General features: G+C 51.9%; 55 protein-coding genes and 2 tRNA genes (1 of these 57 running past the window's edge). 27 read left to right on the plus strand and 30 right to left on the minus strand.

What is annotated here, in order from left to right:
- From LBQ97_00105 to LBQ97_00115, 3 genes are all read left to right on the plus strand, one after another.
- Window positions 1-213, plus strand: a 213-nt coding sequence (locus LBQ97_00105) for a hypothetical protein (GenBank protein ID MDR1831125.1), incomplete at its 5' end; no start/stop codon positions are given.
- A complete protein-coding gene (locus LBQ97_00110; GenBank protein ID MDR1831126.1) occupies window positions 210-1,007 on the plus strand; it encodes an HAD family hydrolase in 798 nt (265 codons plus the stop codon). The genes LBQ97_00105 and LBQ97_00110, both read left to right, overlap by 4 nt.
- 5 nt (window positions 1,008-1,012) lie before the next feature.
- Window positions 1,013-1,438, plus strand: a complete 426-nt coding sequence (locus tag LBQ97_00115; GenBank protein ID MDR1831127.1) for a hypothetical protein — start codon at window positions 1,013-1,015, stop codon at window positions 1,436-1,438.
- Window positions 1,439-1,449: 11 nt separating this feature from the next.
- Here the strand turns inward: LBQ97_00115 and LBQ97_00120 are convergent, their stop codons facing one another.
- From LBQ97_00120 to LBQ97_00140, 5 genes are all read right to left on the minus strand, one after another.
- Entirely contained in the window at window positions 1,450-2,409 is a 960-nt protein-coding gene (locus LBQ97_00120) for an ABC transporter permease (protein ID MDR1831128.1), read from the minus strand.
- Complete coding sequence (locus tag LBQ97_00125) at window positions 2,396-3,901, minus strand: sugar ABC transporter ATP-binding protein (protein ID MDR1831129.1); 1,506 nt, start codon at window positions 3,899-3,901, stop codon at window positions 2,396-2,398. Before LBQ97_00125 ends, LBQ97_00120 begins: the two co-directional genes overlap by 14 nt.
- Before the next feature lie 82 nt (window positions 3,902-3,983).
- Window positions 3,984-4,967 carry a substrate-binding domain-containing protein gene (locus LBQ97_00130; protein ID MDR1831130.1) on the minus strand — a complete coding sequence of 328 codons (984 nt, stop codon included), beginning with the start codon at window positions 4,965-4,967 and terminating at the stop codon, window positions 3,984-3,986.
- Window positions 4,968-5,123: 156 nt separating this feature from the next.
- A complete protein-coding gene (locus LBQ97_00135) occupies window positions 5,124-5,798 on the minus strand; it encodes a hypothetical protein (protein ID MDR1831131.1) in 675 nt (224 codons plus the stop codon).
- 39 nt (window positions 5,799-5,837) lie between these two features.
- Complete coding sequence (locus LBQ97_00140; protein MDR1831132.1) at window positions 5,838-6,203, minus strand: adhesion protein FadA; 366 nt, start codon at window positions 6,201-6,203, stop codon at window positions 5,838-5,840.
- Window positions 6,204-6,585: 382 nt separating this feature from the next.
- Here LBQ97_00140 and LBQ97_00145 point away from each other — a divergent pair, with 382 nt between their 5' ends.
- The gene (locus tag LBQ97_00145) at window positions 6,586-7,293 is read left to right on the plus strand and encodes a MipA/OmpV family protein (GenBank protein MDR1831133.1); all 708 of its coding nucleotides are present in this window, start codon (window positions 6,586-6,588) and stop codon (window positions 7,291-7,293) included.
- Between the two features lie 37 nt (window positions 7,294-7,330).
- Window positions 7,331-7,939 carry an epoxyqueuosine reductase QueH gene (locus tag LBQ97_00150; GenBank protein ID MDR1831134.1) on the plus strand — a complete coding sequence of 203 codons (609 nt, stop codon included), beginning with the start codon at window positions 7,331-7,333 and terminating at the stop codon, window positions 7,937-7,939.
- Here the strand turns inward: LBQ97_00150 and LBQ97_00155 are convergent.
- Window positions 7,850-9,055, minus strand: a complete 1,206-nt coding sequence (locus tag LBQ97_00155; protein ID MDR1831135.1) for an MFS transporter — start codon at window positions 9,053-9,055, stop codon at window positions 7,850-7,852. The genes LBQ97_00150 and LBQ97_00155 overlap by 90 nt on opposite strands.
- Before the next feature lie 114 nt (window positions 9,056-9,169).
- Here LBQ97_00155 and fumC point away from each other — a divergent pair, with 114 nt between their 5' ends.
- The 5 genes from fumC to carB all read left to right on the plus strand — a co-directional run bounded on the left by fumC (window position 9,170) and on the right by carB (window position 17,515).
- A complete protein-coding gene (gene fumC / locus LBQ97_00160; GenBank protein MDR1831136.1) occupies window positions 9,170-10,534 on the plus strand; it encodes a class II fumarate hydratase in 1,365 nt (454 codons plus the stop codon).
- 65 nt (window positions 10,535-10,599) lie between these two features.
- Window positions 10,600-11,781, plus strand: a complete 1,182-nt coding sequence (locus LBQ97_00165; GenBank protein ID MDR1831137.1) for an NAD-dependent malic enzyme — start codon at window positions 10,600-10,602, stop codon at window positions 11,779-11,781.
- A 95-nt stretch (window positions 11,782-11,876) separates the two neighbouring features.
- Entirely contained in the window at window positions 11,877-13,079 is a 1,203-nt protein-coding gene (locus LBQ97_00170; protein MDR1831138.1) for an NADP-dependent malic enzyme, read from the plus strand.
- A gap of 167 nt (window positions 13,080-13,246) precedes the next feature.
- The gene (locus tag LBQ97_00175) at window positions 13,247-14,308 is read left to right on the plus strand and encodes a carbamoyl phosphate synthase small subunit (protein MDR1831139.1); all 1,062 of its coding nucleotides are present in this window, start codon (window positions 13,247-13,249) and stop codon (window positions 14,306-14,308) included.
- Window positions 14,309-17,515, plus strand: coding sequence for a carbamoyl-phosphate synthase large subunit (gene carB, locus LBQ97_00180; GenBank protein ID MDR1831140.1), 3,207 nt, complete (start codon window positions 14,309-14,311; stop codon window positions 17,513-17,515).
- Window positions 17,516-17,517: 2 nt separating this feature from the next.
- On the opposite strand, the gene LBQ97_00185 is transcribed toward carB, so the two are convergent.
- Together LBQ97_00185 and LBQ97_00190 are read right to left on the minus strand one after the other, a co-directional pair.
- A complete protein-coding gene (locus LBQ97_00185) occupies window positions 17,518-18,879 on the minus strand; it encodes an MATE family efflux transporter (protein ID MDR1831141.1) in 1,362 nt (453 codons plus the stop codon).
- Window position 18,880: 1 nt separating this feature from the next.
- Window positions 18,881-20,230: an MATE family efflux transporter gene (locus LBQ97_00190; protein ID MDR1831142.1), complete on the minus strand. Its 1,350-nt coding sequence runs from the start codon at window positions 20,228-20,230 to the stop codon at window positions 18,881-18,883.
- A gap of 136 nt (window positions 20,231-20,366) precedes the next feature.
- Between LBQ97_00190 and LBQ97_00195 the strand changes: the two genes are divergently transcribed.
- Entirely contained in the window at window positions 20,367-21,773 is a 1,407-nt protein-coding gene (locus LBQ97_00195; GenBank protein MDR1831143.1) for a toxin-antitoxin system YwqK family antitoxin, read from the plus strand.
- Window positions 21,774-21,808: 35 nt separating this feature from the next.
- Here LBQ97_00195 and LBQ97_00200 read toward each other — a convergent pair whose 3' ends face one another.
- Both LBQ97_00200 and LBQ97_00205 read right to left on the minus strand, forming a co-directional pair.
- On the minus strand, window positions 21,809-22,537 hold the full coding sequence (locus tag LBQ97_00200) for an amino acid ABC transporter ATP-binding protein (protein ID MDR1831144.1): 729 nt from the start codon (window positions 22,535-22,537) through the stop codon (window positions 21,809-21,811).
- A gap of 19 nt (window positions 22,538-22,556) precedes the next feature.
- The gene (locus LBQ97_00205) at window positions 22,557-23,267 is read right to left on the minus strand and encodes an amino acid ABC transporter permease (protein MDR1831145.1); all 711 of its coding nucleotides are present in this window, start codon (window positions 23,265-23,267) and stop codon (window positions 22,557-22,559) included.
- 189 nt (window positions 23,268-23,456) lie between these two features.
- Here LBQ97_00205 and LBQ97_00210 point away from each other — a divergent pair, with 189 nt between their 5' ends.
- Window positions 23,457-23,711, plus strand: coding sequence for a TIGR03905 family TSCPD domain-containing protein (locus tag LBQ97_00210; protein MDR1831146.1), 255 nt, complete (start codon window positions 23,457-23,459; stop codon window positions 23,709-23,711).
- Here the strand turns inward: LBQ97_00210 and LBQ97_00215 are convergent.
- Together LBQ97_00215 and LBQ97_00220 are read right to left on the minus strand one after the other, a co-directional pair.
- Complete coding sequence (locus LBQ97_00215) at window positions 23,708-25,054, minus strand: CCA tRNA nucleotidyltransferase (protein ID MDR1831147.1); 1,347 nt, start codon at window positions 25,052-25,054, stop codon at window positions 23,708-23,710. The genes LBQ97_00210 and LBQ97_00215 overlap by 4 nt on opposite strands.
- A 206-nt stretch (window positions 25,055-25,260) precedes the next feature.
- Window positions 25,261-26,262, minus strand: a complete 1,002-nt coding sequence (locus LBQ97_00220; protein MDR1831148.1) for a tyrosine-type recombinase/integrase — start codon at window positions 26,260-26,262, stop codon at window positions 25,261-25,263.
- Window positions 26,263-26,348: 86 nt separating this feature from the next.
- Between LBQ97_00220 and LBQ97_00225 the strand changes: the two genes are divergently transcribed.
- Complete coding sequence (locus LBQ97_00225; GenBank protein MDR1831149.1) at window positions 26,349-26,939, plus strand: hypothetical protein; 591 nt, start codon at window positions 26,349-26,351, stop codon at window positions 26,937-26,939.
- A gap of 497 nt (window positions 26,940-27,436) precedes the next feature.
- Here the strand turns inward: LBQ97_00225 and dnaN are convergent, their stop codons facing one another.
- Together dnaN and LBQ97_00235 are read right to left on the minus strand one after the other, a co-directional pair.
- Window positions 27,437-28,540, minus strand: a complete 1,104-nt coding sequence (dnaN, locus tag LBQ97_00230; GenBank protein ID MDR1831150.1) for a DNA polymerase III subunit beta — start codon at window positions 28,538-28,540, stop codon at window positions 27,437-27,439.
- A 40-nt stretch (window positions 28,541-28,580) separates the two neighbouring features.
- Window positions 28,581-29,609 (minus strand): extracellular solute-binding protein, encoded by a 1,029-nt coding sequence (locus tag LBQ97_00235; protein MDR1831151.1) that lies wholly within the window; start codon window positions 29,607-29,609, stop codon window positions 28,581-28,583.
- A gap of 254 nt (window positions 29,610-29,863) precedes the next feature.
- On the opposite strand from LBQ97_00235, the gene LBQ97_00240 reads away from it, so the two are divergent.
- From LBQ97_00240 to LBQ97_00255, 4 genes are all read left to right on the plus strand, one after another.
- Window positions 29,864-30,658: an RNA methyltransferase gene (locus LBQ97_00240; GenBank protein MDR1831152.1), complete on the plus strand. Its 795-nt coding sequence runs from the start codon at window positions 29,864-29,866 to the stop codon at window positions 30,656-30,658.
- Between the two features lie 18 nt (window positions 30,659-30,676).
- Window positions 30,677-31,186, plus strand: coding sequence for a hypothetical protein (locus tag LBQ97_00245; GenBank protein MDR1831153.1), 510 nt, complete (start codon window positions 30,677-30,679; stop codon window positions 31,184-31,186).
- Window positions 31,183-32,109 carry an N-acetylmuramoyl-L-alanine amidase gene (locus tag LBQ97_00250; protein ID MDR1831154.1) on the plus strand — a complete coding sequence of 309 codons (927 nt, stop codon included), beginning with the start codon at window positions 31,183-31,185 and terminating at the stop codon, window positions 32,107-32,109. Before LBQ97_00245 ends, LBQ97_00250 begins: the two co-directional genes overlap by 4 nt.
- Window positions 32,110-32,127: 18 nt before the next feature.
- Window positions 32,128-32,212, plus strand: a tRNA-Leu gene (locus LBQ97_00255).
- Window positions 32,213-32,293: 81 nt separating this feature from the next.
- On the opposite strand, the gene LBQ97_00260 is transcribed toward LBQ97_00255, so the two are convergent.
- From LBQ97_00260 to LBQ97_00280, 5 genes are all read right to left on the minus strand, one after another.
- Entirely contained in the window at window positions 32,294-33,055 is a 762-nt protein-coding gene (locus tag LBQ97_00260; GenBank protein MDR1831155.1) for an amino acid ABC transporter substrate-binding protein, read from the minus strand.
- Between the two features lie 22 nt (window positions 33,056-33,077).
- Window positions 33,078-33,719, minus strand: a complete 642-nt coding sequence (locus LBQ97_00265; GenBank protein MDR1831156.1) for an amino acid ABC transporter ATP-binding protein — start codon at window positions 33,717-33,719, stop codon at window positions 33,078-33,080.
- The gene (locus LBQ97_00270) at window positions 33,720-34,346 is read right to left on the minus strand and encodes an amino acid ABC transporter permease (protein MDR1831157.1); all 627 of its coding nucleotides are present in this window, start codon (window positions 34,344-34,346) and stop codon (window positions 33,720-33,722) included.
- Between the two features lie 457 nt (window positions 34,347-34,803).
- Window positions 34,804-35,082, minus strand: coding sequence for an HU family DNA-binding protein (locus tag LBQ97_00275; protein ID MDR1831158.1), 279 nt, complete (start codon window positions 35,080-35,082; stop codon window positions 34,804-34,806).
- 316 nt (window positions 35,083-35,398) lie between these two features.
- Window positions 35,399-36,325, minus strand: coding sequence for a C40 family peptidase (locus tag LBQ97_00280; protein ID MDR1831159.1), 927 nt, complete (start codon window positions 36,323-36,325; stop codon window positions 35,399-35,401).
- Window positions 36,326-36,529: 204 nt separating this feature from the next.
- Here LBQ97_00280 and LBQ97_00285 point away from each other — a divergent pair, with 204 nt between their 5' ends.
- Window positions 36,530-37,294, plus strand: coding sequence for a glycoside hydrolase family 25 protein (locus LBQ97_00285; GenBank protein ID MDR1831160.1), 765 nt, complete (start codon window positions 36,530-36,532; stop codon window positions 37,292-37,294).
- On the opposite strand, the gene LBQ97_00290 is transcribed toward LBQ97_00285, so the two are convergent.
- Complete coding sequence (locus tag LBQ97_00290; GenBank protein MDR1831161.1) at window positions 37,285-38,556, minus strand: HD domain-containing protein; 1,272 nt, start codon at window positions 38,554-38,556, stop codon at window positions 37,285-37,287. The two genes, LBQ97_00285 and LBQ97_00290, sit on opposite strands and share 10 nt — an antisense overlap.
- 171 nt (window positions 38,557-38,727) lie before the next feature.
- On the opposite strand from LBQ97_00290, the gene LBQ97_00295 reads away from it, so the two are divergent.
- Genes LBQ97_00295 through LBQ97_00305 form a run of 3 tightly spaced genes read left to right on the plus strand, consistent with a single transcriptional unit; the run spans window position 38,728 to window position 40,606 of the window.
- The gene (locus LBQ97_00295) at window positions 38,728-39,432 is read left to right on the plus strand and encodes an ATP-binding cassette domain-containing protein (protein MDR1831162.1); all 705 of its coding nucleotides are present in this window, start codon (window positions 38,728-38,730) and stop codon (window positions 39,430-39,432) included.
- A gap of 41 nt (window positions 39,433-39,473) precedes the next feature.
- Window positions 39,474-39,974 (plus strand): flavodoxin family protein, encoded by a 501-nt coding sequence (locus LBQ97_00300; protein MDR1831163.1) that lies wholly within the window; start codon window positions 39,474-39,476, stop codon window positions 39,972-39,974.
- Window positions 39,971-40,606, plus strand: coding sequence for an NAD(P)H-dependent oxidoreductase (locus LBQ97_00305; protein MDR1831164.1), 636 nt, complete (start codon window positions 39,971-39,973; stop codon window positions 40,604-40,606). Before LBQ97_00300 ends, LBQ97_00305 begins: the two co-directional genes overlap by 4 nt.
- Here the strand turns inward: LBQ97_00305 and LBQ97_00310 are convergent.
- From LBQ97_00310 to LBQ97_00330, 5 genes are read right to left on the minus strand one after another with little or no spacing between them, the layout of a single operon-like run.
- Complete coding sequence (locus LBQ97_00310) at window positions 40,603-42,264, minus strand: NFACT family protein (GenBank protein ID MDR1831165.1); 1,662 nt, start codon at window positions 42,262-42,264, stop codon at window positions 40,603-40,605. The two genes, LBQ97_00305 and LBQ97_00310, sit on opposite strands and share 4 nt — an antisense overlap.
- 18 nt (window positions 42,265-42,282) lie before the next feature.
- Window positions 42,283-42,957 carry a MarR family winged helix-turn-helix transcriptional regulator gene (locus LBQ97_00315; GenBank protein ID MDR1831166.1) on the minus strand — a complete coding sequence of 225 codons (675 nt, stop codon included), beginning with the start codon at window positions 42,955-42,957 and terminating at the stop codon, window positions 42,283-42,285.
- Window positions 42,954-43,631 (minus strand): ribulose-phosphate 3-epimerase, encoded by a 678-nt coding sequence (gene rpe, locus LBQ97_00320; protein ID MDR1831167.1) that lies wholly within the window; start codon window positions 43,629-43,631, stop codon window positions 42,954-42,956. The genes LBQ97_00315 and rpe overlap by 4 nt, the downstream gene beginning before the upstream one ends.
- The gene (gene rsgA, locus LBQ97_00325; protein ID MDR1831168.1) at window positions 43,621-44,505 is read right to left on the minus strand and encodes a ribosome small subunit-dependent GTPase A; all 885 of its coding nucleotides are present in this window, start codon (window positions 44,503-44,505) and stop codon (window positions 43,621-43,623) included. Before rsgA ends, rpe begins: the two co-directional genes overlap by 11 nt.
- A 32-nt stretch (window positions 44,506-44,537) precedes the next feature.
- Window positions 44,538-45,416, minus strand: a complete 879-nt coding sequence (locus LBQ97_00330; GenBank protein MDR1831169.1) for a PASTA domain-containing protein — start codon at window positions 45,414-45,416, stop codon at window positions 44,538-44,540.
- A 202-nt stretch (window positions 45,417-45,618) separates the two neighbouring features.
- Here LBQ97_00330 and LBQ97_00335 point away from each other — a divergent pair, with 202 nt between their 5' ends.
- The 5 genes from LBQ97_00335 to LBQ97_00355 all read left to right on the plus strand — a co-directional run bounded on the left by LBQ97_00335 (window position 45,619) and on the right by LBQ97_00355 (window position 48,886).
- Complete coding sequence (locus LBQ97_00335) at window positions 45,619-46,911, plus strand: DUF4143 domain-containing protein (protein ID MDR1831170.1); 1,293 nt, start codon at window positions 45,619-45,621, stop codon at window positions 46,909-46,911.
- Window positions 46,912-47,035: 124 nt separating this feature from the next.
- Entirely contained in the window at window positions 47,036-47,587 is a 552-nt protein-coding gene (gene hpt, locus LBQ97_00340; protein MDR1831171.1) for a hypoxanthine phosphoribosyltransferase, read from the plus strand.
- Entirely contained in the window at window positions 47,587-48,408 is an 822-nt protein-coding gene (gene rsmA, locus LBQ97_00345; GenBank protein ID MDR1831172.1) for a 16S rRNA (adenine(1518)-N(6)/adenine(1519)-N(6))-dimethyltransferase RsmA, read from the plus strand. Before hpt ends, rsmA begins: the two co-directional genes overlap by 1 nt.
- Before the next feature lie 5 nt (window positions 48,409-48,413).
- Window positions 48,414-48,653 carry a DUF4911 domain-containing protein gene (locus LBQ97_00350; protein MDR1831173.1) on the plus strand — a complete coding sequence of 80 codons (240 nt, stop codon included), beginning with the start codon at window positions 48,414-48,416 and terminating at the stop codon, window positions 48,651-48,653.
- 158 nt (window positions 48,654-48,811) lie between these two features.
- Window positions 48,812-48,886, plus strand: a tRNA-Gln gene (locus tag LBQ97_00355).
- Between the two features lie 49 nt (window positions 48,887-48,935).
- Here LBQ97_00355 and LBQ97_00360 read toward each other — a convergent pair.
- The 5 genes from LBQ97_00360 to LBQ97_00380 all read right to left on the minus strand — a co-directional run bounded on the left by LBQ97_00360 (window position 48,936) and on the right by LBQ97_00380 (window position 54,984).
- Window positions 48,936-49,244, minus strand: coding sequence for a septum formation initiator family protein (locus tag LBQ97_00360; protein MDR1831174.1), 309 nt, complete (start codon window positions 49,242-49,244; stop codon window positions 48,936-48,938).
- Window positions 49,245-49,258: 14 nt separating this feature from the next.
- Window positions 49,259-49,777 carry a peptide deformylase gene (gene def / locus LBQ97_00365; GenBank protein MDR1831175.1) on the minus strand — a complete coding sequence of 173 codons (519 nt, stop codon included), beginning with the start codon at window positions 49,775-49,777 and terminating at the stop codon, window positions 49,259-49,261.
- Between the two features lie 20 nt (window positions 49,778-49,797).
- Window positions 49,798-51,792, minus strand: coding sequence for a primosomal protein N' (gene priA / locus LBQ97_00370; protein MDR1831176.1), 1,995 nt, complete (start codon window positions 51,790-51,792; stop codon window positions 49,798-49,800).
- A complete protein-coding gene (locus LBQ97_00375; protein MDR1831177.1) occupies window positions 51,789-53,936 on the minus strand; it encodes a transpeptidase family protein in 2,148 nt (715 codons plus the stop codon). Before LBQ97_00375 ends, priA begins: the two co-directional genes overlap by 4 nt.
- Window positions 53,937-54,174: 238 nt before the next feature.
- Window positions 54,175-54,984 carry a cyclase family protein gene (locus LBQ97_00380; protein ID MDR1831178.1) on the minus strand — a complete coding sequence of 270 codons (810 nt, stop codon included), beginning with the start codon at window positions 54,982-54,984 and terminating at the stop codon, window positions 54,175-54,177.
- A gap of 428 nt (window positions 54,985-55,412) precedes the next feature.
- On the opposite strand from LBQ97_00380, the gene LBQ97_00385 reads away from it, so the two are divergent.
- Window positions 55,413-57,380: part of a filamentous hemagglutinin N-terminal domain-containing protein coding region (locus LBQ97_00385; GenBank protein MDR1831179.1), annotated on the plus strand (this coding region is incomplete at its 3' end). Its footprint extends 3,610 nt past the window's final position; the window shows 1,968 of its 5,578 annotated nt.

Here is a 57,380-nt window from a genome sequence, read left to right on the forward strand (position 1 = left end):
GCCCATCCCTGTGTCCTCACGGGAAATACGCTGATCCTCGAAGCGAATCATGAGGATTTTCATGTCCGGGAGACCGAAAGCGTACCGGCCCGGGATGATAATCTGCCGATAGATGAGAAGACCGTGGAAAAGCTTTTTGAGAGGCATAACGCGCGCAAGGCCCTGGGATGGTGGCAGGTAATGCGCGGAGATGATATAGGGAGCGCCCCATGATCAAACTTGTCGCAAGCGACCTCGACGGCACCTTGCTGAACGAGGCGTCGGAACTCACGCCCGCCACAAAATCCACCATCGCCGCCCTCAAGCGCCGCGGGATCCATTTCGCCATCGCTTCCGGCAGAAGCCGGGTTTCGGCGATAAAATTTCAAGAGGAATTGGGCGTCCCCATGTACTTGATCTGCAACAACGGCGCCAATATCTATGACGAAAGCGGCGCGGCCATTTATCTCGCCCCCATGTCCCCGCGGATCGTGGGCCTCGTCACAAGATTCCTGAGCGCCCGGGGCGTCAACTACAACGGCTTTGACGACAAAAATCTCTATATCGAAAGCCGGGCCCGGGGGGCCATCGTTTCCCTCGAAAAGGCGTATTTTGATTTGCGGGCCATCGACGAGCTGGCCGAATTTCCGGCCATGACAAAACTCCTCGCCAAAGGGGAGGAGCACGAAATCCGGAAGGCCAAGGAGGAGCTAACGCGGGAAGCCTTCGCCGGGGAACTCGACATCACGATTTCCCATCCGCGCTGCCTCGACGTCGTGGACCGCAAGGCCACCAAGGAAAATGGGATCCGCCTGATCGCCGAAAACCTGGGGATCGCCATGTCGGAAGTCATGGCCTTCGGAGACGCCGATAACGATCTCGGCATGCTGCTGGCCGCGGGGCATCCGGTAGCCATGGGAGGCTCCATGCTCCATCAATGCGGCCGCTTTGAGCATATCGCCGCGTCCCACCGGGAAGACGGCGTCGCGCGCTATTTACGGGAGTTTTTTCAACTTGAGGAGCGGTGAGCGCTATGTACAAAAAACTGATTGCGGGCCTGATCCGGGCAATCCTCGTGACTGTGCCGGCCTTCGGCCTCAACGCGGCCCAATGCTGGTTTGAGATGATTGAATACAAAGCGTACCATTCGGCTTTTTTTACGGCCTACGGCGTGGATGTCTTCTACGCCGCGCTTTTGACGCTTGCGGCCGTGCCCGTGGTTTTCGCCGCGGGCTGGAAACTGCCCCCTTTTCTCAAACTGCCCCTACTCACCCTCGTTTTTCTCGTGACGGCGCTCTGGGCCAACTGCTTTATTTTTGAGGCCCGGGTGACTCCCGTGGCTTCCTTTACCCCGAAGGAAATCCTCGCCTATGTGCTCCTCTATCACCAGGCTTACGCGGTCCTGGCGACCTTTTTGTACTACGGACTGCTGCGTCTGATCTACCGCTTTCTCCCTTGATATTATTTTCGCTAATCTTTCTTGCGCTGGAAAATCACGGCCAGAATAATGATCACGCCTTTGACAAGACCCGTCAGGAAAGGCGGAATTCTTGCCGCGATCAAAATCCCCTCGATCATTTGCAGCATGATGATCCCCAAAAATGTGCCGATCAGCTTGCCGCGGCCGCCCGACATGGATGTACCGCCTATGGCGACGGCGGCGATGGCGTCCATTTCAAAGGCCGAGCCCACATTGGCGGCCGTGATGGACGTGAGGCGGGAAGCCAGCAGAAAAGACGACAGGCCGGTCAAGAAACCCGTTATCACAAAGCACAGGGTCTTCACATTGACGACGTTGACGCCGGTCAGAAAAGTCGCGGTCTCGTTGGAGCCCACGGCATAGACGTAACGGCCGAATTTGCTGTATTTGACAAAAAGGACCATGAAGGCCGTGACGGCCACAAAGATCAAGGCGAGATTGGGGATTCCCAAAATTTTCCCCGCCGCGATCATTCGGAAACTCATGACGATACTCATATCGATATTGAAGGGACCGCCTTGCCCCAGTTGCACGATGATCGAGCGAAAAGCGCTCATGGTCGCAAGCGTCACGATAAAGGGGGCGATTTTCCCGCGATTGGTCAAAAGGCCGTTGACGGCCCCAAGAAGCGTCCCGAAGGCGAGACAAAACAACAGCGTCAATGAGGCGCTGGCGCTTTTGTTGAGGACTACGACCCCCGTCCCCGCCACAAGCGCCGTCATGGAGCCAACCGATAGATCGATCTGTCCCGAGATGATGACCAGAGCCATACCGAGGGCGATGATTCCCTTGATGGATGCCTGCAATACCAGCGTCGAGAGATTTGCCCAGGACAGAAAGGAATGGTTGATGAAGGTCGCGATGACGACCAGCACCAGAAAGGAAAACACGAAGGTATATTCCTTGTAAAATTTTTTCAAACTGAATTTACCCCGTTCAGACGGATTCATGCCGCACCTCCAGATTTGCCCCGGCGGCGTACCCCATTATCCCCATATCGCTGAATTCCGAACGATCGAGGGAAGCCGCAATCCGGCCCCGGTACATGACGATACAGCGGTCGGCCGCCTTGTAGATTTCCGGGAATTCCTGGGTGAAGAGAATGATGCCTTTGCCTTCCCGGGCCAGTCGGGCGATGATTTTATAGACTTCGAACTTGGCGCCCACGTCGACGCCTTGGGTAGGGTTATCGAGAATAATGACGTCGGAGGCGAGCTCCAGACAGCGGGCGATAATGACTTTCTGCTGATTGCCCCCGGAAAGGGACGTTATGGGATCGGCCTCGCTTTCGACCTTTATGGACATGCTCTCTTTACGTTTGTGAAAAGCCTCGCGTTCCGTTTCGTCATGGACGAGGAAGCTCTTGGCGTCGGCCACGAATTTTGAGATCGAAAAGTTGTTCAATATCGTCATATCCTTGATGATCGAGCGTTCCTTGCGGTTTCTCTGGACCATGGAAACGCCGGAACGGAGCGTGTCTTTGACGCTTTTGTAGGAAAGCCGGCGGCCTTTGAGCAAAACTTCGCCCGAATCGATGGGACAAACGCCGTAGAGGGCTTCGGCCAGATGGTCCCTGCCGTCGCCGTGAAGGCCCGTTATGGCCACGATTTCCCCGCGGCTGACCGAGAAGGAGACATCGGAAAATTTGCCGGCGGCCGAGATGGACTTGACCTCCAGCAGGATATCTTCGGGTACGGATTCCTTTCGGATGACTTCGTCGTGGATGCTTTTCCCCACAAGAAGCTCCGTGGCCCGCCTTTCGTCGATGTCGGCGAAGCGCCCGCTCTCGATGAAAGCGCCGTCCCTAAGGACCGTATAGCGGTCGCAGATCGCGAAAAGCTCGGGCATCTTGTGGGAAATATAGATCATCGCGATATTTTTCTCTCTGAGCGTCCGCATGATCGAAAAGAGGAGATCGATCTCGCGGTTGGTGAGGGCCGTCGTGGGTTCGTCCATGATGATCAGCTTCGCTTCAAAAAGAAGGGCCTTTGCGATCTCCAGCAGCTGTTTGCGGGACGTCTCCAGGTCTTTAACGTCCATATCGGCGTCAATATCGAGCTTGAGCTCAGAGAGGACTTCACGGGTCCGCCGCGTCATTTCCTTTCTGTCGATGATACCGAAGGCGTTGGTCAGCTCCTCGCCCAGAAAGAGATTTTCCCGGACCGTCAGATCGTTGACGAGGTTCAGCTCCTGATGAATAAAGCGGATCCCGTGTTCACGGGCTTTTTTATTGCTGAGCTTTTCGGGCTTTTCACCGTCAAACCAAATTTCGCCCTCGTCGGCGGGATAGACCCCCGCGAGGACGTTCATCAACGTCGACTTGCCGGCGCCGTTTTCCCCCAAAAGGCCGTGGATCTCGCCGGCCTCCACGTCAAGAGAGACGTTTTTGACCGCCGCTACGGGCCCGAAACGCTTCGTGATGTTTTTCATTTGCAGCAACATTTGTGTCCCCCTATTATAAAAATGAATTGATTTTTTGTAGAGACGCACGGCAGTGCGTCTCTACAGCAGGGGTATCGTAAATTTAATCTTCGTAGCGCAATTTGTATTCTTCGGAATTCATATATTCTTTGTAATTTTTGGCGTCAACTTCTGTCGTCGGAAGCAGAACGAGGCCGTCATATTTTTTGCCGTTGAGGATTTCGCCGCCGATCTTGACTGCGTCTCTGACCATGACCGGGGAGAAGGAATAAGTCATGAGATCAATCTTTCCCTTGTAGGCTTCGAGGGCCGCGAAGAAGTCCTTATTGGCCTGAACGCCGCTGATCAGCTTGATGTTGATCTTTTTGTTGCCGTCGTAGGCGGCGATGGCGTCAAGGAGACCCAGCACCACTTCGTCGTCATGGGTGAAGATGCCGCGGATGCTCTCGACGTCTTCCTTCTTGCCGTTGATCAGGAAGGATTCCATCTGTTCCCGGGCCTTTTGCCGCTGCCAGTCTGTGGAGAAGGCCTGGAAGAACACGAGGTTCTTGTCGGCGGTCTTGAGGAAACCGTCGGTCCGCTGTTGCGGCACCGTGGAATTGTCCCCCTTGAATTCGAGCAGGTTTACTTTGCCTTTTTTCAATTCCTCCGCGAAATAGGCGCTGAAGTAGGCCCCCGCTTTTTCGCCGATCGTAAAGTTGTCGCCCATGACCTCGACCGTGGGTTTGAAGTTTTCGATGAGTCTGTCATAGATCACGAGGGGGATTTTCGCCTCGGTGATCTTCATGGCTGCCGATCTCAGCTCGTTTCCGTTCAGAGGCCACAGGACGATAGCGTCCACTTTGGAGTTCAGAAGCGTGTCGATCTGATTGTTCTGCTCGGAGGATTCGTTGGCGGTCAGGAATTGATAGTCGAAATTCATCTGCTTGGAAAAAGTCTCGGCGCCTTTCTGGGCGGCCTTGATGCTTTCGCCTGTGAAGCCGTGGGTCGCCGCGGGCATGACGATACCCAGCTTCTTTTTGCCGCTGGCAAAGGCCAGGGCGCTTACCAAAAGGATGCCTGCACATAAAGTCAATACTCTTTTCATCATTTACCTCCTGAAAAAATAGGGATTTGGATGTTGCCTTATGGAATGCGTAGGGCGCTTATGTTCTTCCTTCGCTTACTTTATATAGCCCATAAAAGTCAAAATGTCAAGCGCAAAAAAAGACCGCCTTTAAAGACGGCCTTTTCTGTCAGCTGATCAGTTCTTTTTTTCTTCCGTGGTTTCCGCAGGTTTTGTCTCTGTTGTGGCAGGAGGCGTAGCCGCGTTGCTTTCCTGCGGGGCGGCGGATGTTTCCGCTGCCGGCGCAGCTGTTCCGGCGCCATCGGTACCCGTAGAGGCAGGTACTTCGGTTGCCTGGGGCACATATTTTTTCAGGATATCGTTGAGATTGTACTTGGCAATCAGCCCATTGATGAGATTGACTTTTTCGGCGCCGACTTTCTGCTGAATGAGCGCCTGTTTCAACTGGGGCATTACGACTTCGGGATCCGAATTCTCCAGCTTGTCTTTGTTGCTCTCGTAGACCTTCAGGACTTCGACGTCAAGACCCGATACGTTAATCGTTTTTTGCGCTTCCTTGTCCAGATAAAACTCGATTTCGAGGTTTTCCTTGGCGGAATCCAGTACCTTGATCTCCTCAGGCGTAAAGGGATTCGCTTTCATTTCGCTCAAAATGGCCTTCCGGACCAAAATTTGCGCCACCGCGTTGCTGTTGCCGTTGGCGATTTTGAGTTCGTCTTCGGTCAGGGCAATCTCGACGGGTTTGGCGGGAGTTGCCGCCGCTGTCGCCGTGGACTTGCCGGCAGATCCGACGTCGCAAGCTGCCAACAGGGTAAGTGCGCCAATCAAAACCAATAACTTCTTTACTTGCATAACGCTAGCCTCCTAAACAGTTGGAAATGATGACAAGATTTATTTTGTAGTGAGATTCTTGATCAGTACGTCCTGCTTTCTCATTTCCCCTTCCAGTTCTTTTCTCAGACTGGTATAACGATCCTTCAAGAGTTTGTATTCCGGTTTGAAAAACTTGTAGTCCTTGAATTTCTCAATCTGCGCTTCACGTTTCTGAATCTGCGCGAGAATGGATTTCTGACCGCGAAGTCTTTCCTGGGCGGATACCGCCTCCTGCCTTCTTGCCTCCAGCATGGCCTGTTCCTGTTGCTGCAAAGCCTGCAGAGACGCCTCCAATTCGTTAATTCTTTCCCTCGATGCCTCGGCCGCCGGCAATGCCAGTGAAAAAGCAGCCAATACTACGCTTACCAATAAAAACTTTTTCATGCAAAACCATCTCCTTCAAAAAATTTTTAAATCATTTTTGAGTGAAATATTTCTAATTCGGAATTTGATATAAATCTTTGCACACTTTCGAATTAGAATAGAACACAACAACCCCGAGAAAGATTCTCTCCCCTTAGATTACCAAATTATGGCGCAAAAGTCAATAGTTTTTTTCGCGGAAAAGCGGTAATTTTGCTTGTAATTTGCCCGATGATGTGTTATAATATATGAAACAGGGCAAAGGCGCGCTTCAATAACCAGCGAAATCATGGGTTATTGACTGCGGAACTGCCCATTACATGGCGAATCGAACAGAATGAACGGGGTGGAACCAATGAACACAAGAAAAAGCGGTTTTTATTTACTTACGGTATTATTTTTTGTGCTATACGGATTTTGTTACGCGGAAAACAAATTGTCGGTCGGGGTAGGCGCCCGGGCCGCCAATCTCAATGACTTTTACCGGGGCAACGCCATGGTGGCGCCGGTCCCGCTGGTCAACGCGAGGCTTGACAACTTCTTTATCGACGATCATTTCAATATCGGCGTGGATCTCTTTGATCTCGACGCCTTTACCTTTTCCCTCTTCGTGAACCCGCTGGACGGCATGAAGGTCAAGGGGAAAAATATGGATCCGGGATACAAGACCATCGAAGACAGGAATTATCAGGTGTCGGCAGGCGTTATCGTGGGCTACGACCTGAATTTCTACAATACGCGGGCCCTTGTTTCCGTGAGCGGAAGCAAACAGGGCGCCAAGGGCAACGTCAAGATGTTGAAGCCCTTTACGGTCACGGACCGCTTCTATCTCGTGCCCTCGATCGCGGGAAACGTGTATTCCAAGGATTACGCGGACTATTACTGGGGCGTGGACGCCAATGAGTTGGGCGGCAAAATCGGCGGGACCTATACGCCCGACACGGTCTATTCGGCCCAGCTGGAGTTGGCTGCCGAATATTACCTGACCGAGAAACTTACGCTTCTGGCTTTTATGTCGGTGGAGAGATTCTCCTCAGACGTCGAGAAATCCCCGATTATCGACAGCAACACGCTGATGATGATGGGCGCGGGTTTCAAATTCCAATTCTGACCTCATGCAAAAAACGACGATAGACTACAATCGCTTAATGGAAGCGTGTATAGAAAAAACGAAGGCTTTTGAGAAAAAGCCTTCTTTGTTGTTGCATGTCTGCTGCGCGCCTTGCGCCACGGCCGTGCTCGAGTGTCTGGCGCCGCATTTTGCGCTGACGCTTTTTTTCTACAACCCCAATATTACGGGGTCCGCCGAATATGAAAAACGGAAGGCGGAGCTTATTCGCTATATCCGGGAAAAATTCGCTCAAACGGAAATCCTCGACGGGCCCTATGAACCGGAGCGGGACTTTTTCCCACGGGTAAAAGGCCTGGAAAGCGAGCCCGAAGGCGGCGCCCGCTGCGGGCTTTGTTATGAGCTCCGGCTCCGGGAGACCGTCAAGCGCGCAAAGGCCGACGGCTTTGATTACTTCGGAACCGTCCTCAGCATAAGCCCCCGCAAAAACGCGGCGAAGATCAATAAAATCGGCGCTGCCCTTTCCGAAGCCGCGGGCGTCCAATGGCTCCCCGCGGACTTCAAGAAAAAAGACCGCTACCTCCAAAGTATCCGGCTCTCAAAGGCCGCGGGACTCTACCGGCAGGACTTTTGCGGCTGCGTGTTCTCGCTTCAGCAAAAGCCCGTAGGAGACAAGGGCCAGGCTTAAAAGCGCCGCCGCGAAATAGAAGGCGTAGCGATAAGCGCCCATGCGGTGGACAAAAATCGAAGTCAGGATGGGTCCGATCATAGCCGAAAGCGTATACCCGCTGAAAAAGATCGACCAATTGCGCCCCACGCGCCCGTTGCCGAACTGCTCGGCAACGATCTTCGGAAAAAGGCACATGGCCGCGCCGAAGGAAAAGCAGATCAGGCAGAAGGAAAGCAGAAACTGCCCGATACCGCGGCAGAAGATCAGATTGATCTGGCTCGCCAAAAGGGCCCAGAGCGTTACGCCCACAAGGCGGAGCGTCCGGATCCGGTCCGAGAGAAAGCCCATAATCATGCGCCCGAGAAAGCTCACCACCGAAAGGAGCATCACGAGCATGGCGCCCTGGGCCGAGGTGAGACCCACGAGGGACTGGCCCATATTGGAAGCGTGTCCCGACATGATGAGGCCAGAGCAGGCGCAGGCAAAGAAGATAAACCAGAGAAGAAAAAATTTCGTCAGGTCCATGGGCGCGCTGTCGGAGGCGCTTATAGCCCCCGGCGCTTCCTCGCCGGCGTCGGGCCAGCGGTAGAATACGGCGGCCACAAGCGTCATGACCGCGAAGCCCGCGCCGATATCGGTAAACGCCGTAAAGACGCTCCGGGTCTCGATGAGTCGGTTCCCCACGGGGGAGACGATCATCTGGGCAAGTCCCCCGACGCCGGTCACGATCCCCAGGGCCATGCCCTTGCGGTCCGCGAACCATTGTCCGATGGAAGCGATCACGACATTGTAGAGAATGCCGTTTCCGAGACCGCCGACAACGCCAAAGAAGAAATAAAACAAGAGCCTGTTCCGCGTAAAGCCCGCGAGGATCCAACCGAAGCTCCAGGTAAGAGCGCCTGCCCACATAAAGGCCCGGGTCGTGCGCCGGGTCTGGAATTTACCGGAAATAAAGCTCCCGATCCAGACCACAAGGGTCTGTATGGAATAAGCGAGAGAGACTTCGGGGAGCGTCCAGCCCGTGGCGGCAACCAGGGGCAGGTTGAAGATGCTCCAGACATAGACGGCGGCCGTGGTCATATTGACCGCCGACAGCAGAACAAGGACAAACCATTTGTAACGATTGTTTTTCATGACGCCTCACTTGAAAAAAATTCAGCCAACATGTACAATATATAGGAAAGCGGGATTTTTGTCAAGCGAAGAAGAAAATTGAACGCGGAAAAATTTGATCACGGAGGAGGAAGCATGAAATACCGTATAGAAAAAGATTCCATGGGCGAGGTGCGGGTGCCCGAAGACGTGCTCTGGGGGCCGCAAACCCAGCGGAGTTTTGAAAATTTCCAAATCGGGAGCGAAAAAATGCCCATGGAGCTGATCCGGGCCTTCGCGCTTTTGAAAAAGGCTGTGGCAATGGCCAATCGCGACAGGGGCAAACTGGACCGAGTGAAATGCAGGCTGATCACGTCTGTCTGCGACGAAATCTTGGCGGGAAAACTGGACGATCAGTTTCCGCTTTCGGTCTGGCAGACAGGCTCCGGCACCCAGAGCAACATGAACGTCAACGAAGTCATCGCCAACCGCGGCAACGAATTGGCGGGCGAAAAGCTGCTCCATCCCAACGACGACGCCAACATGTCCCAGAGCAGCAACGATTCCTTTCCGACGGCCATGCATCTGGCCGCCGTGACCGCAATCCGGGAAAAATTGTTTCCGGCGCTGGACGCGCTGGTCGCAAGCTTCGCGCGTCTTGAAGACGAAAACCGGGGGATTGTCAAGACCGGCAGAACCCACTTGCAAGACGCCGTGCCGGTGGCTTTTTCACAGGAAATCAGCGGCTGGCGCTGCATGCTTCAGAAAAGTCGCGGAATGATCGAAGGAAGCCTTACGGGCCTCTGTGAGCTGGCTCTCGGGGGGACCGCCGTGGGAACGGGACTGAACGCCCCTCCGGGCTTCGCGGAAGCGGCCGTGGGGATTCTCGCAGACTTGAGCGGGTTTCCCTTCAAGCCGGCGGAAAATAAATTTTACGCGCTGACGGCCAAAGATCAGTTCGTTTACGCCCACGGGGCCTTGAAGGGGCTCGCGGCCGATCTCATGAAGATCGCAAACGACATCCGCTGGCTGGCCTCGGGCCCCCGCTGCGGATTGGGCGAGATAACGCTTCCCGAAAACGAACCGGGCAGCTCCATTATGCCGGGAAAAGTCAATCCGACCCAATGCGAGGCCCTGACCATGGTGGCGGTCCAGGTCATGGCCAATGACACGGCCGTGGGGATCGCGGCGTCCCAGGGGAATTTTGAACTCAATGTCTACATGCCGCTCTGCGTACACAATTTTCTCCAGAGCGTGAGACTATTGGCCGACGCCATGGTTTCCTTCGAGAAGAACTGCGTCGCGGGCATAAAGGCCAATCGGCCGAAGATGGCCGAAAATCTCGCCAAATCACTGATGACCGTGACGGCGCTTAATCCTTTGATCGGGTATGATAAAGCGGCACAGACCGCCAAACTCGCCTACGCCGAAAATATCTCGCTGCGGGAGGCCTGCCTGCGCCTGGGTTTTCTCGACGGGGAAAAATTTGACGCTGTCTTTCATCCCGAAGATATGGTATAATTTAACGGAAAAGTGTTTTGCAAAAGAAGGCGTAATCGCTGTATATATAATCATTAGGAGGAACCATGAGCAAAAGTATTTATGAAGAATCACTGGAATTGCACAAAGAAAAACACGGAAAAATTTCCGTGGTATCGAAGATCAAGGTCGAAAACCTGCATGATCTCTCGAAGGCCTATTCGCCGGGCGTGGCCCAGCCCTGCCTCGAGATAGAAAAAAATCCCGCCGAAATTTACCGCTATACGGCCAAGGGCAATATGGTTGCCGTGGTTACCGACGGAACGGCGGTATTGGGCCTCGGAGACATCGGCCCCGAGGCGGCCCTTCCGGTCATGGAGGGAAAATGTATCCTTTTCAAGGAATTCGGCGATGTGGACGCCTTTCCGATCTGTATTAAATCCAAAGATCCCGAAGAAATCATTCGGACCGTCAAGCTGATCACGCCTTCCTTTGGCGGCGTCAATCTTGAGGATATCTCCGCTCCGAGGTGTATCGAAATCGAGCGAAGACTCAAGGAAGAACTGGACATTCCGGTATTTCATGACGATCAACACGGGACATCGGTCGTGGTGGCGGCGGGACTCATCAACGCCTTTCAGCTGCTGGGGAAGAAATTTGAAGACGTAAAAGTCGTCGTGAACGGCGCGGGCGCGGCGGGGAGCTCCATCGTAAAAATGATGCTTTCCCTCGGCGTAACGAATATCCTGGCCCTCGACAGCAAAGGAATCATTCGTAAGAGCAATTACGAACGCTATGATTTTTCCAAGCGGGAAATCTGCCAAATGACTAATCCCGAAGACCTTGACGGGAAACTGGCCGAGGCCATCGTCGGCGCCGACGTCTTTATCGGCGTATCCGTGGCCAATGTGCTGACAAAGGATATGGTCCGGACCATGAAGCGCGATCCCATCATCTTCGCGCTGGCAAACCCGACGCCCGAAATCGACCCCGCAGAGGCCAAAGAAGCGGGCGCTCGGATTATCGGGACCGGCCGCTCCGATTATCCCAACCAGATCAATAACGTTCTCGTTTTCCCGGGACTCTTTAAGGGGGCGCTCCGGGCCAGAGCGAAAAAAATCACCGAATCCATGAAACTTGCCGCGGCCAGAGGACTTGCGGCTTTGATCCCGACTTCCGAACTAAGGGATGACTATGTGATCCCCGGGGCCTTTGACAAACGGGTCGCCGAGGCTGTGGCCGCCGAAGTCGAAAAAGTCGCCAAAGCCGAAGGCGTTTGCAGGGCGTAAAAAATTCCATTGACAAAGCCGCGAAAAGTGTTATACTAAATGTAATTTTTATAACGCCAAGCGTTAAATCCTAGAGGGAAGTGATGACAATGACAGTGAAAGATCTGTACGCGATTTCTCTGGAAGCTCATGAAAAAGCCAAAGGAAAGTTTTCCGTGGAACCCAAGGTCGAGGTCAACAATATCGATGACCTTTCGATTTATTATTCGCCCGGAGTCGCAGAACCCTGCAGGAAGATCGCTGAAAATGTCAATAACGCCTACAAATATACGGCCAAGGGGAATATGCTCGCCATCATTACCGACGGCTCGGCGGTCCTGGGCCTCGGCGATATCGGGCCCGAGGCCGGGATTCCCGTCCTTGAAGGTAAGAGCATGCTGTTTAAAAAGCTCGCGGGCATAGACGCCATGCCCATTGCCCTAGGAACCAAAGACACGGAGCAGATTATTCAGACCATCAAAAATATCTCGCCCTCCTTCGGCGCCATCGACCTCGAGGATATCGGCGCGCCGCGCTGTATCGAGATCGAGACCCGACTCAAGAAGGAACTCGATATCCCGGTATTTCATGACGACCAGCACGGGGCATCCATCGCGGCTACTGCCGGCATGATTAACGCCTTCAAGCTCGTCGGGAAAAAATTTTCCGACGTCAAGGCCGTGGTCTGCGGGGCCGGCGCGGCCGGCAGTTCCATTATCAAAATGCTGATCGCCATGGGCGTTCATAACATTCTGGCCGTAGATAAAATGGGGATTTTGCGCCGGAGCGACAAAGACTATTATGATTTCAACATGACCTTTCTCGCCGAGGTGACCAATATCGGAGACATCAAAGGGGACCTCGGTACGGCCATCGAAGGGGCCGATATCTTTATCGGCGTCTCGGCGGCCAATATCCTGACGCGGGACATGGTCCGGAGAATGAACCGGGACCCCGTGATCTTCGCCATGGCCAACCCGACGCCGGAGATCATGCCCGCAGACGCCAAAGAAGCCGGCGCCCGGGTTGTGGGCACCGGACGTTCCGATTTTCCCAATCAGATCAACAATATTCTCGTCTTTCCGGGGATCTTCAAAGGCGCGCTTAGCGCACGGGCCCGCAAGATAACGGATTCCATGAAAATGGCGGCCGCTTACGGCATCGCGTCCCTCGTTTCCGAAAGCGAGCTCCGGGAGGACTACGTGGTCCCGGGTCCTCTCGATCCGAGACTGGCCGACACCGTGGCCGACGCCGTAGCCCGGAAGGCCATCGAAGAGGGCGTTTGTCGCCGCGAATTTATCGACAACAAGTATTTTTAACCGATAATTCTTTATTGTTGCTCTTCTCTGTAAAATTCAAAAAAAGTTTTTTCAATAAAAATAATTTTCTTGTTGACGAATTGTAATATTTCTGTATAATATAAGAAGTTTAGGCTTGAATCATAATATTTCTACCCGACAGTGGATAAACGGACGGAGCGTGAGTCATGAAAGGCAGACTGATTCTGGAAAACGGCATGGTTTTTGAGGGAAAACTCTTTGGCCGTCAGGAAGATACCATCGGTGAGCTCGTGTTCAATACCGGCATGACCGGGTATGAGGAGTTGCTGACCGATCCATCCTATTATGGTCAGATCGTGGTGGCCACATATCCCATGATCGGCAATTACGGCATAAACCTTGACGACATGGAGTCGGGAGGCCCCAAAGTCAAGGGTTACATCATCAAAGAAGACGCCAAACTCCCGAACAATTTCCGTTGCGAAATGACCTTGGACGGGTTTTTGCGCCAATTCAAAATTACGGGATTTAAAGGGATCGACACGCGCCATTTGACGAAGATCATCCGCGAGCAGGGGGCCATGAAGACCATCATCACCTCCAAGGAACTGTCGGCGGAAGAGATTCAAAGCCGCTTTGACAACTATTCCATGACCGACGTCGTGAGCCGGGTCAGCGTCAAGGAAAGCTATCATATTCCCGGAAACGGCTGCAAGGTCGGTATGATGGATTTTGGAATCAAGACAAATATTATACGCAATTTTCAAAAGAGAGACTGTGATCTAACCGTATTTCCCTGGGACACCACGGCGGAAGAGATCTTTAGCCATAAACTGGACGGTCTCTTTTTATCTAACGGCCCGGGTGATCCGCAGGACCTGCCCAGCGTCATTGAGCAGATCGCCAAAATGGCGGGAAAAATCCCCATCGCGGGCATTTGTCTCGGCCAGCAGCTGCTGGCTTTGGCCCTGGGCGGCAATACCACGAAGCTCAAATACGGCCATCGGGGCTGCAATCATCCCGTACGGGATCTGGAACGGGACAGGGTCTATATCACGTCGCAAAATCACGGCTATGTGGTCAATCTTGTACCCGAGTCCATGGAAGTCACCCATATCAATTTGAACGATAATTCCGTCGAGGGGCTGAAGAGTGAAAGCCTCAGGATCAGGTGCGTCCAATACCATCCGGAGGGCTGTCCGGGTCCCCATGACTCGGAATACCTGTTTGACACGTTTCTGGATTTGTTTGCGGGAGGGATCGCGTAAATGCTGGATAAGACCATCAAAAAGGTCCTGGTCATCGGATCGGGCCCCATCATCATCGGCCAGGCCGCGGAATTTGACTATTCGGGCACCCAGGCCTGCGAGACCCTGAAGCAGGAAGGCATCGAGGTCGTCCTGATCAACTCCAATCCCGCCACGATCATGACCGACACCACCGTTGCGGACCGGATCTATATCGAGCCCATCAGTCTCGATTTCGTGGAAAAAGTCATCGCCAAAGAGCGACCCGACTCGATTTTGCCGGGGATGGGCGGCCAGACCGGGCTCAACATGGCCGTTGAACTCTATGAAAAAAAGATCCTTGAAAAATACGGCGTCAAAGTCATCGGCACCCCCATCGAAGGCATCAAGCGAGGAGAAGACCGGCAGTTGTTCCGGGAAGCCATGACGCGGATCGGGGAACCGGTCCTGGAGAGCAAGATAGTCACCAACCTTGAAGACGGCTATGCGGTAGCGGAGGAAATCGGCTATCCTGTTGTCGTGCGCCCCGCCTATACGCTGGGCGGCACCGGCGGCGGCTTCGCCGCAAACCCCACGGAACTTGCCGATATCTTGGAAAAAGGGCTCGCGCTGTCCCGGGTAGGCCAAGCGCTGATCGAAAAATCCATTCTCGGTTGGAAGGAAATCGAATACGAAGTCATGCGCGACTGTGACGGGAACTGCATCACGGTCTGCAACATGGAAAATATCGATCCGGTCGGGATTCACACGGGGGATTCCATCGTGGTCGCGCCGTCCCAGACCCTCACGGACCGCGAATATCAGATGCTCCGGACATCGTCTATAAAGATCATCAACGAAATCGGCGTCGTGGGCGGATGCAACGTTCAATTCGCGCTTAACCCCAAATCTTTCGAATACGCGATTATCGAGGTCAACCCGCGGGTTTCCCGCTCTTCGGCCCTGGCGTCAAAAGCGACAGGCTATCCGATTGCCCGGGTAGCGACGAGGCTCTCGCTGGGATACCGGCTCTTTGAGATCAAAAACGAGGTCACGGAAAAAACCTTCGCCTGTTTTGAACCCTCGATTGATTATATCGTCGTAAAGATCCCCAAATGGCCCTTTGACAAGTTCAAATTCGCCAAGAAGCAGTTGGGCACAAAAATGATGGCGACCGGTGAAATTATGGCCATCGGGAACAATTTTGAGGCCGCGTTCCTCAAAGGGATCCGCTCTCTGGAAATCGGGCGCTACAGCCTCGAACACCCGGCCGTATCCAAAATGTCCATGACGGAACTCAAGGACGCCGTCCGGAAACCCGACGACATTCGGATTTTTATTGTCGCCGAAATGCTCAAACGGGGCTATATCAAAGAAAAAATACAAAAGATGACAGGTATCGATAAATTCTATCTGGAAAAACTCGAATGGATCGTCAAGCAGGAAGAAATCCTGCGGGAACTCGAGCTGGAAACCCTCGATGACGATTACCTGAAGCAATTGAAGAAAAAAGGATTTTCCGATCATTATATCGCCGAATGCCTCGATGTGCCGGAGCAGGTGATCTATGAAAAGCGGATCAAGGCCGGAATCTCGCCGGTCTACAAGATGGTCGATACCTGCGCGGGCGAGTTCGCCGCGACCTCATCCTATTACTACTCGACTTACGACGACTACGACGAGGTGGAAGTTTCCGACAAGCGAAAGATCGTCGTGATCGGCTCGGGTCCCATCCGGATCGGTCAGGGCATCGAGTTTGACTATTGCACAGTGCACGCGGTCAAGGTCTTGAAGAAGCTCGGTATCGAGAGTATTATCATCAACAATAATCCCGAGACGGTGTCGACGGACTTTTCCACCGCCGACAAGCTCTATTTCGAACCTCTCGTGACCGAAGACATCATGTCCATTCTCGACAAAGAACGGCCCGAGGGTGTCATTCTGCAATTCGGAGGGCAGACCGCCATCAAGCTCGCCAAGGATTTGGATAAACGCGGCGTCAAGATCATCGGGACCAGCGCCGACAAGATCGACGAGGCCGAAGACCGCGAGCGCTTCGATGAAATGATGGAGCGGCTCGATATCGCGCGGCCCCAGGGCAAAGGCGTCTGGAAGGCTGAAGACGGCGTTGCCGTCGCTGAAAGCGTCGGCTATCCGGTTTTGGTGAGACCTTCGTACGTCCTGGGCGGACAGGGCATGGAGATCTGCTATGATGAGAAAAACCTCGTCAAGTATCTGGACGCGTCCTTCGACAGAGATCCGGAAAACCCCGTCTTGATTGATAAATACCTGAACGGTATTGAATTGGAAGTCGACGCTGTATGCGACGGGGAGGACGTTCTGATCCCTGGCGTCATGGAGCATTTGGAGCGGGCGGGCATCCATTCCGGCGACTCCATTACGATCTATCCGCCGCAAAATCTCTACGCGGGGACAGAAGACGAAATTTTGGCCATCACGAAAAAAATCGCGGAGGCTTTGCAGGTCCGCGGGATGATCAATATTCAGTTTATCGCCTACAAGAATACGCTCTATGTGATCGAGGTCAATCCCAGATCGTCCCGGACGGTCCCCTATATCTCCAAGGTATCGGGCGTGCCGATTATCGAGCTGGCGACCCGGGTTACGCTCGGGGAAAAACTCAAAGACCTGCCCTACGGCACGGGCATATATAAGAAGCCCGACCTCGTGGCCGTGAAAGTACCGGTATTTTCGACGGAAAAGCTCTCGAGCGTCGAAGTCTCCCTGGGTCCTGAAATGCGCTCAACCGGTGAAGTATTGGGGATCGGACACAATGTGGACGAGGCGATATTCAAAGGCCTTTTGGGGGCCCACCGGATTTACCAGATCATGAACAAGAACATCCTCGTCACCGTGCGGGATACCGATAAGGAAGAATTTCTCCCGATCGCAGCCGATCTGATCCGGCACGGATCCAATCTCTACGCGACGGAAGGGACCATGGAATACCTCAATATCTACGGCATTATCGCCCAGCCCGTCAACCGCATCGGCGACGTATCGCCCAATATTTCGGACCTGATCCGGGAACGGAAGATCGATCTCATTATCAATACGCCCACCAAGGCGGGCGATTCCCAGCGGGACGGCTTCAAGATGCGCCGCTCGGCCATTGAGCACGGGGTCGACGTGCTGACTTGCTTCGATACGATCAAGGCCATTCTAAAAATGCAGGACAAGAAAATCGACGCGCTGAATCTCGATATTTTCGATATCAGCAAGATCTGAGCCTACATCCCCATCAGATGTTTTCGCTTCCTGCTGAAGCGATAATAGAGGATAAACATCAGGCTCGTCAGCGCCCATGTGGTAGGATAAACGGTAATCACGCGATAAAGCGTGGGTTCGGGCGCGGCGTTGATGACGAAAATCACCCAGAAGATGCGGAATACGCAAATTCCCGTTGTCATGATCAGCATGGGCTCGAAGGATATCCCGAGGCCGTAGAGAAAACCCGCGATGATTTCCACGGCGATATAAAAGAGATAGCAAGGCGCGCAGATCCGCAGGATGGAAACCGCGTAGGCCAAAACGCCGGGGTCGCTCGTAAAAAAGCGGCAGAAGAAGGGACCCATCAAAAGCATAATGACGCTGCACGCGGCCGTCGTAAAAAACGACATTCGAAGCGTGACGCGAAGCCCTTCCCGGACGCGCTCATATTTTCTGGCGCCGAGGTTTTGCGCCGTAAAGACCGTAATCGATACGCCGAAGCAATTGAGGATCATCCAGAAGACCTGCTCCACTTTGCCGTCAACGGTCCAGCCGGCGACGGCCGTGATCCCCAGGAGATTGAAGCTCGACTGCACGAGCATATTGGCGACGGAAAACTGCACCGATTGCAGCGCTCTCGGGATCCCTACCCGCACCATTTTGTACAGCATGACCGGATGAATCCGGATTTTTTTTATCGTGATCCGCCAGACGCCCTCGGCCCGCACAAGGGCTCGGAGCGCCAGAAGCGCGCTCAAAAATTGCGAAATCACCGTGGCGATGGCGACGCCCCTGACGTCGAGTTTCAAAATGACCACGAAGGCGAGGTCGAGCACAATATTGACGGCGCAGCTGAACATCAGAAAATAAAGCGGCCTCCGGGAGTCGCCGATCGCCCGGAAAATAGCCGTACACATATTGTAGACCATCGTAAAGACGAAACCGAAGGAGACGATATTCATATAGTCCAGAGAAAACTTCATGGCGCCGGCGGGAACTTTGAGCGCCAGCAAAAGTGGCCTCGAAACCAACAGCATAACGATGTTGACGAATATTCCGACGCCGATGCTGAAAGCCATGGACGTATGAATCGCGTCGGAGAGATGCTTGTGTTTGCGGGATCCGAAAAACTGCGCGATAATCACCGAAAAGCCCGAAGACAGGCCCACGGAAAAACCGATCACGATATTGATAATGTAAAAAGGACTGCCGCCCACGGCGGCCAGCGCTTCCTTCCCGACAAAATTTCCCACAATGACCGTATCGGTCGTGTTGTAGATCTGCTGAAACAGCGTCCCCAGCAGGATCGGGAAAAAGAAAATCAAAATTTGTTTCCAGATGGGGCCGTTGAGGATGTCCGCGGTCCCTTTCATTTTTATCATGTCAGCCGATACGCTCCTTTTTACGTTTGCTTGTCCAATAATAACACAGGAACAGCAGCGATGTCAAGCCCCAGGAAGCGGGGTAACAGCCGATAATTTTGTAGATATCGGGCCGATTTCCGATGACGAGCCAGACCCAGATCAAGCGGAATATGCCGATTCCGAAGCCCGTCATCAGCATGGGCGCAAGGGAAATCCCGATCCCGTACAGAAAACCCGCCATAAGTTCATAGAAGATATAACTCAGGTAAAAAGGCGACAGAAAGCGGATCATCAGCGCGGCGTTCCCGAGAACTTCGGCGTCATTTGTAAAGTAGCGGCAGAGCTTCGGTCCCACAAAATACGTGAAGAGAGAAATCAAGGTCGTCAACGCCACATTGATTTGCAGGCAGACGCGAAGGCCCTTTTTTACGCGATCGATTTTCTTCGCGCCGTAGTTTTGCGCGGTGAATACGGTAACGGCGACGCCGAAAGAGCCCACGATCATCGGAAAGACCTGCTCGATCTTGCGGTCCACGGCCCAGCCGGCCACGGCCGGCGTTCCCAGAAGATTGAAACTCGACTGGAGGATCACATTGGCCAAAGAAAAAGAGGTCGATTGCAGGGCTCTGGGAATTGCGATCCGAAGCAGTTTCGGGAGCATCAGCGGATGTATCCGGATTGCGGTAATTCTGACTTTCCAGACATCCCGGCTCAAGACCAGCGTACCCAGAGAAAGGACGGCGCACACAAACTGCGATATGACCGTGGCGATGGCTACTCCCGCCACGTCGAGGCGCAGGCCGACGACAAAAAGAACATTGAGCCCCACATTGAGGATCGCGCAGACCACAAGGAAATAAAGCGGCGTTCGGGAATCGCCGATTGCCCGGAAAACGGCCGTGCACATGTTATAGATCATCGTGAACACAAAGCCCCACGACACGATGCGCAGGTATCTGAGCGAATACGCGAAGGCGTCGTCGGGAACCCGCATCAGCGTCAGGATGGATTTTCCGAGGAAGAACATCGATACGGAAATGATAAGCCCCAAAATCGCGCTTACGGCGAGAGACGTGTGGATGGCCTGGGAAAGGGGCTTGTGCTTGCGGGCGCCGAAGTACTGGGCGATAATTACCGAGCAGCCCGAGGAGAGCCCGATGGAAAAACTGATAAAAATATTCATCATGTAGAAGGGGCTGCCCCCGACTGCCGCTAGCGCTTCCTTCCCCACGAAATTGCCTACGATCATCGTATCGGCCGTGTTGTAAATTTGCTGTAACAGCGTACCCAGCATGATCGGGAAGAAAAAAAGCAGCAATTGACGCCAGATCGGGCCTGTCAGGATATCCACGGAATTTTTCTTTTTCATGATTTGCCTCGCGATGTGCTATAATCCATACTATAACACAATTTTTCCCCGATTGCAACATCCGCGCAAAAAAGATTGAAAAAATGTCCGTTTCATTATATAATTGGAGCAGAAAGAAATTCCGCGGGAGCGACATATGAGCGTATTTCTCATTACCCGAAAAAAGGTCATGATCTCCGTAATGGCGCTTGTCATTCTTTTTGTTGCGCTCCTGAGCCGGTACGCGAACAACGGACATAAGATTGTTAAATACCCCGACGGCGCCATACAGCGGGATTACACCCTGAAAAACGGCAGACTGAACGGACCCGCCACTTGGTATTATGAAAACGGGACGCTCCGTACGGAGGGGGAATTCAAGAACGGCTTGAAACACGGCGGACGCAAGGAATATTATGAAAACGGGCGAATCAAGGAAATATCCGAATGGCGTGACAACAAACTCGAAGGTCTTTATCTCGAATACTATGAAAACGGCTGCCTCAAGACAAAAAGCAGATTTGAAAACGGGATGCAAAACGGTCTCCGGCAGGAATACGACGAAGAAGGAAAGCTCATGTCGGAAGCTTTCTGGAAAGACAATCGACAACACGGCCTTCTGCGGGTCTATTATCCCGGGGGGACAGTCAAGGTCGAAAGCAATTTCTTTATGGGAATGCAGCACGGCAATCGGAAGGAATATTATCCGACCGGAGAATTACGTGCGGAGGGAAACTGGATCGGCGACGCCCTTGAAGGCGTGCTCAAAGAATATGCCGAAGACGGGCGCATCCTGGCCGAAAGTCACTTTGTGAAAGGATTGCAGGACGGCATCCGTCGCGAATACTATGATACCGGCAAATTACGCTCGGAAGGGAACTGGCGCGGCGGCAGGAAAGACGGCCCCGTGACTTGGTTTTATCTGAACGGCAACAAGGAAGTTGAAAGCAATTTCGTCCTCGACAATCAGGAAGGTCTCCGTTACGACTACTATGACGACGGTTCTCTCAAGGCCGAAAGTCTGTGGCGGGACAACAAGCAAAACGGCGAAACCCGCTGGTATTATCAAAACGGACAGCTGGCTTCGGTCAGCCATTGGAAGGACGGCATGCAGGACGGCGCCCGGCTCGAATATGACGAGCAAGGCGCGTTTCGGGCTGAGAGTTACTGGATTGCCGACCGTCAAAACGGACCCATGAAGGTCTACGACGAGGAAGGGGTTCTCGAAAGCGAAAGCTGGTGGGCCGACAACGTTCCCGACGGCCTGACCCGGGTGTATTTTCCCGACGGCAAGCTTTATCTCGAGGAAAACTATATCAAGGGGCAACTTCACGGCGTTCGCAAAGAATATTATGAGAACGGAAACCTGAAAAGCGAGGGCCAATATAAAGAAGGACTGCCCGACGGTCTGACCCGAGAATACTACAAGAACGGAAAATTGGGCGGTGAGCTCAACTACCGCTCAGGCAAAGGCGACGGTCGCATTACCTATTACGACGAGGCCGGTCAACGTATCCTCGAGGAGCTCTATGAGGACGGCGTTTTGATTCAAAAAATCAAATAAGCTCCCTTTCGGGAGCTCAGAATTTGGCTTTTGTTCTATTTGTTCAAAACTTTGAAGAGAAACTCCCGGGTTCTTTCCTGCCGGGGCCGCTCGAAAAGCTCGACTGGCGTACTGTCTTCGAGGATGCGGCCGTCGTCCATAAAGAATACCCTTGTGGCGACATTTTTCGCAAAGCCCATTTCATGCGTTACGATAAGCATAGTCATGCCGTCTTTGGCCAGTCCCCGCATGACGTCCAGCACTTCCTTGATCATTTCGGGATCGAGGGCCGAGGTCGGTTCGTCAAAGAGCATGACTTCCGGATCCATGGCCAGAGCCCGGGCAATGGCAATACGTTGTTTCTGGCCGCCCGAGAGCCGGTTCGGGTATTCGTGTACCTTATCGAGGAGCCCGACCCGCTTCAAAAGCCCCATGGCAATCTCTTCGGCCTCGGCCTCGCTCAGATTTTTCAAGCGCTGGGGCGCCAGCATCAGATTCTCGAGAACGGTCTTGTGGGGAAAGAGATTGAAGAGCTGAAACACCATGCCGACCCGCTCCCGGAGCTTGTTGATGTCCGTGGCCGGATCCATGATGTCCATATTGTCGATATAAACATGGCCGGAGGTCGGTTCCTCCAGTTTGTTGATGCAGCGCAGAAATGTAGATTTCCCCGAGCCCGACGGCCCGATGATGGCGATGATTTCGCCCCGGTGCACGTCCTTGCTGATGTCCTTCAGGACTTTGAGCTCGCCGAAATCCTTGTAGAGGTTCGTAATTTTGATCAAAGGGCTTACGCCCGCGGGTTCAGTCACTTTCTCTCATCCTCCATTCCACGGCCCGCATGATTTTCGTAAAGATGGCGGTCATGATCAGATAAATGAGCCCGATGGCAAGCAAGGGCTCGACGCCGCGATAAGTCAAGCTTGTGATGATGTTCGCCGAGCGCAGCAGATCCACGCCGCCGATGAAGCCCACAATGGAGGTCTCTTTGAGGAGCGTGATGAATTCGCTGACGAGAGCCGGCAGAATTTTTTTGATGGCCTGGGGGATAATGATTTCCCGCATGGAAAGCCCGTAAGGCATGCCGAGAGCGCGTGCGGCTTCCATCTGGCCTCTGTCGAGACCCTGGATCCCGGCTCGGATAATCTCGGCCACATAGGCGCCGGAATTGATCCCGAAGGAAAGACTCGCGATCAGGATGATCGGCGCGTCCCGCAGAGATCCGATAAAGATGACGTTTGCCATGATCATCAACTGGACCACGGCAGGGGTGCCGCGGATCACGTCCACATAAAAGAAGCCGATTTTTTCAAGAGGATTGAATTTTTCCCAGCCGCGCACATGCTTCAGCGGATAGAATTGCGACAATTGAAAGAGCGCGCAAAGAACGCCCAGAATCAGCCCGATAAAGGCCGCCATCAACGTGCAACCCAGAGAAAACCCCAGTCCCCGTATAATATACAGGTATCGCTGGCCATCAATGAAGATGCCCTTCAATACTTCCAAGTATTCCATCTATGCCTCCCTTTTTGAAGCGATTACATTATGTATCCTACCATAAATCGGGCGTTCTGTCAACCAAAGATCTGTATTTACGGGCGATTTTTCCGAAAAAAATCTTCGGGGACTTGCGTCCAAAGGAAAAACATGCTATGATGATAGAGGAAAACATTTTGCACGCCCACAGGGGCATGGAGGGATAACATGAAAAAATTTTACAAGACGGAAGGCACCTGTTGCAAGGAAATCGGCGTTGATCTGGACGCCCAGGGACGCGTGGCTGAGGTGGAATTTGTCGGAGGTTGCGACGGCAATACTCACGGGATTGAAAATCTCGTCAAGGGCATGAGCGCCGAGGAGATCATCTCCCGCTTGCGCGGCATTGAATGTGGAAAGAAGGGCACATCCTGCCCAGATCAGCTTTCGAAAATATTGGAACTGGCTGAAAAAGAAATTTAGTCCGATAATTTTTTAAACTGTTCGATTGCGTATTCCAGCAAACTTTCCCTTTGATTTGCTTCAGGATTTTCAAGGACAAGGTCCAGACAGTTTTGTAAGACGGAACCCATTTCCGGTCCGCTTTTGAAACCGAGTCTTCTGAGATCGCGACCGTTGATCGCGAGGTCTTTGAGCGAAAAAGGTTCGGAATCCGAAAGAACTTCCCGGATCAGCTGCGCGGCCTCTTCGATTTTCGAAAAATCATAGGGGGGAAAGCTGCCCGTGATGTCGGCCCGGGCCAGGGCGATCAATTGAAGGCTTGTCTTAACGCCAACGCGATTGAGCAGTTTGCGCGCGGCGCTTTTGCTCCGGATATGCCAAAGCGAAAGATGTTCCCGGACAAGGTCTGTGACCGAGCGGATGACTTCCCCGGAATACCGAAGATTTTCGAGGCAGGCCTTGGCGATTTCCGCCCCTGTCCGTTCGTGACCGTAAAAGTGAGGGCCCGTTGGTCCGTTTGAATAGGCGGCGGGTTTTCCACAGTCATGAAAGAGCGCCGCCAGTCTCATGACCGGTTCCTCAGGTACTTTTTCCAAAACGAGGAGCGTATGACCGAGAACATCTTTACGGATTTCCGGGTGCTTTTCGGCAAATCTTAGCAGTTCGAGTAATTCCGGCGCGATAAATTCAATCAGGCCGGTCTTGATCAAATACAGGAAGCCGGTCTTCGGTTTCGATGAACACAAAATCCGGGTAAACTCGTCCCGGATTCTCTCTTTTGAAATCAGGCTTAAGCGGCCCGCGTTGGCGCAGATGGCCGCGAGGCTCCTGGGATCGATGCGGTCCATTCCTTTTTCCACAAGAATTCGGACTGCTCGCAACATTCTCAAAGGATCTTCTTCGATCCGTTTCTCAGAAGGTCCGATAAATCTTATTGTGTTTGAGGCAATATCCGCTTCGCATAGGGGATCGCCAAAGAGAAAATTTTTGCCGTCAAAGGCGATGGCGTTGACCGTGAAGTCTCTGCGTCTCAAATCCTCAAGGATATCTGAGACAAATTCCACGCCGGTGATTTTTCTATTCTCCGTGAAGGAAACATCCTTACGCATACGGGCGATATCATAGCTTTGCCCGCCTAAGGTGATCTTCACGACCGAGTAGGCTTTTCCGACCACGGCGGGAGAGCAGTCACGAAACAGGGATACCACCTGATCGAGGGAGAGATCCGTACAAAAATCGCAGTCCCCCGGCGCTATGCCCAGTAGCTTGTCGCGGACATAGCCCCCGACGATATAGCCTTTTCCCTTAGCTTGCAGTCGTCGTAGTATGCGCTCAATATTCTCTTCCAATTCGATTGTTTTCATATTTGGTCCGATAAATTTAAAAAAAAGTTTGCAATATATTATTAAGAAATGTCCGAATAAAGCATCTGCATATAATAATAATTATATGCGGTAAAATAATTTGAGTAAAATTTACTTTGGATAATATTTATTAATATTCATGGATAATTCTATCAAATTCGGCTTCACAAATAAACAGTCAAGTATAATTACGGTCTTGTAAAACCTCATTCAGAATTTGAATTTAACTCGGGAATCTTTTCGAGGGTCTTCTTCTCAATCAAATTCCTGGCGTTCACGTAGACTTCCGTTACTTTTGTATCGGCGTGACCGAGGAAATCCCGTATCTCAATCAGATCGGCGCCGTTCAGAGAGAGCTCGGTCGCCACGGAATGCCGGATGCTGTGGGGGCTGATGTCTTTAGCGATCGCTTGGCCCATATGGTGGATGATGTCATAGAGAGCCCGATAAGAGAGCGGCTTCAGGTGGTCGTCGGAAGCGGAAAAGAGATATCGTTCCCGAAGTTCCTCGGCGGATATCCCGCTTAATGTCGTCACGTAATCCTGATACTCAGTCAGCAGGCTTACCAGCTCCGGGTGCAAAGGCTTATATTGTTCCCTGCCGCTTTTCGTCTTTTCCAAAACGAGGTACAGGTTGCCGTCTCTGGACAGGATATGTTTGCCCTTCAGTTGCAAAAGTTCCGAGCTGCGCATGCCGGTATAATAAAGCGTGACCAGAATGACCATGTTTCTATAGTCTAGATGAGTCCCCACTTTATAAAGTCCGATAATTGTTTTAATGTCATCTTTAGAAATTTTTAATATACGGGTAAGGTCTCTTTGCGTTTTAAAAAGTTTGATTCCTCGAAAAGGATTGGTATAACCGGCGTCTGTAACGCCTTCAAGATGTTCAAGCTCTTTGAAGAGACTTTTCAAGGCAGACAAAATTGTATTGACAGAGGTTTTTTTCAGTTTTCGCTTTTGCAACAAGTACACAATATACTCTTCCGCATCGGACACAGACACATTGACCATCAAGGGAACCAACTCGTTACCGGAAATTCTCGATTCCCCTTCATAGACAAATTGCAAAAATTTCTCCAGATTGTACTGGTAATCTTTCAGTGTCTTTTCGGATTTGTATATTTCAAATAGCTGGGCGCCCTGATCCCGGTCGCCGCGCTTTTTTCTTGTGGCGGTCAAGCCACCCCTATAATTTTGTATTTCCATTTTAACCTCTAATAAATTATCGGACTTTTTAGGAAAACACTTGAAATAAACCGTATTTTATGATATTCTGAATCTGAGGTGAAAAGATGTCCGATACGAAATTGGATTTGCCGGTGATCAATAAAATGCTGGATCATATTGAAGCGGGTACGATCCCTGAAGGTCATACCTTCAATACCTATGCCATGGAGTTTTACGGCGCGGTCAGACTGTTGCCGCTCTCTAAATACCTGCATTCCCTACATCGGAACAAACGACTGCCCAAAATCATGTACTTCCGTAAAGCGGGCGAACTGCTGAAGGATACGGAAAGCGATCCCGAAGCAAAGGCCTTACTGCGCAGAAACGGCTATGAAAAAACGCCTGAGCTGGATTTCAAATCCATCCTTCTCTTAAGAAAAACCGATGTCCTGAGCAATTGGAAGAAAATCATCAGCTATTTTGACGGAAAAGGAACCATCGAAGAACTGAACCGGGCCGGCCGGCCTGTGCTGCTCCCCCAGGAGATTCGCCTACTGTCCGATTTTACGAAGAAAGCCCTCGATATCAATGACAACGAATTGAACTGGCTCATCGGGCTCTATCGCAAAATCCTCGATGAGAAGGAACTTTCCAAAGCTCTGCAGAAACTGTGTCGTCAACAAATCTCAATAACTCCAGAAGAACCCCTGAAATAAAAGACCGACAGCCAAGCCGGTTTTTTATTTTTATTGATGTACCAATAACGAAGAAATCAGGAAAGTCCTTTCCGCATAGAACATTTTTTTATAATCTGTTTAGATCCGAATAGAAATCTTATTATTGTGTCTATACATATGTGTACAATAATTGTTTTTGCCAAGATTTGATTTTTGAGCATAGTACAATAAGTTTTTGTTGCCTTCAGTCGACATGTTCTTCTCAACATTAAACGTGAAAATTTATTCGTATTTGTACACATATGCAAGCTTGTATAAATAATTATCGGTCTTTACATGCAGAAATTATTATACAACTACATCTTTGTAATAGTTATAAATTCTGAATCAGCTTCTTTTTGGGCGAATAATAGTTTTATGTTGTTATTGTTATTGCGAATTTTTCAAAATTAGACGTAAAATCATGTACATAAATGTTAATAATATGTTGTTGTGGTCAGGATATGTACACAGACAAAAATACTATTGTACTTCGACTAATCCTCTTTCCCTCTGGGCATTTGCAATGGCATCAAGATATAGCGGTAATCCTGACTGCCGTTTTCGGAGATTTCAAACATCGACGATTGATTCTTACCGTTTACTATAGGATTGTCCGTGATGTTGTCGAGATATTCCGAAAAGAACTTGCAATTGAGGGAAGCCTTGAAATCCTCGCCGGTCTTCATCATGTTGACTTTCTGGTTGATCCGGGCGCGTCCGGAAAAGGCGTTGATCATAGCCATCTTGCCCCGGAAATCAAAGACCGCGCCGAATTTGGCGTCGATGCTGGTCCGGGCAATGGTGATGACGCGTCTGAGGGCGCTCTTCAGCTCATCCCGGTTAAACTCCATCTTCTTGTCGTGCTGGGCGTTTTCCAGAATAAACTTATAATCGGGAAAAGGCATGGCAATGGTCCGGCTGATAAAACAGGCGTCCTGCCAGAGCACCAGCAACAATTCGCCAAGAAAGCCGAATTCTACTTCTTCATCGGAGTCCTTCAGCATCTTGCAGAGGATATTGACGGAATCCATGGGGATCGAGATTTCCTTTTCGAGGACGGAGCTCACAGGGGCGCGCAAATAAAGCAGACGATAGGAGTCCGTCGACACAAGATTCAGTTCGTCAGCCCGCAATACGAGCCTAAGACAGTTAATCGCGGGATTCTCAGTCGACTGGGAGGCCGCGAACTTCGTTTTTTCAAAATAGCGGGCCAAGTCTCGACCCTTGATCCGAAAGGCGATGTTTCCTTTAGGTTCGCTGATGATCGGGAAATTCTCGTCATAAAGAGTGGAAAATACGGCGTTTTGTACATGGAGATTGGAATCGCTCAGGGCGAACTCCACGTCCTCTTCTTCGAGGAGTTTGACATATTCCAGGAGCATGGCGGGTTTGATGACGATACTGCCCTCCTGTTCCACAAAGCCGGGGGCCTTACGAATCAAATCCACCTCGAGGTTTGTCCCGATAAATGTGATGGTATTTTTCTCCGCCTTGATCTGTACGCCGGCCACAATGGGCTTTACGGGCGTCTCCCGCAGAATGTTGGAGAATTCGCCCAATATGGTGATCAGGCTCTCTCTTTTGATGGAAAACTTCATGTTCCCTCCTTCAGCATTGAAGGCAGCGCGCTGCCTTTGATTACAACATGATCTGTTGCCAGTATTTGTTCTGCAATTCCAGGGTTTCGTTGATGTCTCGCAAAATTTGCGCCTTTTGAATCTCCTCAATGGTGAATACCGGCGTCGTTTCCATTTTTTCACGGGCCGGGACATTGAGCGACGGACAGCTGAGATAGTCGGCGATCTGCGCGTAAATCTCCGGTCGGTGGATGAATTCGATAAACTTGTGGGCAGCGTCCTTATGGGGCGCTTTTTTCAGGATCACAAAGGAATCGATATAGGCGACGCCGCCTTTTGAGGGCAACAGGTATTTGGTATTGGCCGCTGTCTCCTCGTCCAGCTCCCGCGTGATGTTGTCGATATAGCCCTGTACAACCCAAAATTCCCCGGTAGCATAGCCCTTTCCGAAGGATTCCGAGTCAAACTTGGCGATATTTTTCTTCCAGAGCTTCACGCGCTCGGCGGCTTTTGCGATTGCAGCCTCGTCACTGACGGTCTGGGGATAGCCCTCCATGGCCAAAGCCGAGGTCATAACCTCCCGCATGTCATCGAGGAGCGTCATTTTTCCGCGCAAATCCTCCCGCTCAAAGATCGAGTAGTCATCGGGCCAGTCTTTAACGTATTTGGTATTGATGGCAATCACGGTGGGGCCGATCACATAGGGCACGCCGTAATCGTTCCCAGGATCAAAATCCTGCATTTTGGCCATGATGCCGGGATCTATATTCTTAATCGTGGAAATTTTGGACTTATCCAGTTTTTCCAGCATATTTTCCTTGATCATAATTTCGTAATAATCGGCCGAAGGAACCACGATATCGTATCCGTCGCCGCCGGCCTTCAGTTTCGTGAAAAGCTCCTCATTGGTCGAATAGGTATCTTCGACGATCTTGATTCCGGTCTCTTTTTCAAAGGCCGCGTAGACTTCCGTCGGAATATACTCCGCCCAGTTGTAAATAAAGAGCTTTTTTTCCTCAAGAGCCTTCTTTTCGCCGCATGAAGCCAATGTCAGAACCAATAAAAAAAGATAAACAAGTTTTTTTGCCATTCCCGCCTCCTTTTATAAATCACATTTCCAAAGAAATGAAATCCAGTCTGGACATACGTGATCCACGTCATCCAGCTATATTATAAACTATTTGGACCCGAAAGTAAACGGAATTTTCATAAAAGTTCGAGGGATCTGATTTTCCGTAAATCTTGGCGCATAAAAAAAAAAAAAATTGAAAAAATGAAAATAGTTTTTGCTTTTTTTTGAATTTTGCGATATACTACTTGTGGACATAAGAACGCGGAGAGAACATGGAACAGATCGCAAGTCGTCAAAACGCGTGGATCAAGCTCGTAAACCGCCTGAAACTGAAGAAATACCGCGACCAAGAACGTTTGTTTCTCGCGGAAGGCGCAAAGTTTCTGGACTTTGGGCACAGGATCAGGGCGGCCTTTTGCGGCGAAAGCCTGTGTTTGAGCGACGCGCGGACGAAGCGTCTGGAATCCCTTGCGGACCGAATCTTCACGGTTCCGGACGCGATATACGCCCGGATCAGTTCCCTCGAAAACGCCTACGGACCCCTCTTGGTCTATCCTTATCTGGATATACCCGAGGAAAATAGCCCGCTGTCGGACTTCTGTGTCGTTCTGGACGGCGTCGGTGATCCCGGAAATCTCGGGACCATCCTCCGGACATTGGACGCGACGGGATTCGAGGACGTTCTGCTCAGCGAAGACTGTGTGGACATTTACAACGAAAAGGTCATCAGAAGCACCATGGGATCCATCTTCCGGATTCGCTTCCGCCGGATGGACCGGGCTTCGATTGCTGAAACACTGAAATCAAAGGGATACAAACTCATGGCTACCGCCATTTCCCCGGAGGCCGTCGACTATGATGAAGTCGATTACTCCGGCAAAGTCGCGCTTATCCTCGGAAACGAGGGATCGGGCGTATCGGAGGAGCTTCTTCAAAGCGCCGACATTCGCGTGAAAATTCCGATGTACGGTCAGGCCGAATCGCTCAACGTGGCGGTTGCCTGCGGCGTCCTGCTCTATCGGGCGCGGGCTTGTATCAATGGGAAATTGCGGAATGCCGACCGTTAAAGAGCAAAAGGAGAACCATTGCCGAAACTTCAAAAGCAAATCTGTCTGGCCTGTTGCCTTGTACTCCTGACCGCCTGCACGGCTTTCAGGGGCGGTAAGGCGCCGGATCAGCGGATTTCCAAATACTTCACCTTTGCGGAAGCCGTTCACAGCGACTACGCGAAGAAACACAACCTGATCAATTACCCGAAAAAGAGAAGCGTCCGGAAAAATATCGAACGCACCGCAAAGCGGATGGACGATGTCCGGGATCTCCTGGGCAGACCGATCGTCGTCACGAGCTGGTATCGCTCGCGCAGAGTCAATGACGCCGTCGGCGGATCGGATACTTCGGCCCATGGGGACGGATTGGCTGTGGATTTCTATCTCGATCCGGAAAACCCGCAGCGGGAATTCAACAAAATCGCGAATTCAAGGCTTTCCTTTGATCAGTTGATCTATTACCCGAGGGGACACCGAGCCCACATCGGATTCCGGAAAAAGAAATCCGATGAACGGCGGGAAATCAGACGAAGCGGCAGAAGATGAAAAAATCGAAATCCCTAAAATTGATGTTTCCCCTGATCTGTCTCTTATGGCTCAGCGGCTATAGTTGCGTAAGTATCGCCAAAACCGCTGACAATCTGCTGGATCTCTACGGCAATCCGTCGGTATTTGAAGGGTACCTGCCGATTTGGGACGGGGAAGCGGCTCTTGCCATCGACAGCGAAAGCTGGCGCGCCCGGGCAAAGGACGAGAGGATTAAATTCCTGATCATTCACTACACGGCGGCGGGAAACGAGACGAGCAAGCGGGCCCTGACCAGAGCCCAGGTCAGTTCGCACTATCTCGTGTCCGATGTGGCCGACGAAGCGGTCTTCAAGCTGGCCGACGAGTCCGAGAGGGCCTGGCATGCTGGGCAAAGCGCCTTTTACGGGAGGACGAACCTCAACGACACCTCGCTGGGCATAGAGATCGTCAACCGGGGCATGAGCGGCAGGACCTATCTGCCCTATGCGGGACATCAGATCAAAAAAACGGCCTGGTTGCTGTTGGCCCTCGTCAAGAGGCATCAGATCAACCCGAAATTCATCCTCGGCCATTCGGATATCTCTCCGGGTCGCAAGATGGACCCCGGGCCCACATTTCCCTGGGAAGCTCTTTACCGGGAATACGGTCTCGGCGCCTGGTACGATGAAAAAGACAAAAATGAATTTTTGAACGCATATACCGAAGAACAATTTGCCAAGGTAACGGCTCTGCAATACAAGCGGGAGCTGTATCGATACGGCTACGCGGTCGATTTGACCGACAAGGCCGATGAGCGGACCAAAAGCGTGATTTACGCCTTCCAGAGTCATTTTTATCCCGATGGCCTGTCGGGAATCATGGACAGGGAGACTTACGCGAGGTTGCTCGCCCTCAATAAGAAATATCCGGGACGGGATGTTCCGGGCGAAAAAAAAGAATAAGCAAAACACCACGAAAATGCAGGGGTGGCGGAATGGTAGACGCGCAAGGTTGAGGGTCTTGTTGACGAAGTCAGTGAGAGTTCGAGTCTCTTCCCCTGCACCAACTGAAAACAACGATTTTTTATAAAAAGGACGGCCAAGAGACCGTCCTTTTGCTTTATTTCATATTTTACTACTTATCAGCTTATTCGCCGAGCCACTTGGCCTCAATGGCTTTAAAGGTCCCGTCGGCCTTCATGGCGTCCATGTGCTTGTCGACCTCTTCCCGCAGGGAGACGTCTTCGTTCCGGAAGGCGATGCCGTCTTCCTCATTGGCGAAGGACTCCGCCGAGTACACGAGGAGGTTCTTCTTCGCGTTGTGGAAGCGTCCGGCGCTCTCGTCCATGACGACGGCGTCGAGCCGCCCGGCCTCAAGATCCAGCAAAGCCTCGGCGTTTGTGCCGTATTTGCGCAATTCTTTGAATTCCTTGACAATGGGATGGGACTCCACGGCCGTGGCGCTGGAACTCCCCAGCTGCACGCCCACGACTTTGCCCTTCAGTTCGCCGCTGGTCAGGTATTGTTTCTCTTTCCGGGAAAAAATCACCTGTCCGTCGTTGTGGTAAGCCTTGCTGAAGCTGACCTGCGCGGCCCTGGCGGGGGTAATCGTCATGCCGTTCCAGACCATGTCGATCTTGCCGGCCTTGAGTTCAAGAATGATGCCGTCCCAGTCACAGGACTTGAATTCCGCCTTGACGCCCATGCGTTTGGCCACTTCATTGGCAAGGTCGATGTCAAATCCCACAATGACGCCCTTTTCGTCTTTGAAACCGAAGGGGGCGAACGTGTCGTCAATCCCGACGATAAACTTCCCGTCCTTCTTTACCTTCTCCAGGGAACCGTCGGCCGCCCACAGGCTTGCCGCCAGCGTCAGGAGCAGCGTCAGTAACAGTAAAAATTTTTTCATGTTTCCTCCTTTATCAATTGATTTAACTATCGATTTGGGTAACAATATCTTTGATAGCGCCGTTTTCCATGACCACGATGCGGTCGGAAATCTGGTTGATAAACTTCATCTCGTGGCTCACAATGAGCATCGTGAGCTTCTGGCTGTTGCGGATTTCCTCGATGACCGATAGGACTTCCTGGACCATATCGGGATCAAGGGCCGAAGTGGGCTCGTCAAAGAGCAGCACTTGCGGATTTCGGGCGAGCGCCCTGGCGATGGCCACCCGTTGTTGCTGTCCGCCCGAAAGGGCCTTCGGATGGTAATCACAGCGATCAGCCAGACCGACTTTGTTCAAGAGATCCATGGCCACTTCGCGCGCTTCCTTTTTCGCGGTTTTATCGACGACAATCAGGGATTCCATCACATTCTGAAGCGCCGTCTTGTGCGGAAAAAGGTTGAAACTCTGGAAAACCATGCCCATTTTCCCCTTGGGGGGCGTCTCGATGACGCCGGAAGTCACGGTCTCAAGACCGATGATGCAGCGCAGCAGCGTGGATTTCCCGCCGCCTGATTTTCCGACAATACCGATGGCCTCGCCTTCACCAATGTCGAGATTGATGTTCTTCAGGATGAACTCGGCGTCAAAGCGCTTGTATAAGTCCAGTATGCGGATGATGTCCATTTAAAAATTCACCTTTTTTTCCAATTTTTTGAACAGCAGGACGACGATCGTCGAAAGGGCGAGATAAATGATCCCGCAGATGATGAAGGGCGTGATCGTAAATTCCCGGGCAAAGACCTCCCGTGCGTTTCGCAGGATGTCGTGCATGCTGATGACCGATACGAGGGACACGTCCTTGATCAGGCTGATCCCCTCGTTGGAAAGAGGCGGAAGGGCAGTTATCATGGCCTGGGGCAGGACAATGCGCCACATGGTCTGGGCATAGGACATGCCGAGCACCTTGGCGGCCTCATATTGGCCGGGGCCTATGCCCAGGATGCTGCCCCGGAAGATCTCGCAGAAATAGGCCGCGTAATTGATCACAAAGGTGATGCAGGCCGCGGCGAAGGGCGAAAGGACAATGCCAAAAACCGGCAGTCCGTAGTAGGCGAAAAACAGTTGCAGCAGCAGCGGCGTGCCTCGAAAGATCCAGGTATAGGTCTGAATCAGTTTCGATAAGGTCCGGCGTCTTGAAATCTCGCCGAGGGCGAAAAGAATTCCGAGGGGTACAGAAAAAATGATCGTTATCGCGTAGAGCGCGCCGATCAATTTCAGTCCCCCGAGGATGAAAATTACGTTATTCAGCATAGCAGTTTCTCCGTTCCAGTAATTTTGTACTTTATTTGACTAAACCAGTATACCGCATTTTCGGAAAAAAGTCAAGCAAATTCTCGATGGCGTTTTGATCATCAAGCCGCTTTACTTTAAAATCTTTGCGGGAATCAAAATTGTGAGGGGCGTAAAATGGCTTTTACAGAAGAAAAAGCAACAGATTGGGCGATTATCCACTTCAGTTGTTGAAATTTCAACAGGAGAAATATGATTTACATTTATATCGCAAAACCAATATTTTCGATACAAAATCTCCGGCGTTCAAGATATGTCAACCAGGTGTTCATTTGCGGACAAAATAATAAAGACCTTCAAGTGGAATGAAGGTCTTTATTTTTACATTCATTGATTTCCAGCTTCGCTTACGAAGCCCCAGATGTTCTTCTGCTCGATATTATCGGTTAATGTTGTCCGTAGAATGGTGGTGAAGTACTCAGGCTTTCTTGACTTTCTCGGCCAATGTCTTTCCGATCTTGAATTTGACGGCTTTCTTGGCCTTGATCTTCATCCGTTTCTTTGTTTGAGGATTAACTACTTCCCTGGCTGCCCGCTTTACAACTTCCCATTTGCCCCAGCCGACAAAAGTTACGGAATTACCTTTGACCAAAACGCTTTCAACGGAGTCCAGGAAGATGTTAATAGCTTTTTCAGCGTCCTTTTTTGTGTATCCGCCCTTTTCGGCGAACAAACTCACAAATTCTTTTTTCGTCATTTCTCCTCCTTAAAAAACTTGAACTTCTATGAATAGGTTTCCCTATTACTGAATTTGTACCACTTTTTGAGCGTTTTGTAAAGGAAAAAATTTGACATAATTTTTTGCAAAGGCATTTTTACGGGAGTCGCTGATCAGATACAGATTTTGTAGCTTATACTCAAATATGCATGAATTCAAGTCACAATTGAGATAGTGTCAAAAGCATGAACTTGTGTTCCATATATTTCATATATGGTAATCATATAATATTTCTATGATTAAACGCAAGGTATGAAAAAAGGCGGGGTTACCGCCTTACGTTTTCGTGAAAAAATCAGTTGAAATAGCTAACCGCCTTGTAAGGTTTCCGGTAGTCGAATTTCGATACCCGGATTCCGGTCTTTTTGGTGCTCGCGTGCACCACTTTGCCGTCGCCGATATAGACGGCCACATGACCGATGCTCTTGCCGCGGGTGTAGAAAAGCAGGTCGCCGGGCTTCATGTTGGAGAATGAAACCTCACGGCCGCCCAAGGCCTGGTCGCGGGATGTCCGGGGCAGGCTGATGCCGAATTTTTTGAATACGGACATCGTGAATCCCGAGCAGTCGGTCCCGTTGGTCAGGCTCGTTCCGCCGTATACATAGGGGTTGCCGACAAATTTCATCGCGTAGTTGACGAGCTCCTGACGCGTCCTCAGAGCCGTCAGCGATGGTGAGGCGTCCTTGGGGGAATAGAGAAAGCGGTTTGTAAAATCCATATCGATCTCTTCGCGCTCGCTGCGGGCCACGAGATCGAGGGATTCCTCAAAGCCTTCACGGATCCAGTTTTTGATCTCGGACTTCCGTTTGTCGAGTTCGGCCTTTTTGGCCAATTCTTCTTTGGTCTCGCCGGTATTGTTTCGTTTAATTTTTGGATCGTCAGCGGCCGCCGTGGTCTGTTGCGCGGTCGCAATGGCTTTGGCCGCGGCTGTTTCTGTTTTGGCCGCTTCCATCAGGGCTTTCTTGACCTTATCGCTTTCCTTCAATACTTCCTGTTGCAGGACGAGCGGCGTAAATCCGGCGACTTCCAGGTCGACCCGGGCGATCTCAATCGGGGATTCTTCTTTTACGGGCGCTTGCGCTTTGGGTGCCGAACGGTAAAAACTGAAAAAGGACTTGAACGCGGGTTCTCTCGCCTGGGCGAGCAACGGCAAAAGAACGCAAAAAAGCAGGCAAAAGCCTTTTCTTTCGCGTATCCGAATCCTGGAAAATTTTCCGGACATCCTGTTCCCTCCGCGTACATCTTTGTTTCTTAAGGATATTTTATCACGGAAATCAGCGGCCGTCAAGAAAATAATGCACCTGTTGTAATTTTGTTTTCACTATAGAGCTGTACTTTGGCCGGAATTATCCGATAAAGTGAAAAAAACAGTGGAAATATGCGTGAAAACTTGGTATAATCAAGTCATGATCATCAGGGAGGACCCATGCGCTTGAAAAAAATCCTCAGCCTCGTGTTCCTCGCGGGAATTCTGGCGTCGCTGCTGTTTACGCTGGCCATCAAAGGCGGCAAATTGTGGATTACTTCCCCCTTTGCCTTCTTTTATCCTGTGCGAGGCGTCGACGTCTCGTCCCATCAGGGTCTCATCGACTGGGAAGTCCTCGCTTCGGCCGATATTGACTTTGCCTTTATCAAGGCCACGGAAGGCAGTACCTTCAGAGACAGACAATTTTCCAACAACTGGCAAAATGCCGCCAAGGCCGGGCTCCGGATCGGCGCCTATCATTTTTTCAGCTTTGAGAGCTCCGGCGAAAAGCAAGCCGAAAACTTCATCGCCACCGTCGAAAAAATCGAACACATGCTCCCGCCGGCCATCGATCTCGAATTTTACGGCGAATACGGGAAAAACCAACCCGAAGCAGACCCGGTCAGGAAAAACCTCCGAGCTCTCTCGGACCGATTGGAGGCCCATTACGGCATGAAGCCCGTCATCTATGCCACGAAATCCTCCTATGACAAATACGTCGCGGGCTTTTTCCCCGACCACGATATCTGGATCCGGAACATCCGCTTCCTGCCGAGACTCAGCGACGGCAGGCCCTGGACATTCTGGCAGTATTCCAACCGGACGAAGCTCAAAGGCTACGAGGGGCAGGAAGATCATATCGACCTCAATTTTTTCCGGGGCGACGCCGTAAGTTTTCGGCGCTATCCCGAGGGCGCAGCCAGATCCAAGACCGCTCAGCGCTGAAAATACGAGACATAGTCCACGTGATGGGGGCCTTCCGGGAAGAGATGACGGTAGAGGGCGATAAAATAGTCGTCGGTCATGCTGGAAATAAAATCCGTAACGATCCGGTTGGGCTCCTCCCCGCTGTAATCGGGGGCGTCCTTGTCCATCCGGTTCTTCATCACAAAGTCCACGTGGTGATCAAAGATAACTGATTTTTGCCGCTTGAGCCGCACATCATCGAGCAGGCGTTCATAGAGAGCCTCAAACATGGGCTTTACGGTTTCGTCGTATTTTTCGAGAATAGAAGCGTTTTTATAGATCACTTCGTTGTTTTCTTTCTTCATTCTGATCAACTGACTGAGCATTTCCTCCCCGATCCCGATGTAATCTCTGCCGTAGCTGTGTATGACAATGTCGACGGCCACGTTCTGTAAAAACGTCGCGTGGTCCCGCACGTCATCGGTAAATTCCGACAGCCTTTCCACGGGAATAATATGCGCCTTTACAGCGTCTTCTCGGTCTTTTCCGACGTAGGCCAGCATATCGCAGATCCGGACCAGGGCCCCCTCGAGGGTCGAGGGCGCAAGGGACCCGATTTTCAGCTTCCCCAGCATGGCGCATTCGTCAAGGGTCTCGTCAAATGTAGCAAAATCCTTGATTTGGCTCCGATTTTCGTAACGGGAAAGCAAGGCCCCGTTGTGACAGAGGACGCCGTCCAGGGTCTGGAGCGTCAGATTCGCGCCGAATATGGTATCGAGGACCCGCACGCTTTGCACGTTGTGGTTGAACCATCTGCCGGTCTCCCGATGATAGAGCTCGTTCAGTATGGCTTCCCCCGCGTGACCGAAGGGCGTATGCCCGATATCGTGGCCGAGGGCGATCGCTTCGATCAGATCGAGATTCAAACCGAGGAGACGCCCCATATCCCGGGCGATACGGGAAACGAGCTGCACATGCAGAGCCCGGCGCGTAATGTCGTCGTTATGAAAAAAGGAAAAAACCTGTGTCTTGTCGGCATAGCGGTTGTAATGGGGCAGGTGCATGATCTTTTCCACATCGAGGGAAAAGGCCGGTTTCAGTATGTTTCCGGACAGATCGCCGTTTTCCTTCCGGCGTATGGCCGATTCGTTTCCCGTGCTGTAATCGAGCACCCGGAGATGCTCGTCCCGCCGGATTTTTTCCAGCAGCGCCCGGCTCAATTTCTTTTCCCGCATGTTTCCTCCACTCCCCCGGCGGCTGTGGCCCGTTTCCGTAAAAACGGCCGCCTGCAGATCCGCCATTTTGATTATAGCACAGTTTTTCGCCGCTTGCAAGAGGCAAGCGTCCTGTGTCCGCCCGATTTTACTTGAAATTTTCCGGATTTTGTGTTATAATAAGCTATAGCGGTTTTTTGAAAATGCCTTAAAATGTGCGAAAAACGTCCACAAAATCAGTAGAAGGATCGTGAAATCATGAGTGAAATGATATTAAGCGTAAAAGACCTCAATCTGACGGTGAAGGGAAAACGTCTACTCGAAAATATCAATTTTTCCCTGAGCAAAGGCGAGTATCTGGCCATCGGCGGGATCTGCGGCTCGGGAAAAAGCGTACTGATCAAATCCCTTCTGGGACTCATCACCTCGGGACTCACCGGGGAAATCCTGTATCACAATATCCGAAAGGACGAAGTAACCTATATCCCGCAAAACACGCTGGACGCCAGGGAAGACTTCATCGGCTCGGCCAAGGAAGTCATCGCCATCGGACTTTTGACCAAGCTCAAATGCGCCTGTATGACAGACGAACATTGGCAAAAAGTCGACGATGTGTTGGAAAAGCTCCATCTGACCGATGTAAAGGACAAAAAAATCAACAAGCTCTCCCAGTGGCAGCAGTTTAAAGTCAAGATCGCGCGCCATTTGATCTGCGATCCCAAGCTGCTTTTCATCGACTGCCCCTCTTCAACCTCAAACACGAAGCTGAAAAACGAGCTCTATAAGATTCTCAAGACCCTGTGCAGCGAAAAAAATATCACGATTGTCCACATTACGCCGGAAATCAAAGGAATCTCAACCTTCGCGGACAAGCTCCTCTTTCTGAACAAAGGGGACAATTCCTTCTGGTTCGGCGATTCCAAGCAGTATACGCCGGAAAAGCCCGTCGAAAAAGAGGCGTAACCGGTAGCCCATCAGAAAATACCCGCAGCGGGAGGCATACCATGAATTTAGTGATCCATGATCTGGACGCGAGGTCCCTCAAGGCCATGGTTCCGGATCTCAAGGCAGACCGGGTGATCGGCCCCGACAAAAATATCCGGCATTGTGTGGGCTGTTACGGCTGTTGGATCAAAACGCCGGGAAAATGCGTCCTAAGCGACGCCCATAACGACATGGCCCAATTGCTCGGCCAATCGGAGCGCGTAACGATCGTCAGCCGTTGCGTTTACGGCAGTTACAGTCCCTTCGTCAAGACAATTCTCGAGCGCTCCATCCCCTATCTGCATCCCTGTTTTACGGTCAAAAACGGTCTTATGCGACACAAGGACCGCTATGAAAAGAAATTTATCCTCGATGTGGTCTTCTACGGAGAAGGGATCAGCGCCGAAGAAGAGGAGACCGCCCGGGAACTGGTCGCCGCCAACGCGTCCAATATGGGGGCAACCCTCGGCGAATTGCGATTTACCGGCAATTCTCCGGCAAAGGAGCGTGAGGCCCAATGAAAATCGCGATGATCAACGGCAGTTCCAAGAGTCGTTCGGGAATTTCCGACATCCTGCTGGCCTATCTGAAGGCCATGCTCGAGTCGGCGGATTCTTTGGCCGCGTCAGCTATCCAGGTAAGTAAACTCAAAGACGGCAAGCTCAGCGCCGAAGAAACAAAGGCGATCGCCGCCGCCGATAGTATCGTCTTCGCTTTTCCGCTCTATGTGGACGGGCTCCCCGCGCCTATGCTCTCATGGCTCATGTCCATGGAGAACGCGTTTCCGGAAAAAAGGCCTCTGATCTATGCCGTGGCCAATTGCGGCTACTATGAAGGCATACAGAGCCAAACGGCCATATCGATACTCAAAAACTGGGCAGTTCGCGCCGGAGTCCCCTGGGGAGCGGCCCTGGCCGTAGGCGGAGGACCGATGTATTTCAGCGCGAAAATCGCCGCAACAGGGCCAGGAAAAGCCACTTTCGCGGGATTGGAGGCCCTCGCCCGGCATATACTTCTCCAAGAGACCGCCGACGATCGCTATACGTCCCCGAGCCTCCCGCGCTTTCTCTACAGCTTTACGGCGAACCAGCAATGGAAGCGGGCCATTCGCGCAAGGGGCCTCAAGGTCAGCGACTTGGGGAAAAAGGCTTAATCGAGGGCTTTCTTTTCGACAAGGACGCCCTTTTCATGCGTATAGGTCACAAATCCGGGTTTTCCGCCCTTGGGCTTGCGGATATATTTCTTTTTCGTATAGTCCACCAAAACCCTGCCGCCGGGGGGAACCGCCGTAAACCAGGCGGCCACTTGGCAACCGGCCGCGATATCGTCTTCGGTGAAGGGGAGACCCTGCGTCTCCGGCAGGATCACATGGGCGCCGGGCACGTTTTTTCCGTGAAACCACAGGTCCTCGCGACCCGCCGTTTGCAGCGTCAGACGGTCGTTTTCCAGATTGTTCCGCCCGTAGAGAAACTTTCTGTTTTTGTAAATCACCTCGCCGTATCCCACAGCCTTCGACTTTCCGGAGGCTTTTTTGTTTTTCCGGTTGAAAACGTTTTCCTTGTCGCGCACGACGCCCTGCCGCAGGGCTTCTTCATAGATCAGCCGCAGGTTTTCAATGTCTCCCCCGCCGTCGATAAAAAAGAGCAGGCTGTCCAGCCAGTCCAGATCGGCGCGGATCTCCTCCAAACGTTTCATGTTTGCCTCAAGACCGCGTTTGGCGCGGTTATATTGCTTATAAAATTTATCTAAATTTTCCTTGGGCGTGAGTCTGATGTCGAGCGGGATGGCAATTTCTTCGTTCCGATAAAAATCCGCGGCTTTAAGATTAGCGTCTCCTTTATTGACCCGGTAGAGATTTGCCGCGAGGATGTCGCCCATTTCCCGAAAACGCTCATAATCTTGCCGCTCCGCTTTTTCCGCGTTCAGAATATCGAGAATTTTCCTGTCTTTTTTGATCTTTTTTTCGACCTGCCCGCGGAGATACTTTTTCATGACGTCATAGGCCCGCGAAAGCTGGAGGCGGGCCATATAGGCGGCGATCATGTCCTTGTAGCTCCCGAAGGTAAGTATTTCCTCGCCTGGAGCGGGCGCAAGGGGCAGCACCGTCGCCAATACAACCGTTCCCTTTCGCGTAAAAATCCTTGGATCGGGCGGCGCGTCCAAAAAACGGCGCAAATCCTCATAACTTCCGATCTGCTCGGAGCTTCTTTTCCCTATACCTTCCAATTTTTCCCGAAGAAGGGCGGGGAGACGGTCTCCGGCCTCATTGCGCCACGCCGCGAAATCTTCGGGCGTCACGTCATAGGGTGAATTTTTCCCCGCCAGGGCGGGCTTTTCATAAAGCGCCCCGGGAAAAAGCGGGCGTCCCTTTTCTTCGTCCAGATAGCGCCGTTTCATAAGATCGATGATCTGATCGACGTTGTCCGTAAAGATAAAATTGGAACGACCGCCCATCCATTCGAAATAAATCCGGTATTCGCGGCTTTCTCCGAGCTCGGTCAGTCGTCTGAAACGAAAGCGGTAGACGCGGTCAAGGCCCAATTGCTCGAGAGAGATAAGCTCGGCCCCGGGCAAATGCTTGCGCAGCGTGTCGGTCAAACCTCCCGAAGGATCCAGTACGGTCTCCTTTTCAGAGGCCTCGTAGAGAACGGGAAAAGCGCCGTCGCACGAAAAAACCAGTTCCCTCCTGCCGAAAAACAGCGAGAGAGAACTGTTGGTATTCCGCGTTATTCTGTGTATCCGGGTCCCCAAGAGCGATTGTTCCAGCTCATTTCGGATTTTTCGCAGGGACAAGCCGTCAAGATAGAGCATACTTCATCATTTTCCTCATTATTCCGTTTCGATACCGATCAAATTTCTGGCGTCGAGCACGTTGAGCTGCAGGACCGCGCCGTCGCCTTTTTCCAGCGTAAACATTTCCTTGTCCTTGGAGGGAAGCACCTTTAAAATCGCGAAATTCTCGATGCCGTGTTCGGCGAAATAATTCTGGACAATGGGCGTCCCCTTGATCTCCACAACGGAAACCTTGGTCCCGGCGGGAAAATCACTGACCGCCATGGGCTTGAAATGAGCGGTCTTGTTTCTCAAAGATTTGAGAATAATCTCAAAGACATGCTCGAAGACTTCAAGTTCCTCTTTAGGGATATTTTCGGTGATGCTGGCCATAATCATCTTGTGGTAATTGTTGTGATAGGAAAGGGCCCCGAGACCGGTCTTGGTCAGGGATACATAGACCTTCCGCCGGTCGATGTCCGAGCGACTTCTGTCGACGTAGCCTTTCTCCGTCAACTTGGAAATCGCCACCGTCGCCGTGCCCATGGTAATCCCGAGGCGGTCGGCCAATTCGTTCATCATAACGGACTCGTTGCCGATGGCGTCAATAATATGCAATTCCGTATGGGTCAAAGACTTGATCCCCCGTTTGAGGGCCATATCCTCGGTCCGGTAAAATACTTTGTAAAAACTTTCGAGTAATTCATTGATCCGATTGATATCCACCATTATCCATCACTCCCCGGGGCCGCAGCCGTTCGCTCCGCGACCTCCCGTAATTTTTTGATTCTTTCCGCGTAGTCCCCGCCAAAGATATAGGTCCCGGCCACAAAGACATTTGCTCCCGCTTTTGCGCACTGAGCGGCCTCCGTTTCGGCGATCCCGCCGTCCACTTCAATATCGATTCCCGGGGCAGCTGCCCTCAGGTCGCGGATTTTTTTCAACGTCAGCGGGAGAAAGGATTGCCCGCCAAAGCCTGGATTCACGCTCATCAAGAGGACAAGATCCACATCGGGCAGCAGGTAATCGAGGACGGAAAGGGACGTCGCCGGATTCAGAGATACTCCCGCTTTTCTCCCGTTTTTTTTGATCTCCTGAACGACTTTATGCAGATGATCCGTAGCTTCCACGTGGACGGTTATGGTATCGGCCCCCGCTTCAGCAAAGGCGCCGATGTAACGTTCGGGCCGGACAATCATCAAATGGACGTCCAGGGGGAGGTTCGTACACGTCCGGAACATCCGGACCGCGGAAACGCCGAAAGTGATATTGGGTACAAAGCAGCCGTCCATAATGTCCACATGGATTTCGTCGGCGCCGGCGGCGTCAAGGGCCCGAATCTCGTCGCCGAATCGCAGAATATCGGCCGCCAGTATGGAAGGCGCGACGCGAATTTTATTTTTCATGTTTGTTCCACCTCGTCCGGGAGAGCTTTTGAAAGACCTTCCGGTAAAATTCATAACGCATATCGGAAATCTTTCCCGCTTCGACGAGCTTTTTGACCGCGCAGCCGGGCTCGTCCATATGCCGGCAATTGAGGAAGCGGCAGGATTGTTCGGTCCGCAGGAATTCCGGGAACAGCGAGATCAGGACATCGGAATTTTCAATATCGGGAATGTCCACGGAGGAAAATCCAGGCGTATCGATGATAAAGCCGTTGACATCAAAGGGAATCAGGCGCGTCTCTTTGGTGGTATGACGGCCGGTCAGCTTCCGGCTCGTTTCGCCGGTCTCCATATGCACATGGCTCTGGAGCACGTTGACTACGCTGGATTTCCCGACGCCGCTGGGACCGCCGAAGGCGCTGGTGGCCCCTTTGATATACTGTCGTACGTCTTCTATGCCGATATTCCAGTCTCTCGAGATATAAAATACTTGAATTTTGAGATCTTCCAAAAATTGTAATTTTTTTTGAATTGTCTGCAATTCATTTTTGGACAAAAGATCAATTTTGTTGATCAGGATAATCGGGGAAATCCCGTAATAAAAGCTGTTGAGCAGCAGAATGTTCAGTTTTTCAAAATCAAGATCGGGATTTTTGACCGCGAACTGGATCAGGATATAGTCGATGTTGGCCACAAGGGGTCGTCCCAAAAAGTTCCGGCGTTCTTCGATGGCGTCGATGGTCCCCTCGGGGGAAAACTCCACGATATCCCCAACAACGCAGTTATCGCGTTTTTCGCTGCGTTTCAAAATCCCCCGGAGTCGGCACTCATAAAGCCTGCCCTCCGATTGGACATAATAGAACCCCTGCACTTTGTTTGTGACAACGCCTTTAATAAGATCACCGTCCGATTAACGTTTGCCGTGGATCAATTGCCCGTGGCGTCGGGGATATCCGCGCCGATTTCGTTTACGGTCGTCGTACCGTCGGCGTCCCCGGCGTCATCGCCGAGCCGCTCCACAGGCCGCTCCAGATCGCTTTTATTGACCGTAAGGCTGATGGCCGTTCCGGCCCGCACCGTCACACCCGGCAGCACGCCGGCTTCCGTGACGACGTTATTGTATTTGTCCTTGATCTTTGTCATTGTGATCTTGCCGACCACGAGGGAGCTGTTTTGCAGGGCGGCGGTCGCCTCATCGAGCGTCAGGCCCACCAGCGTCGGCGCTTTGACTTCCGTAAAATTGGAATTTCCACTAATAAGAAAGGAGATCTTGTCGCCCCGACGCAGCAGCGTATCGGTGGCCGGGTCAGTGGAAAGCACCTCGTTTACGGCTTTATTGGTCATGGTGCTAACGACCCGCTCGACCTGGAGACCTCTCTGCAAGGCAATGGATCTGGCTTCGAGAAAATTCATGCCCACAAAATCAGGCACTTCCACGAGGGCGCTGCCTTTGCTGACCCAGACGCGGATGTTCCGGTGGATCTTGACGACCTGTCCCGGTTCCGGTTCCTGCAAAAAAATCTCGCCGACCGGAAGCTTCGAATATTCTTCACCCACGAGCTTGACGTTGACGTTCTGACCGGCCATGGCCTTTTGCACATCGTCGTACATCAGGCCCAGAAAATCCGGCGTATAATAATAGGTCTCGTTGAAATATACCCGCTCGGCGATCTTTACGACAAAAAACAGCGTCCCGAAGACGCAGAGCCAGGCCGAAAGCGAAAGCAACAGGGATTTTTTCACGCTGACCTCCGAAATCCCTCCGTTATCCCGCTCACGGAGGAATTCATGTTTGATTTGTCTCATAAAAAATTTATTTTGCGAAATATCGAAATCATTATTTGATCTATCTAATCATATCACAAATACCGAAAATTTTCAAGCCTACCGGATAAATTTTCGAATCTTTTCCCGCCACGGAAAAATCCCCGAAAATAAGAACGAAAAACTGTAAAAAATCTTGCCTTTTGTTGATTTTTGAGGTATAATCAGGTACTGGAGGGAAATCATGGAACGAGCCCGCATGAAAAATCTGATGACCTGGAAGAAGGGAAAACGCAGGAACCCGCTGATTTTGTATGGTCCGGCCCATACGGGCAAGACCCGTCTTGTGACGGACTTCGGGGAAAAACAATATGGATCAACTTTTTTATGGAATTTTTTCAACAATAAAAAATTATCAGACATTTTTAGAAAAAACCGGGACCCCGAGTCGATCATTCAAGGACTCGAAAAGCTCTCAGGCCGGGAAATTGCCGCCGAAGACACGCTTCTAATCTTCGACGAGATCGAAAACTGCCCCGAGGCTGTGAACAGTCTGGACGCCTTTGCCGAGAGCACGCCCCAGTACGATATTATCGCGACTTCCTCGCTTTTGCCGCTGGCCATCGGCGGCGAGCGCTTCAATTTTCCCGAAAACGCCCTGACGCTGAAGCTCTTTCCAATGAGTTTCAAGGAATTCCTCTGGGCGGCCGGACAGAAAAAACTCGTCGACGAGATCGAAAATTCCTGGCGCTTTCATTACCCGATGTTTGGACAACTCCATGAGACGGCCCTATCCCTGTGCCGCGCCTACATGAGCTGCGGCGGCATGCCCGCTTGCGTGGAGGCCTGCCTTCAAAAGGAAGCGCCGGAAACCCTGAAGGCGCTGCAAAAGGATATCCTGGCGTCCTGGGAAGACGACATGGCCCGCTACGCCACACCCTACAAGACTTTCCGGACCATGGCGGTCTTTGAGAGTATGCCGGGGCAATTAAAAAAAGAAAACAAGAAATTTATGTATACGCTGCTCCAGGAGGGCGGTCGCTCCAAATCCTATGAGTTTTCCATGAACTGGCTCAAAAAAGCCGGTTTCGTCATCCAGAGCGGCAAAGTCAAAGAAGGAACGCAACCGCTGACGGCCCACCGGGATCCGCAGTCCCTCAAACTCTACAACGCCGACGTCGGTCTCTTGACGGCCGCCGGGAACTGGGACGCCGACGCGCTCCTGGCCGACAGCCTCGAGAACGGCGAAACGAAAAAGGCCATCCTCGAGAACTACGTGGCCCAGGAACTGACCTGCAACGGCTATACGCCCTGGTATTGGGAATCGGAAGGGAAAGCGGACATCGACTTCGTGATCCAGCGCGCCGACGCCGTGATCCCCATCGAGATCCGGGCCGGAAAAAGCGCCAAGGGAAAGAGTTTCTCGGTATTCCTTAATAAATATCGTCTCAATTACGGGATCGAGATCTCCGAGCGGAATTTTTCGCTGGAGGGCAATATCCGCCATATTCCGGTATACGCGGTTTTCTGCATTTGACGCGCCTTAGCGCGTCTTCAAAAAAAAACAGAAAAATCCTTGCGAAATTCCCCCGCGGGTGATAAAATAACTTGTATTTTCATTGCTTAACGCGCCATGACAAACTGTTAGGAGGAAGAACGAATTGGAGTACACAATCGAAGTGATGATATCCCGGGACAGGATCGAAAAGAAAATCAAAGAACTGGCCGAGCGGATCGAGCGGGACCACAAGGGAAAAGAGCTGATTTTTATCGGCCTGCTCAAAGGCTCCGTGATCTTTATGAGCGATTTGATCAAGGAGATCAAGCTCCCGATCATGATTGATTTCATGAGCGTTTCCAGCTACGGCAGCGGCACAAAAACCACAGGAATCGTCAAAATTTTGAAAGACATAGACTTTGAGGTCAAGGACAAAGAGCTCTTTATCATCGAGGACATCATCGACAGCGGCCTCACGCTCAAATACGTCAAGGAGTTTCTCCTGGCCAAAGGGGCCCGGAAGGTCCATATCTGCACGCTCCTCGACAAGCCCCAGCGCCGCAAGGTCGATATCCGAAGCGACTATGTGGGCTTTGAGATCCCCGACGAATTCGTCGTGGGCTACGGACTCGACTATGCCCAGAAGCACCGCAATCTCCCCTATGTCGGCAAGATCGTCGTGAGAAACGGCGCCGCCGGCGGACAGGGCAAATAATGGCCTTCAGGGCGAAAAAAAAATACGGCCAGAATTTTCTCGCGGAAAAAAGCGACATCCTCGGGAAAATCATCGATACGGCGGAAATCGGCAAAGATGACTGCGTATTGGAGATCGGTCCGGGACAGGGCGCGCTGACGGCATTACTTCTCGATCACGCCTGGGCCCTTACGGCCGTGGAGATTGATCCGGATCTGGAAGAGCGACTACGCAGGAAATTTGCCGGCTACGAACGCTTTGAGCTCATTATGGCGGATTTTCTCACGCTGGACTTGCGAGCCGGACTCGAATCCTGGCGGGATCAGGGAAAGCGCGTCAAGCTCGTCGCCAATATCCCCTACTACATCACGTCGCCGATCCTCCGAAAGCTCATGGAATACCGGGACTTGCTGGACGGGATCTTCATCATGGTCCAAAAGGAAGTAGGGAAGCGGATTTGCGCAAGCTCGGGCAAGGCCCGGGGCGTGCTCACGCTGGCCGTCGAATATTACGGCGAGGCAAGCTACGGTTTTACCATCGACCGGAGCGCATTTACGCCCGCGCCCAACGTGGATTCGGCTTTTATCACGATCCGGCCGTGGAAGGACAGGCGTTGGGAACAACAGATCGCCGGAGAACTGTTTTTCCGCTATATCCGAACCGCCTTCGCCGGCAAGCGAAAGACACTTTTGAACAATCTGGCCGTCCTGGGAATCTCCAAGGCGGAATTGAGCGCCATATTGACTGAATTGGGCATCGACGCCGCCGAGCGGGCGGAAAACGTCTCCATAGCGCAATTTACGCGGCTGATCCCGAGACTCGAAGCCGCTCTCGGAAAGTGAAGGCCATGGAAAGCTACGAATTCAAGATCCAAAGCAGAAAAAACGATATTGATTTCATCAATAAAATCGTCGAATCCTACGAAGGCGTCGGTTTTATCAAGACCGTAGACGCGGCGCAAGGGCTGATCAGCTTTATTGTGACGCCGGACTTTATCGAAACGGCCCGGGAGATCGTGGCCGACCTGAACCGCCATCACGTGGAGACCCGCATCGCCTCCGAAGGGAAATGGGACGGCGTCCTCTGAAAGCGCGTATTTTCAGAGATTTTGGCTTCACCGGAAAATATTTTGAGAAATTTTTTCAAAAAAGGGTTCTCAGAACACCCGAATTATGATATAATAATTATTGCGGATTTCCGTGAAAAAAACAGAACGGACGATCCGACATCGCGAAAAAAGCTTCTTGGGTGATAGAAAAGCGGTAATTCACCAGGCTCTGACCCTGGCATGCGTAGGTTCGAATCCTACTCACCCAGCCAGAAACCAAGGCCTTTGGGCCATAAAAAATCCTTCCGGCGCGGAAGGATTTTATTTTTCGGGATTTTCCACGAGTTTGTAGACAATCTCGCCTTTTTTGATCATTTGCAACTTATCCCGGGCCAGCTTTTCCCGGTAATAGGCTTCATTGAGCCGCGAGACCTCCGTCTGGCGGGCCGCCAGTTTCTTTCGTTCCTCGCCGATCCGGGCGTTCAGCTCGTTTCTGGTCTCGGTCAGCTTCCGGATCCGGAGAATGCCCTTGTAGATTTGCGGCCATTGCAAATAGAGCGCGACCGCCACGACCGCGAAGCAGAGGGCATTTTTGATAAATTTGCCGTTGCCGGGGGGATTATTTGCCATGACGCGCTCCTGGTTCAGGTCTCAGAGGCAGCTTTTTTGATCTGCGAAAGCTTTTTTCTGATCATGCGTTTGGCGACCGGAGAAATCTTGTCCACAAAGAGGACGCCCTCAAGGTGGTCGTATTCATGCTGGGCGATAACGGCCCGGAAGCCTTCGAGCACCATGGACTGGGGCCGGCCTTTTTCATCAAGGAACTCCAGCCGGATTTTTCCCGGGCGCTTGACATTTTTGTAGACGCCGGGGACGCTGAGACAGCCTTCCACAAATTCCATAAGTTCTGTAGTAAGCGGTGTGATCACGGGATTAACGACCATTTTGACGACGTCTTCCTCCGTATAGCACACGAACATCCGCAGCGGAAAACCGACCTGTGGCGCCGCAAGACCCACGCCGTTTGAGGCTTTCATGGTCTCCGCCATCTCTTTCAGGATCGTTCTCATCTCCTCATTGACCTCGGGCACGTCCTTCGCCCTTGCCCGCAGGGCCTCATTGCCATATTTCAAAATCGTATACACGACTTCAGCTCCTTTCAATCTTCGCTCCGCGATTTCTATTATATCAGATTTACGGGGTCAATATCAACGGAAATCCGGATATTTTTTTTCGGCCCCGTTTTTTCCGTCCCCGTCTCCTCGAGTATAGCGCCCAATTTGCGCTTATAGGCCGCGATTTCTTTCTTTTCCCCCTTGATAAAGATATTGTAGCGGTAGCGGTCCTTGACCCGGTAGACCAGGGACTGCATGGGACCCAGGATCGTGACGGCGTCGTCCGCGATCCGCGTCCGGAATTCCTTCACGAAGGCCTGCAAATCTCCTTCGGAGGGGGAGGAAAGGCCGATATTGATCGTCCGGGAAAAGGGGGGGTAGGAAAGCAGTTTCCGCGTCGCCATTTCCTGCCGGTAAAATTTGTCGTAGTTTCCGTCAAGGATCGCGGTAAACGTATGGTTTTCGGGCTGATAGGTCTGTACGACGACCTTGCCTTTGCGCTCGCCGCGCCCTGCCCGGCCCGCCACCTGGGTCACGATCTGGTAAGTCTTTTCCCCCGAACGGAAATCGGGAAAATTGAGAATCGTATCGGCGTTGATGACGCCCACCAGGGTCACGTTGGGGAAATGGAGTCCCTTGGCGACGACCTGGGTGCCGATGAGGATTTTGTATTTGCCGGCCGCGAAATCCCCGTAGACTTCGGCGTAAAAATCCCGCTCCCTGGCTTTTTCCGAATCCACGGAGACCACGGGGACGTCAAAATATTTGCGGATTTCCTCTTCGACGCGCTCGATGCCCTTGCCGCTGTGAACGAGGTTCGTCCCGCCGCAGACCGGACAACGACCCGTATAGGGCTTTGTCTCGCCGCAGTAGTTGCACTTGAATACGCGTCTGCCGGCGTAATAAGAGAGCTTGATGGAACAATGGGGGCATTCCTCCACGGCCCCGCAATCCGTGCACTGGATATAAGTCGAATAGCCCTTGCGGTTCAAAAACAGGATGACTTGCTCCCCGCGCCGCAGCGTGTCCCGGATCTCCGTCAGGAGTTTTTTGCTGAAATAAATATCTTTTTCCCCGCGCATATCGACGATCTCCATGGTCGGAAGCAAGGCGTCGTTGTAGCGTCTGTCGAGGGAAATGAGATTGAAGAGACCGGATTTGGCCCAGGCGTAGCTTTCCACCGAGGGCGTGGCGCTTCCGAAGACGACGGTCAAGTCTTCGAGCTGGGCCCGTCTGAGAGCCACGAGCCTCGCGTGATATCTGGGGTTCGAATCCTGTTTATACGTCGTCTCATGCTCCTCGTCGAGGATAATGTACTTGAGGTCCCGCACCGGGGCAAAAACGGCCGATCGTACGCCCAGAACGATTCTTTTCGCGCCCGTATAGAGGGCGTACCATTCCTTCCCCCGTTCCGCCGGCGTGAGCTTGCTGTGAAGTACGGCCACGGCGTCCCCGAAGGTCTCCCGGAAGCGCGTGACCAGCTGGGGCGTCAGAGAAATTTCCGGTACGAGAAAAATGCTGCCCCGGCCTTCGTCAAAGGCGTGACGTATCACTTCAATATAGATCTCGGTTTTTCCGGATCCCGTGATCCCCCGCAGCAGATGATAGGGCTTTTCTTCTTTCAATATGGCGTCCCGGGCCGCTTCCTGTTCGGGGGTCAACGTAACGGCGCGGGGCTCGCCGGGATATTCCGGCTCGCCTTGCGCGCCTGAGGGCTTTCGTTTTCGGGTTTTTCCCTGCATGATCCTGTCGATCCGGACTTTGAGATTTTTCGGCAACACGGCCCGGATGATTCCCGGAAGGCTGCACAGATAATAGTCCGAGATCCAGCAGAGTAACGAAATATAAGCGGGCGTTAGGCGTATTTCCCCCGGAAGGGGCGCCGTTATCGGCAGGATTTTGTATTCATGATGTTCGGCGGTATCGGGGCCGATGACGAGGCCCGAGGCCGTCTTTCCCCGGAAAGGGATCTCGACCCGCTCCCCGGGCTCATAGCGGTCCTCAGGATCGGCATAAGTAAAAAGCCCGTTGGTGTTATCGGGAAATATCTTGTAGTATCTCATGGATTCCTCTCTTGCGCGCTGATTTCCTTCAACAGGAACGAGGATTCGGCGGGAATATCGATTTTGATCTCGTGGGTCAGGACCACTTTGACGGCCTCGACGCCGAAGAGGGCCGCTCCCGGCGCGGGAGACTGACTCTCCACAAGGCCGGTCCCCTCGATTTCCGGGGCAATGCCCGTATCAAAGAAAACATTGATGACTTCCCGGGCTGAAAGTCCCGTGAGATCCGGCATACGGTTGCCTTCAACGCGCCGGCGGTTAGGTTTAATGATGCCGTTGATCTCAGCGGTCGTTTGACCTATGCTCTTGATTTCCATGGCTTCGGCGCTTCCCGCCGGCAAAATGCCCTTGATTTTGATGATCCGCTTGCCGATTTCCGCAAAGACAGGGGCCGCTACGGCGCCGCCGTATTTTTCCTCGATCTTTTTGCCGCGGTTGGGCTTCACAAACATGACCAGAACGACGTAAGCCGGTTTATCAACCGGGAAAAAGCCCACAAAGGACGCGAGGTAATCGTCGGGGAGATAGCCTCCCTTAGGCGAGGCGATCTGCCCGGTGCCGGTTTTCCCGCCGATCCGATATCCCTTGATCTGGGCCCGGGTTCCGGTCCCTTTCTGGACAGCCTGTTCCAGCATGGATTTCATGAGTTCCGAAGTTTCGGGCTTGATGACCGTATCGACGGCCGCGGGTACGTTTCGCCGGATCACGACGCCGTTTTCGTCCTCGATCCGCTCCACGAGGTAAGGCCGGTATCGTACGCCTCCGTTGATGACCGCCGCGAAGGCGACCGCCATCTGGATCGGCGTCATGACGATCCCCTGTCCGAAGGAGCGGTTCACCTTCGTCAGGAGATTCCAGCTCTTCATGGGGAGATTGCGGGGGCGCAACTCATTGGGAAAATCGACGCCGGTCCGCTCATAAAAGCCGAATTTTTGCAAATAATCCTCAAAGGTCTTATTGGAAAATTTCTCTCCGACCTGGACCATGCCGGTGTTGCTGGAGCGGGTAAGGATTTCTTCCGCGGTGATGACGCCCTTGAGGGTCTTCGTGGTCTCGCGGATCGTGTGCCCGACCCGGGTCAGGGTCCCGTCGCCGATATTGAACGTATCGCCGGGCTTGACGAGATCTTCGTTGAGCGCGGCCGACATGACGACGGATTTGAAAATGGAGCCCGGTTCGATCTGGTCCTGGAACGTCCCGTTACGCAGGGCTTTCCCGGCGCTGTAGAGCGAAACGGAGGCAAGGACCCTGCCGTCCCGGGGGTCCAGCACAAGGCCGTAGGCCGCCTCCGCCTTTGTGGCCGCGAATTGCTTCTCGATCTCCTCGGTCAGGACGATTTGCACGTCGCTGTCTATGGTCAGGTAAATGTTCTTGCCGTTGATTTGTTTCTGCATGACGGGTTCCGTGGTGGGGATGCTCTTGCTGCGGTCCCGGACGACCTGCCGGTCCTGTCGGGCCGTCTTTTCCCGCAAATAAGCGTCATAGGCCTTTTCAATTCCGAAAATGCCGGTTTTTTCGTCTTCCGCCCCGTCCGTATAGCCCACGTAGCCCACAATATTGCGGTAGCGTTCGTTGATCCGCTCCACGGACTCCCCGAAGTAAATCTCGTTTTTCCGGAGGCCGTTTTTTTCGATCAGGTCGCTCACCGTATCCCGCTGCCCTTCCGTGAGGTTTTTTTCGATCCGTTTATATTTGCGATTGATTTTGGCGAGCTCCACGAGGGACGCGATAAATTCGTCCTTGTCGCCGCTGATGAAGGGCAGGTCAAAGATTTCGCCCAGTGCCTTGGCGATTTCGGGTTTCGTGTGGATCCGGCTCGGGTCCACGGCCGCCTCGTATGTCGTGCTGTTCCAGGCCAGAGGCCGCCCGGCGCTGTCAAAGATTTCCCCTCTGCGCCCTCTTCTCAGACTGAAGGCGCCGCTTTGCCTGCGTATGGCCTCGCTGTAGGCGTCGCTGTTTTTGAGCTGAATATGGATCAGTCGGCAGACCGCCAGCAGGAAGAAAAAGAGGGCGATCCGCGACGACAGCAGGGCTCTCGTCCCGAAATAGCCGTATTTACGCTCTGATGGGCTCTTGTGGAACACGTAGGCGAAGTAAAGGAAGAAAAGGAGGGCGTAGATCAAGGGAAAATAGCTTTTTTTCACCAAACAAAAACAGATTATGACGACATTTGCGACGATAACCGCTAGTTTTATGGTATTTTTCAAGATCTCTCCCCAATTGAGGGATCCTCTCTGTTCCAAGACGTTCTTTCCTCCCTGACAGTCATGCTTTATACCAATAGTATAGCATTTTTCGGGGAGAATGAGAAGGGGTTTATTGATCCGGGCGGGAGTTGCTTCCCCCGCCCGTATTTTGGCTGAAAAAATTCAATCGCTTATTCTACTTGGGGATTACCGCGAAGACCCGGCTCGTAAAGCCTGTGCCGCCCTTGATTTTCGGGAAGGTCACAAAGATCACGCCGCCCACCGGAGGCAATTTGTCCAGGTTTTTCAAGAGCTCCACATTGAGTTTGCCGCTGTCCAGCACGTAATCTTCGCCGATGAAGCCGACGGTGGAACCGGTCACCGCGGAATCGGTATCGGCCGTCTCATGTCCGACCGCGGCCACATTGCGCTCGCCCACTAAAAACTTCAGCGCTTCGAGATCCCAGCCGGGATAATGGGACTGTCCCTTCTTGTCTTTATTTTCGTAGGTCTTGATATCCCGTTTGGACCAGTCGCTGCGGAAAGCCACAAAGGCCCCCTCGGGGATCTTCCCGTATTTCTTCTCGAAATCGAGAATATCCTGTTTTGTCAGCACATAGTCGTTGTTCTTGGCGACCTCGGCCGATTTGTCAATGACAACCAGCTTGTAGGCCAGTTCTTTGGGGCCGTAATCGTCGGTCTGGCGACCCTTGGGGTCAAAATGCGCCGGAAAATCCGTGTGGGTGCCGTATTGACCGGGCAGCGTGTACTCGTAGGTCAGGAAGGTGTTGCCCGTCGTTTCAAAGGTGTAGATGGCCTTGACCTTCAGGTCCTTGAAACCATGCCAATGAGGGGTCTGGGGGCTCACGTCGAGGCTCAGGTCCACCCACTCATACTTGTCCTTGACTTTGTCCAGCTTTTTCCAGAGCGCCTTGCTCTCTTTGGCCGATGTCAGCGTAAAGGCAAGCACAAACAGCGTTAAAACCAGCAATAACTTTCTTTTCATTCGTTCACTCCTCCTGTGTCATACTGTATTTTCAGTCTGCTTATACAATAAATTCAGACCTCATCGGTATCATAACACGGAACGGGGAGGGACGCAAGGAGATTTATTTTTTGTGAACTTTGGGGTGGGATTTCTCAAAAATGGAGACAGAATTGATGGGAAACATACATTTTGTTCTGGGTCAGAACGATGAATCTTGACTTCGAAGTTAAAAAAATCTTTTTTGCCCGATTGCCCATAAATTCAGGCCAGTTTTTGTATACACTTCATTTTGACATTTTATTGCTTGACATGATTGCCATAATGGGATAATATGTAAGTTAATAAAAACGAAAAGAAAAATCGCATCATGTTCTACCTCATTCGTTTTGGAATTTTTGAGACGAATATTTTTATAATCACGGCGAAATTGCCGGAGGGAGGATCCCATGAGAAAGAAAAAGAACGCCAAAAAACGAGTGACGGAGGAGATCAAAATCGTTGTCCGGAGCCTAAAACAAAGGTTAATGGCTGTTTTTTTGCTTTTTCTCATGCAGGTTCAGCTCTTTGCGGGCATTGTACCTGATCCCATCACCATAGGAACACGGGTCACAACGACATCAACCGGAATAGATCAGGTCGATATTGCAAGACCCAACGCCAACGGCACATCCTATAACGCTTACAAAGAATTTGATGTTGACGAGAAGGGGCTTATTCTCAATAACAACATTTATATCGTGGTGAATACAGAACTTGCGGGCCTGATCGCCCGAAACCGAAACCTTGACGGCCCTGTCGAGGCAAAACTCATCATCAATGACGTTACAGGAAACAAAGGCTCGACCATCAAAGGAATCATTGAAATTGGCGGCGCCAAGGCTGATGTCGTGATCGCCAACCGAAACGGCATCAATATCAACGGCGGCGGGTTTATCAATGTGGGATACGCCACGCTGACAACGGGCCGTTTGACCATGAAAGACGGCGATTTAGCAGAAATCCAAGTAGATCAAGGGCATCTTGGGATAGGATCCAAAGGACTTGACGCCACACGTCTTGAATCTTTGGATATAAGCGGAAAAACCATAGGAATTGACGGTCCCATCAAGGGATCGGACCAGACAAAGCTCAGGGTATCTGCCGGATCCCAGAACATCAATTACCGGACAAAGAAAGTCACCAGCAAAGGAAAGACCTATGAAGGCGTTGCCATTGACGGCAAAGCCTTAGGGTCCATGTACGCCGGTAAGATTGATGTCATAGCGAATGACAAAGGCGCGGGCGTCAACCTCAAAGGAGATTTGATCAGCCTTGACGATATGACCTTGACCTCAGGCGGGAAACTCACCACATCGGGCAAGGTGAAAAGCGCCAAGAAAGTACGCTACAAGGCTGAAAAAGCAGTACGTGTTGAAAATGAACTCTATGCCGGAGAAAAAGCGGAAATCAAGGGCGCTGAGGTAGAGCTTGCGGCAAAAGTTGTGGCGGGCTATGAAAATAGCGGCACAGGCGTATTGGCTCTGGAGATTACCGGAACCGATATATCGAGTACCGGAGAAATCGAAGTATTTGGCACAGCCAAAGTCACAGGCGAAACAATAACCAATTCCGGGACCTTCGTTGCCGATGAAGAAATCGCCCTTGCGGCAGGGAACACAACCAACAGCGGCGAGATTGCCAGCGGAAAAGTAGGGATTACAGGAAAGACTCTGGACAACAGCGGCGTCATCCAGACCACGGACTTGAAAGTGGTTTTGGCCGGAATAACCAATAGCGGCCTGATCCAAACAACCGAAATTGGACTAACCGCAGATGAAATCACGAATTCTGGTATTATTTCCGTTGAAAAAGGCATCAGCGCCAAAGGCTCAAAACTTTATAATGCAGGTGTCATCACAACGCCTGGAGCGCTTCATTTTGCCTATGATGAAATGGGGAATATCGGGGGTCTTCTCTATGGTGAAAAGGAAATCGTCCTTGAAGGTCTGACGCTTGATAATACCGACGGCGTCATTTCAACCTTGGGCAATATGACCCTGACCATAAAGGATATCACCGGAAAACGCGGGACGCTATCTGCGGAAAACCTTGCGATTACTTCAGATAATCTGAGTAATGAAGAAGGGACAATTCATGTAGCGAACTTCGCGGCCGATCTTGTGGGGACGCTTAATAACAATGGCGGCGCCATCGTAAGTGAGAAGAGCATCCGGATCACCGCAAGGGATCTTTTGAGCCAATATGGAGTAATTTATACCGACGGAGAACTGGTTATCACCACCTCAAATCTTCTGGATAATAAAGGCGGAACCATCGTAGGTATGCTTGATACTCTGGGCGGGAATACGCTCATCAACGAAGAAGGCCAGATTCTAACCAATAAAGAGTTGACGCTCGCAAGCCTCTACACGAAT

The organism is Fusobacteriaceae bacterium, assembly GCA_031272775.1.
Classification (GTDB): domain Bacteria; phylum Fusobacteriota; class Fusobacteriia; order Fusobacteriales; family Fusobacteriaceae; genus JAISST01.

Bases quoted from the DNA above. Each gene is read 5' to 3' on its own strand.
- LBQ97_00110 (MDR1831126.1), top strand. From the start codon at position 210: ATGATCAAACTTGTCGCAAGCGACCTCGACGGCACCTTGCTGAACGAG.
- LBQ97_00115 (MDR1831127.1), top strand. From the start codon at position 1,013: ATGTACAAAAAACTGATTGCGGGCCTGATCCGGGCAATCCTCGTGACT.
- LBQ97_00120 (MDR1831128.1), bottom strand. From the start codon at position 2,409: ATGAATCCGTCTGAACGGGGTAAATTCAGTTTGAAAAAATTTTACAAG.
- LBQ97_00125 (MDR1831129.1), bottom strand. From the start codon at position 3,901: ATGTTGCTGCAAATGAAAAACATCACGAAGCGTTTCGGGCCCGTAGCG.
- LBQ97_00130 (MDR1831130.1), bottom strand. From the start codon at position 4,967: ATGAAAAGAGTATTGACTTTATGTGCAGGCATCCTTTTGGTAAGCGCC.
- LBQ97_00135 (MDR1831131.1), bottom strand. From the start codon at position 5,798: ATGCAAGTAAAGAAGTTATTGGTTTTGATTGGCGCACTTACCCTGTTG.
- LBQ97_00140 (MDR1831132.1), bottom strand. From the start codon at position 6,203: ATGAAAAAGTTTTTATTGGTAAGCGTAGTATTGGCTGCTTTTTCACTG.
- LBQ97_00150 (MDR1831134.1), top strand. From the start codon at position 7,331: ATGGAAGCGTGTATAGAAAAAACGAAGGCTTTTGAGAAAAAGCCTTCT.
- LBQ97_00155 (MDR1831135.1), bottom strand. From the start codon at position 9,055: ATGAAAAACAATCGTTACAAATGGTTTGTCCTTGTTCTGCTGTCGGCG.
- fumC (MDR1831136.1), top strand. From the start codon at position 9,170: ATGAAATACCGTATAGAAAAAGATTCCATGGGCGAGGTGCGGGTGCCC.
- LBQ97_00165 (MDR1831137.1), top strand. From the start codon at position 10,600: ATGAGCAAAAGTATTTATGAAGAATCACTGGAATTGCACAAAGAAAAA.
- LBQ97_00175 (MDR1831139.1), top strand. From the start codon at position 13,247: ATGAAAGGCAGACTGATTCTGGAAAACGGCATGGTTTTTGAGGGAAAA.
- carB (MDR1831140.1), top strand. From the start codon at position 14,309: ATGCTGGATAAGACCATCAAAAAGGTCCTGGTCATCGGATCGGGCCCC.
- LBQ97_00185 (MDR1831141.1), bottom strand. From the start codon at position 18,879: ATGATAAAAATGAAAGGGACCGCGGACATCCTCAACGGCCCCATCTGG.
- LBQ97_00190 (MDR1831142.1), bottom strand. From the start codon at position 20,230: ATGAAAAAGAAAAATTCCGTGGATATCCTGACAGGCCCGATCTGGCGT.
- LBQ97_00195 (MDR1831143.1), top strand. From the start codon at position 20,367: ATGAGCGTATTTCTCATTACCCGAAAAAAGGTCATGATCTCCGTAATG.
- LBQ97_00205 (MDR1831145.1), bottom strand. From the start codon at position 23,267: ATGGAATACTTGGAAGTATTGAAGGGCATCTTCATTGATGGCCAGCGA.
- LBQ97_00210 (MDR1831146.1), top strand. From the start codon at position 23,457: ATGAAAAAATTTTACAAGACGGAAGGCACCTGTTGCAAGGAAATCGGC.
- LBQ97_00215 (MDR1831147.1), bottom strand. From the start codon at position 25,054: ATGAAAACAATCGAATTGGAAGAGAATATTGAGCGCATACTACGACGA.
- LBQ97_00220 (MDR1831148.1), bottom strand. From the start codon at position 26,262: ATGGAAATACAAAATTATAGGGGTGGCTTGACCGCCACAAGAAAAAAG.
- LBQ97_00225 (MDR1831149.1), top strand. From the start codon at position 26,349: ATGTCCGATACGAAATTGGATTTGCCGGTGATCAATAAAATGCTGGAT.
- dnaN (MDR1831150.1), bottom strand. From the start codon at position 28,540: ATGAAGTTTTCCATCAAAAGAGAGAGCCTGATCACCATATTGGGCGAA.
- LBQ97_00235 (MDR1831151.1), bottom strand. From the start codon at position 29,609: ATGGCAAAAAAACTTGTTTATCTTTTTTTATTGGTTCTGACATTGGCT.
- LBQ97_00240 (MDR1831152.1), top strand. From the start codon at position 29,864: ATGGAACAGATCGCAAGTCGTCAAAACGCGTGGATCAAGCTCGTAAAC.
- LBQ97_00250 (MDR1831154.1), top strand. From the start codon at position 31,183: ATGAAAAAATCGAAATCCCTAAAATTGATGTTTCCCCTGATCTGTCTC.
- LBQ97_00260 (MDR1831155.1), bottom strand. From the start codon at position 33,055: ATGAAAAAATTTTTACTGTTACTGACGCTGCTCCTGACGCTGGCGGCA.
- LBQ97_00265 (MDR1831156.1), bottom strand. From the start codon at position 33,719: ATGGACATCATCCGCATACTGGACTTATACAAGCGCTTTGACGCCGAG.
- LBQ97_00270 (MDR1831157.1), bottom strand. From the start codon at position 34,346: ATGCTGAATAACGTAATTTTCATCCTCGGGGGACTGAAATTGATCGGC.
- LBQ97_00275 (MDR1831158.1), bottom strand. From the start codon at position 35,082: ATGACGAAAAAAGAATTTGTGAGTTTGTTCGCCGAAAAGGGCGGATAC.
- LBQ97_00280 (MDR1831159.1), bottom strand. From the start codon at position 36,325: ATGTCCGGAAAATTTTCCAGGATTCGGATACGCGAAAGAAAAGGCTTT.
- LBQ97_00285 (MDR1831160.1), top strand. From the start codon at position 36,530: ATGCGCTTGAAAAAAATCCTCAGCCTCGTGTTCCTCGCGGGAATTCTG.
- LBQ97_00290 (MDR1831161.1), bottom strand. From the start codon at position 38,556: ATGGCGGATCTGCAGGCGGCCGTTTTTACGGAAACGGGCCACAGCCGC.
- LBQ97_00295 (MDR1831162.1), top strand. From the start codon at position 38,728: ATGAGTGAAATGATATTAAGCGTAAAAGACCTCAATCTGACGGTGAAG.
- LBQ97_00300 (MDR1831163.1), top strand. From the start codon at position 39,474: ATGAATTTAGTGATCCATGATCTGGACGCGAGGTCCCTCAAGGCCATG.
- LBQ97_00305 (MDR1831164.1), top strand. From the start codon at position 39,971: ATGAAAATCGCGATGATCAACGGCAGTTCCAAGAGTCGTTCGGGAATT.
- LBQ97_00310 (MDR1831165.1), bottom strand. From the start codon at position 42,264: ATGCTCTATCTTGACGGCTTGTCCCTGCGAAAAATCCGAAATGAGCTG.
- rpe (MDR1831167.1), bottom strand. From the start codon at position 43,631: ATGAAAAATAAAATTCGCGTCGCGCCTTCCATACTGGCGGCCGATATT.
- LBQ97_00330 (MDR1831169.1), bottom strand. From the start codon at position 45,416: ATGAGACAAATCAAACATGAATTCCTCCGTGAGCGGGATAACGGAGGG.
- LBQ97_00335 (MDR1831170.1), top strand. From the start codon at position 45,619: ATGGAACGAGCCCGCATGAAAAATCTGATGACCTGGAAGAAGGGAAAA.
- rsmA (MDR1831172.1), top strand. From the start codon at position 47,587: ATGGCCTTCAGGGCGAAAAAAAAATACGGCCAGAATTTTCTCGCGGAA.
- LBQ97_00350 (MDR1831173.1), top strand. From the start codon at position 48,414: ATGGAAAGCTACGAATTCAAGATCCAAAGCAGAAAAAACGATATTGAT.
- LBQ97_00360 (MDR1831174.1), bottom strand. From the start codon at position 49,244: ATGGCAAATAATCCCCCCGGCAACGGCAAATTTATCAAAAATGCCCTC.
- priA (MDR1831176.1), bottom strand. From the start codon at position 51,792: ATGAGATACTACAAGATATTTCCCGATAACACCAACGGGCTTTTTACT.
- LBQ97_00380 (MDR1831178.1), bottom strand. From the start codon at position 54,984: ATGAAAAGAAAGTTATTGCTGGTTTTAACGCTGTTTGTGCTTGCCTTT.